This window comes from Bifidobacterium felsineum, assembly GCF_002802915.1.
Lineage (GTDB): Bacteria > Actinomycetota > Actinomycetes > Actinomycetales > Bifidobacteriaceae > Bifidobacterium > Bifidobacterium felsineum.
Window position 1 is genome coordinate 565,675 of the sequence record NZ_PEBJ01000002.1, and the last position, 57,671, is coordinate 623,345.

A 57,671-nucleotide genomic window follows, 5' to 3' on the forward strand; every position below is an offset into this window, starting at 1 on the left:
CTCTTCGTGGAGCTAGGGGGATTCGAACCCCCGACCCTCTCCATGCCATGGAGATGCGCTACCAGCTGCGCTATAGCCCCGTTTTCAGTTGTTGACCCGTCGTTCGGACCTCGTATACATTACGACAGAATGAACTATCCGGCAAATCGGCGTGTCGCCAAATGACATTCATGTAGTTTGGCATGCCGCACGCCGGATAGTTTTCCTACTGTTTCCAACGATTTCAGCGTTCTTTTTCCCATTCATCCGTGTCCGCTATGGCCGGGCCATGGTTGTAATCGAGCAGACGCCAGCGCGTTGGCTGCCCCTCAATATCCATCGGGACAAGACGCACCCAATGCGCATTGCGCATCGACAGCAGCGAGGCGAATGTGGGATCGATCTGGCTCAGCCCCAGTAAGGTCTGGAGGGTCTGAGAGATCCATGCCCCATGGGAGAACACGAACAGATCGGTGTCCATGCCGGCGCGGGTCGACCAATCCTGCAAGGCCTCTACACCGCGCTTACCTACATGCTCCTTGGCTTCGGCATGATATTTCATTTCGCCGCCTCGATGCTCCATCCATGAGCGGAAATCCTCGGGATAGCGTTCGGCAAGTTCACTGACCGCATGTCCATCCCAGTCGCCGAAGCTGCGTTCACGCACGCGCACATCATCATGGACGGTCGCGCCGCCCAATTCGTCGGCAAAAGCCTGCGCGGTGGCATGAGCACGCATCAGATCGGAACATACGATGATGCGATGATCCGTTTCCGGCCTGCGATCCACATAGAGGTCCTTGAGTGCCGCGGCGGTTTGCCTGACCTGCCACTGCCCCACTGCATCCAATGGGATATCCACTTGACCCTGAAGCTTGTGCGCCGCGTTGTAGGACGTGCGCCCGTGGCGCACGAGGAAGATGGAACGGACGTGTTGAGTTGTCATGGGGAATACATCCTTACGTTCGAACGTGGCTGCATATGCAGCCACGCATGTATGCAAACGCGGTGGGGTGAATGTTCACCGCCACCGCGCCATTTATTGCTTATTCGGCCAAATCATCGGCAGCATCGTCGTGTGCCGCCGTTTCAGGGTGCTCAAGTTGCAGATCAATCGATTCACAATCTTTCCACAGTCGTTCCAGACCATAGAACTCACGAGCCTCGTCGTGCATCACATGGATGACGAAATCGCCATAATCGAGCAGCACCCATTGCCCTTCGGTCAGGCCTTCGCGCGAGCGAGCCTGACGCCCATCGCATTTGAAGTACAGGTCCTTTTCGATCTCCTCGGCAACGGCGAGCACCTGACGCTCGTTCGAGGCACCCGCAATCATCATGATGTCGGTGATGCCGAGCAGATCGGCAACATCGAACGCCACGATATCGGTGGCCTTGATACGGTCGGCGGCAGCGGCCGCCACACGGACAGCGTTGATGGAATCCTGGAGCGCCGGCATCGATCAGCGCTCCCAGGCGGGCTTCCAGCCCTCGACATTATGCTGTGTGTTCTCGGAGTAGACCATCGTGTCATCCGGCACGGCATGGCGAACCACGGAGCCTGCACCGGTGGTGACATTGTCGCCAACCTGCACCGGGGCCACGAACAGGTTACCGGCACCCACATGGCATCCGGAACCGATGACGGTACGGTTCTTGTGCACGCCATCATAGTTGGCGGTAATCGTGCCGCCGCCGATGTTGGTGTGGTCGCCAAGCTGGGCATCACCCACATAGCTCAAGTGAGGCACCTTCGTGCCGTTGCCGATATGTGCCTTCTTCATTTCCACGAATGCGCCGGCCTTAGCGTCCTCGCCGAACTCATTGCCCGGGCGCAGATAGGTCCATGGGCCAATGTTCGTACGCGCACCGATATGGGATTCCTGAACACGGGAACGTTCGACTACGGCTTCGGCATCGACAGTGGCGTCAATCAGTGTTGTGTATGGGCCCACGATCGCATCCTCACCGATGACCGTATGCCCCTGCAGGAAGGAGCCCGGAAGAATCGTGGCGTCACGGCCGATTTCAACATCATCCTCAATCCACGTGGTCTCCGGATCGAGGATGGTCACGCCTTCGCGCATCCAACGCTCGCAGACACGACGGTTGTAGGTCTTGGACAGCGCCGCAAGCTGCACACGGTCGTTCACACCTTCCACAGTCAGCGGATCGGGAGCGGCGAATGCGCCGACCTTGCCCGCGGACTTTGCGGTTTCCAGAGCATCGGTCAGATAGAACTCGCCCTGGGCGTTGTTGGACTTCAGGCCGGCAATAGCCTCAGCGAGAACGGAAGCCTCGAATACGTAAACGGAAGTGTTCACTTCCTGCACTGCGAGTTCACTGCGGTTGGCATCCTTCTGCTCGACGATGCGCAGCACGTTGCCTTCGCGATCACGAATGATACGACCGTAACCGGTCGGATCGTCAAGAATCGTCGTGAGTACGGTGGCGCCATCACCGGAGGCGTTATGGAATTCCACGAGCTGCCGAAGCGTTTCACTATCCAGAAGCGGCATGTCAGATGCGGCGATCAGCACCGGGCCGTTCAGCTCACCGGCTTCGGCGAGCTGAGCCATCGCGCATTGCACGGCACGACCGGTACCAGGAATATCATCCTGATTCACGATGGTCACATTCTCATCATACGAACGAGCCGCCGCGGCCACACGCTCGGCCTGGAAGTGCACGACCACGGCAAGTGTGTCCGGGTTCAGGGCGGCGACGGAGTCCATCACCCTGTTCAAGAAAGTCTTGCCGGCAAAGGTGTGCAACACCTTCGGCTTGTTGGAACGCATACGGGTGCCCTCGCCGGCGGCGAGGATAATGGCTGCAGATAATGCCATAAGTGACGTATTCCCTTCGATCTGGAATAACTTGTGCTATTGCAAACAATCTAAAACAATAGACGGAAAAACAAATAACGGCCACTCGAATGTCGAGTGGCCGTCAGCCGCTCCCCCACCTGGACTCGAACCAAGACAAAGGGTTCCAAAGACCCGTGTGCTGCCATTACACCATGGGGGAATCGTGGGTTTTCACCCACAAGTGTTCATTTATACCACATGTTCGGCATTTGTCGAATAGCGCCGTCATGTCGTGCCACGCATATCGCACGATTGTATGTTGTCATGCGTTGTACACGGCGACTTCGCAGACGTTCATTCGACACCGATGACCGGCATGTCAGGCGAACAGGAAGCCCTGTCCGTGATGCTCCGGATACGTATCGAACAGTTCGGCGACCGATCCATCCTCGAACACGGCACGAATGGCGCTGGCGAGCAACGGCGCAATGGAAAGAACCGTCAAACCATCCCAACGCTTCTCTTCCGGAATCGGCACCGTGTCGGTCAGCACCACTTCGCGTGCGCCGCAGTTCTTCAAACGCTCCACGGCCGGGCCGGACAGCACGCCATGCGTGGCCACCACGGTCACCGACTTGGCGCCGGCGTCCTGCAGCACGTGGCATGCACCGGCGATCGTGCCCGCGGTATCGATCAAATCATCGACCAGCACGCAATCCTTGCCCTGCACGTCACCCACCACACGGTTGGCCACGGCCTGGTTCGGGCGCGTGATGTCGCGGGTCTTGTGCACGAATGCCAAGGGGCCACCGCCGAGGCGCTGCGCCCACTGCTCAGCCACACGAATACGGCCGGCATCCGGGGAAACCACGGCAACATTGTCAAGGTGCCCCTGAAAACGGTCACGAATGTAGTCCACCAGAACCGGCATGGCGATCAAGTGATCCACCGGACCGTCGAAGAAGCCCTGAGACTGCGCCGCATGCAGGTCAACCGACATGATGCGGTCCGCGCCTGCGGTTTTCAGCAGATCGAAGATCAGTCGGCAGGAAATGGGCTCACGGCCGCGATGCTTCTTATCCTGACGAGAATAGCCAACCAGCGGGCATACTGCGGTGATGGAGCGGGCGGAAGCACGCTTGAGCGCATCAATCATGATGAGCTGTTCCATGATCGCCTTGTTAATCGGCTGGTAGTGGCTTTGCAGAACGAAGACGTCAGCGCCACGAACCGACTCCGTGTAGCGCACATACATCTCACCATTGGCGAAGTCATACGCCGTGGTTTCCAGCAAATCGATGCCGAGTTGTTGTGCAACATCTTCGGCCAATTTCGGATGAATTCTTCCCGTAACGAGAATCAGGTTCTTATCAGGCTTTCCTTCAAGGATTGCGCTCACCATTACTCCCAACGTGTGGTCTCGCTGATGCAAATTCCAAGCATAGCCGCTCTTGGCGACTGCGGTACACATCGGCGTCGCCTTGTGTTTACCAACCCTGCATGCAGCACGCTGTTCAGACCGTTAGACGGCCACCCCAACTCAGTGACCGTCTTTGATCCACGCGGCGAGGGCTTTCTTCACCGTCTGCGCGTACAAATCGCTGTCAAGCTCAGGATGAATCCCGTCAGAACCCAGTATTTGTGGATTGGCTGTGGCAGCGGCATTCCAGTCCACCAACACCACGTTATCCGGATGCGCGGCGGCATAATCCGCAAGAACCTGGTTGGTGGATGGAATCCAAGCCCGGTCTCCATGAGCATTGACCAACACCATCACACGATCAGGGCCAATCATGTCATGGATCTGATCCAGTTGACCGGTGGTGATTTCGGAGTTGGTGGCCAGCCCCACCAACACCCACTGGCGCAGCGTGCCAGCAGATAGGTCGTTCTGAATCATACCGGAAGCCACCATGATGGAACGCGAGACTTCGGCATCGGTCTGTATACCAGGGAACACGCTCGACAGGCCTTGGGAAGAGGCGAGCATGACCGAATCTCCGATAGCGGTTATTTCATCTCCTGTCGGCATGGCGAAATGCGGGCGTGGAGGCTTAGGAACATCACGGCGAATCAGAGCATGTTCCTTCTGTTGCATTTCTTCCAGCTGTCGAGCCTGTTCCTCAAGCTGCACCTGCATCGCTGTCTTTGCCGGGGCATTGACCACGCCTTGAACTGCGCCGAATAAAGAGGCCACCAGTAGTACATCCACAACAATCGACCGCACAATGTGCGCCCACGACGGCTTGCGCAACGGCAGAATGACGAATAAAGCCGAGTTGGAAGCAGCAGGCTTTTCCACCAGAATCCACGAGAGTGTCGCTGCTGCAGCGGTGAGTACGGCAGTCATAACCAGTGGCCATGGTCCCGGCACCGGGAAAAGTTTCGGAGCGATTGATTTGCAAGCCAGCCACAACGGCCAATGCCATAGATAAATACCGTATGAGTATTTGCCGAGACCTGCGAGAGGACGGAACACCATCAAGTCCTGCATCCATGAATCCTGGCAGATGGTGCCAGCTATGAGCAGCAGAGCGAGCACGCTGGAAATGATAATGCCGCCATGAAAAGCGAAATCATCCTGTTTGCCGATTATGGTCATGGATACTAACGCAATGAGGCTTATGAAGGCGAACAGTGGCGCCACAGCACGCCAGATGAGCATGTGCAACGGTTCTGGCACGTACATTGTATTCGGTCGTCCATGAGCATCATTGGAGGCGCTTATGGACGGCGTTGGCGCTGTGGTCCCGGATTCATTCACAGACGTCGCTCTTCGCGCTAAACGTTGAGGTTGCGGCCGATTATGGTCGGAAGAGGTGACCCACCATGCAAGAGCCAGCCCAAGCATGAGACCCACGGCATGCGTATCGGCACCAAAATAAACGCGTGGGGTCGCCACCGGGGCGATAAAGCATCCACATGGCATATCCACTGCCGACGGCCAACGCCAACGGAATCAATGCGGAAAGATGACTGCGCCGAATCTTCCACATCAGCCAGACGACGCAAGGTGCCACCACGTAGAATTGCATGAGCACGCTGATGAACCACAAATGCCGGAACGTTTGCGGATTCATCTGATCAAAATAGCTTTGCCCACTTGCAATCGCATACCAGTTGTAGCATCCCAGCAGCACGGTTATTATCTGATCGCGTATGGATACCAACAAATCACGGTCGCACAGCCATCCCACGGACACGATAACGGGAAGGAGCAGGAATAACGCCGGATACAAGCGCACAGCACGTTTCGGGATATACCGTTCAAGGCGAAGTGAACCACTGTTCATAAGGGAACGCAGCAAACTGACGCCAATGAGGAAACCGGAAACCGTAAAGAACACGTCTACGCCATAAAATCCGCCTGGCAGCATCTGCTCCTGCATGTGGTACAGCAGAATGGCAATGATCGCCAAACCCTTAATGCCATCTAATCCAACATAACGTCCACGCACTGCTGCCGCCACTGTTGTCTCTCGCTTTTCAAACCAATACCGTTTCTTCTCAACGGTTTTTTATATCAATCCGCGCAGACGCCACAGGCCATGCAAAAACGGGACAAACCGAATCTTGCATGGTCTGTTGATGTTATGCGTGTGATGTTATTTGTGGTACAAGCTCACCCGCTCATACTTGGGCTCGCAACATACATTGATGCCGAGCTTGCGGTAGAGGGCTTCATCCGTCGAGGAGATGATCACGGAGAAGAATGCATCGCAGCCTCTCAATTGTTCGAGGCCGGCAATCACGCGAGCAGCCACTGGGCTCGTGGCGCTGGTGATGGATAACGCGATCAGGGTTTCATCGGAATGCAGACGTCGGTTAGCGCTATTGAGATGTTCGGTTTTGAGCCGGCAAATCGGTTCGATGGCGGCGTCATCGATGACCTGTTCGGCATCGTCCACTCCAGTGACAGCCTTCAACGCGTGCATGAGCAACGCGCTGGCGGCACCGAGTAGGTCGCCGGTTTTCCCAGTGATAACGCGGCCGTCCGGCAACACCATGGCACCGGCTGGCGCTCCTGTGACAGCCTCCTTATCAAGCGCCGCAGCCCGAGCCGGTGACAAATCAGGCGTCACCGAAGCCTTATTCATAATCGAGCGCAGTCGCTCCACCTGCTCCTCGCCGATGCCCGTGCGTTTTACGCGTTCGGTCGCGGCAAAGTATCGACGTACGATTTCCAAACGTGCGGCATCCTTGCAGGCGTCATCATCCACAATGGCATAGCCGGCCATGTTGACGCCCATATCCGTAGGGCTCTGATATGGACTCTGACCCATGATGCGCTCCATCATGGCCTTGAGTACCGGGAAGGCTTCAACATCCCGGTTATAGTTGACCGTGGTTTTGCCATACGCTTCAAGATGGAACGAATCGATGATGTTCGCATCGTCAAGATCCGCGGTGGCGGCCTCATAGGCAATGTTCACCGGATGGTTGAGCGGCAGATTCCAAATCGGGAACGTTTCGAATTTCGCATATCCGGCATCAATGCCGCGCTGATGCTCGTGGTACAGCTGGGAAAGGCATGTGGCGAGCTTGCCGGAACCTGGACCAGGAGCGGTGACCACAACGAGCGGTCTGCTGGTTTCCACGTAATCGTTCTTGCCGTAGCCTTCTTCAGAAACGATGTGTTCAATATCATGCGGATATCCGGCGATTGGATAATGCAGGTAACACGTGACCCCGAGCTGAGCAAGACGATGACGATAAGCATCGGCTGCCGGCTGGCCGGCGTATTGAGTGATCACCACCGAGCCCACATAGAGTCCATGGGAACGGAACACGTCAATGAGGCGCAGCACGTCCTCGTCATATGGAATGCCGAGGTCGCCGCGCATCTTGGCTTTTTCGATGTGGTTGGCATTGATGGCGATGACAATCTCCACATCGTTTGCCATGCTTTTTAGCATTTGGAATTTCACGTCCGGTTCGAAGCCTGGCAGTACGCGTGACGCGTGGTAATCATCGAACAGCTTGCCACCGAATTCCAAATACAGCTTGCCGCCAAATTGGGCGATGCGCTTGCGAATATTATCGGACTGCAGCTCAATGTACTTCTGGTTGTCGAAGCCCTGACGCATAAGGCGGTATCCCTTTCCGAACATCGTCATAAACGGAAAAATTATACCGGAAAAAATAGGATCATTTTTCATATGCATTGAGATGCCACATCTCATCAAAAAGCAACGATTTTGCAATGTTGCGGCACGACACATTGTCACAATCACTGAGTTAAACGTTTTACTAGATTATAACTCACCACATCAAAACGTTGGAATTAAGCCATTTATTGAATTCTGATACTTATTAAGCACTGCGTACTGTTTGTCGCAACTTATGAAAAACTGCGTTTTTGAATAGTCGCATACAAATCAATCAGCGACTTCACCGCATCGCAAAATCTACGCAACCCCTATATGCCTAATCAGTTATCTCCAATCAGGCAAACCCCTCGAACACACTTCCGCAAAGGCAGAATTCCGATTGTTGCCCTGTTGACTTCACTACAGGCGGCCATCAAAGTCGACAGGCCGGCTTTTGGCTCGTTAACCTCGATGAGAAGTTTCCACCGAAGTCACAAACCACGGCATGCCCAAACAGCTTTACTGATAATTCCCAGGGAAGGCAAATGACCAGGTCTATCTCCCCGCCATCGCTCAGATATCTATAGCAATACTTAGTGAAGTCGTGTGACCAGAATTTTGGTCCATCGCATCAAAATAACCCGGAGATAATTATTATTCCCAAATCGCCGTCCTAGTGTCAGCACAGGAACCTCTCAACGAAGGCGGAATGGCAGGTCCGGCCTAGGTCCCATCCCGCCGTTGACGGGGCACCGCATCTCCAATGCAGCCAGTCGGCCATGCTGCACACAGACCCATCTCGATATGTTCAGCACCGTCTTCTTTCCTCGCACATCGCACAGCTGGCAATCAAAACTAATCACACACTTTCCGAGACATCCCACTTTTGCCCCACGTATTACGAGAAATCAGAAACAGACGATGCCGAACCTATACTGAATCAAAGGTCATAGAGTTATCTACTACTTGAGTGGTTATGCATAGATTAACTCGGCCATCGCGCAGATGCAGATGTGAAGGAGCGCTTCAACATGCGTGGAGAACAGAGCCAACTCACCCGAATGCTTCAGGGCGCACAAACGCGTTTCATCATTCCCGTATATCAACGTAATTACGACTGGAATCGCGAGCAATGCGAACGACTATTTGACGATCTCGAAGATGTGGCGCGTCAGCATCGCGAGTCCCATTTCTTCGGCAGTATCGTGTCTCAAGCGGATTCCCAAGCCCGCCGAATTCTCATCGACGGTCAGCAACGTATTACCACGGTGTACCTGCTGTTGGCGGCGTTGCTGACACAGCTTCGATGCGGTGCCGTCGATGACGGCGGAGACGCCAATCTCGAACTTTTCATAAAAGATGAGTATCTCGTTGATCGTTTTAGGAACGACGACAGCAAACTCAAGCTCAAGTTGGTAAAAGGCGATCAGAACGCCCTCATCAAAGTCATCGACGTCGCAAGTACCGGCAATGGCGAGCTTGACGAGAGCTCGAATGTCACGTCGAATTACCGATATTTCCTGGATCGAATCACCAAAAGCGGGCTTGACGCATATTCCATCGAGCAGGCAATAGAAAAACTCGAGGTCATCGACATCAAGCTCGAATCCGGCGACGATGCGCAACTCATCTTTGAAAGTCTCAACTCAACCGGATTGGGTCTGAACGAAGGCGACAAGATCCGCAACTACATGCTCATGAATCTCCCACTGGACGAGCAGGAAGAATGCTACGAACAGTTCTGGAACGTCATGGAGCGTAACACCAATTACGACGTAAGCGGATTCATCCGAGACTATCTCACCATGAAAACCCGCAGAACACCTGTCATCAGCCGCGTCTACCCCGCCTTCCAGCAGTTTTCCAGGGGAATCGAACACCGCTCCTTGATGAACGACCTGCTCCGGTTCTCTCGCTACTATGCTCGTATAACCGGAGTCACGCCCGGAGGCACACGCATCGACGATGCGCTGAAACATCTCCGACTACTCGAAATGAGCGTCATCAACCCGTTTCTTCTGTCATTGCTCGAATACTCCGATGATGGAAACATCTCCGATGACGAGCTGGTGAACGTTCTGGACATCATCGAGGATTATCTATTCCGTCGATGGCTATGCAATGTCGCAACAAACGCACTGAACAAAATATTCGCCGGCCTTCATCATGAGGTACTGCGTGGTGTAAACGAGGGTGCTTCGTATTGCGATTCACTCACCTATGCACTGCTCCGAAGGGAAGATAGTGGCAGGTTCCCCCGCGACGACGAATTCCGGCGCGCCTATGACGAACGAAACCTGTACAAGATTAGGCGCATGCGTTTCTATCTGTATGACCGTTTGGAGAACGGCGATAACGTCGAACGCGTGAACATTGTGGACATGATGGAAAACGGGACGCTATCGGTCGAACACATCATGCCACAGTCGCTGTCTCGTCAGTGGAAACAATCTCTCGGCGACAATGCAGACGAAATTCATAATCGGTGGCTTAACCGGATGGGTAATCTGACGCTGACCGGCTACAATTCGCAATATTCAAACAGCGAATTCACATTCAAACGTGATTGCAAACACGGGTTCAAAGACAGCGGTCTCAAACTCAACAGATTCGTCGCGGAATGCGCCGAATGGGATGAAACACAAATAGCTGAACGAAACGAACGACTCTGGCGCCGTTTTCTTGAGCTCTGGCCTTCACTCGACACGTCCTACAAGCCCGCAGTCGAAGAGCACGAAAGCCACGGACTTGACGACGACTTCGACTTCACGAACAGAAAAATCGCTGCATATACCTTCCAAGGAGCACGCCATACCGTCAAAAACTGGGTTGACATGATGAAAGGCGTTCTATCAAGCCTAGTCGAAATTGACTTTGCGGGTTTCCGCTCGGTAGCGTTCTCAGACAAGTTCCCATCCCGGTACTTCTCCGATTCACCGCTTGAATACGGATTTGAAGTAGTCCCAGGCATCTGGTTCAACCCCGGATCTGCGACAGCCACCAAACTCGAAACACTAAGCAGAATCATCGATAAAATCAACGGAGTAGAGCCATCTGACCTGTCGTTTGAACTATACGATTAAGGGGTTTCTAAAATCCTATCCTCAATAGAAAATCTCTACATGGTTCTGATGAGGAGACAACATCGTCTTACCCCCATGTCGGCATCGTCATAGGTATTCTCCAATCAAAAGCAGCAACCCCTAGAACAATACGCACTTTTATCAATGCTTATGCAATCCATAAGTTCATGTGTGGCACTATTTACTCCAACGGGTGTTTTTATCGGGTTATGCCACGCCAATTTGTCACAACTCTTAAGTTAAACGTTTTACCAATATATCGGAAACATGGCGCATTGCTATAAAACATTGAAATAAAGCCATTTCTAGGCAATGGATACTTATTAGCCAAGGTATCCAATTTGGTACGACTCATAGAAAAGGTTGGTTTCACGAAGTTGTGAACAAATTAGAGGCTTCCGCCATGCCAAGAGATCCGGAACTCTACTTAAGCTTCCCGATTTCCTCTCCTTGCAGCGAAAACCATACAAACCTTCATATAACGATGATGCCGTTATCCGCAGAAGTATTTCATCTGCGAATAACGGCATCAGCTAACGCTCCATCAGAGCATTTCATTTCACAATAAATTGAAATGACGTGTGCGACTTCAAGGCGCAGCAGGCGAAGGCGTACGAAGGTACGTCGAGCCTGCTGTAACGCAGAAGGCGCTCCGTCATTTCAATTTACTCCCATTCGATGGTTGCCGGTGGCTTGGAAGTGCAGTCGAGGACCACGCGGTTGATCTGACGGCATTCGTTGGTGATGCGCGTGGAGATGGTGGCGAGCACGTCGTAAGGGACACGGGCCCAATCGGCGGTCATGGCATCCTCGGAGGAAACGGGGCGCAGCACGATCGGGGAACCGTAGGTGCGTTCGTCACCCTGGACGCCAACGGAGTGGACATCGGCAAGGAGTACAACCGGGCACTGCCAGATATCACGGTCGAGACCGGCCTTGGTGAGCTCTTCGCGGGCGATGGCGTCGGCTTCACGCAGCAGGTCGAGACGCTCCTTGGTGATCTCGCCGATGATGCGGATGCCGAGGCCGGGGCCCGGGAACGGCTGGCGCCAGACGATCTCATCGGGCAGACCGAGTTCGGTACCGATGGCGCGCACCTCATCCTTGAAGAGGGTGCGCAGCGGTTCGATGAGTTGGAACTTGATGTCCTTCGGAAGGCCGCCGACATTGTGGTGGGACTTGATGTTCGCAGCGCCATCGCCACCGCCGGATTCCACGACGTCCGGGTACAGGGTGCCCTGCACGAGGAACTTGACTTCCTTGCCTCGGGCACCGGCCTCTTCCAGGACCTGCTGCTGAGCTTTTTCGAAAGTGCGAATGAACTTTTCGCCGATGATCTTGCGCTTGCGCTCAGGCTCGCTGACGCCCTTCAGAGCGGTGAGGAAGTCATCAGCGGCATCGACGGTGATTAGACGAATACCGGTGGCTTCAACGAAGTCATGCTTGACCTGCTCGACCTCGCCCTTGCGAAGCAGGCCGTGATCGACGAATACGCAGGTGAGCTGGTCACCGATGGCCTTGTGTACCAAAGCCGCGGCGACAGCAGAGTCCACACCACCAGACAGACCGCAGATCACTTCGGCGTCGCCGACCTTTTCGCGAATCTTCTTGACCTGATCTTCGATGATGGAGGATGCATCCCAGTCGTTAGGCAATCCCGCGCAACGATGCAGGAAGTTCTCGATGAGCTTCTGGCCCAGCGGAGAGTGCTTGACTTCCGGGTGCCATTGCACACCATACAGTTTGCGGGATTCATCGGCCATGGCCGCAACCGGCGCACCTTCGGTATGGGCAAGTACATCGAAGCCTTCCGGCGCCTGCTCAACGGCCACACCGTGGCTCATCCATGTGGTCTGCTCAGCCGGGGAATCAGCGAGGATGCCTGCCGCGCTATCAATGGTGGCGCTGGTCTTGCCGTACTCACCAAGAGCGGCCTTGTCCACCTTGCCGCCAAGCTCATAGGCCATGACCTGGAAGCCATAGCAGATGCCGAGCACCGGTACGCCAGCATTGAAGACCTTAGTATCTATTGTGGGAGCGCCGGGTTCGAATACAGAGGCCGGGCCACCGGACAGAATGATTGCCTTAGGATCCTTGGCCAGAATCTCGTCGGCCGGCATGGAATGCGGCACAAGTTCAGAGTAGACACCGGCCTCGCGGACGCGGCGAGCGATTAGCTGGGCGTACTGGGCGCCGAAATCGACGACGAGCACAGGACCATTTGCCATTGATATTCCCCTAACGTTCATTGAGACTTTACGTGGGTTGAACATGCACGATTATCACCGGTCAATACGACAACCCCGACACGCATGAATACCGGCATATTTCTGTGCGAAAACCGAACAAGTCACAGGCCTTCACAAAGCCAACACGCCGGTTCCAACCCCAGCAAATCGAACGTAAAATCGAACACAAATGCGCTATTTTCGGCTTTATTCCGCCATTTTCTGTGCATACTGCCTCAAATTAAATGTTGACAAAGTTAAGGCTTAAACGCACAAATACTGAAATTTCCGCAACAATTTCGAACACACCCGCAAGAAATCGTTCAAAAGTCGTGTTGTCCTCGTACCATGACGATTGATTGGGAACGGAAAACCTTGGTACCGCAAGGAACTAAGGTCCGCGACCGAACAGAAATAATCAATCGCACGATTACCGTGCAGGAGTACAGGAGTACACATGACGAGTCCTGTTATTGGCACCCCTTGGAAGAAGCTCAACGCTCCGGTTTCCGAGGAAGCCCTCGAAGGTGTTGACAAGTACTGGCGCGCTGCCAACTACCTTTCCATCGGCCAGATTTATCTGCGTTCCAACCCGCTGATGAAGGAGCCCTTCACTCGCGAAGACGTGAAGCACCGTCTGGTCGGCCACTGGGGCACCACCCCTGGCCTGAACTTCCTCATCGGCCACATCAACCGCTTCATCGCTGACCACGGCCAGAACACCGTGATCATCATGGGCCCGGGCCACGGCGGCCCGGCTGGTACCTCCCAGTCCTACCTGGACGGCACCTACACCGAGACCTTCCCGAAGATCACCAAGGATGAGGCTGGTCTGCAGAAGTTCTTCCGTCAGTTCTCCTACCCGGGCGGCATTCCGTCCCACTTCGCTCCGGAGACCCCGGGCTCCATCCACGAAGGTGGTGAGCTGGGCTACGCTCTGTCCCACGCTTACGGCGCCATCATGGACAACCCGAGCCTGTTCGTCCCGGCCATCGTCGGCGACGGCGAAGCTGAGACCGGCCCGCTGGCTACCGGCTGGCAGTCCAACAAGCTCGTGAACCCGCGCACCGATGGTATCGTGCTGCCGATCCTGCACCTCAACGGCTACAAGATCGCCAACCCGACCATCCTGTCCCGCATTTCCGACGAAGAGCTGCACGAGTTCTTCCACGGCATGGGCTACGAGCCGTACGAGTTCGTCGCTGGCTTCGACGATGAGGACCACATGTCCATCCACCGTCGCTTCGCCGAGCTGTGGGAGACCATCTGGGACGAGATCTGCGACATCAAGGCAACCGCCCAGACCGACAACGTGCATCGTCCGTTCTACCCGATGCTGATCTTCCGCACCCCGAAGGGCTGGACCTGCCCGAAGTACATCGACGGCAAGAAGACCGAGGGCTCCTGGCGTTCCCACCAGGTGCCGCTGGCTTCCGCCCGCGATACCGAGGCCCACTTCGAAGTTCTGAAGAACTGGCTGGAGTCCTACAAGCCGGAAGAGCTGTTCGACGAGAACGGCGCCGTCAAGTCCGATGTGACCGCCTTCATGCCGAAGGGCGAGCTGCGCATCGGTGCTAACCCGAACGCCAACGGTGGTCTGATCCGCGACGACCTGAAGCTGCCGAACCTCGAAGACTACGCCGTCAAGGAAGTCGAGAAGTACGGCCACGGCTGGGGCCAGCTCGAGGCTACCCGTCGTCTCGGTGTCTACACCCGCGACATCATCAAGAACAACATGCACGACTTCCGTATCTTCGGACCGGATGAGACTGCTTCCAACCGTCTGCAGGCTTCCTACGAAGTCACCAACAAGCAGTGGGACGCTGGCTACATCTCCGATGAGGTCGACGAGCACATGCACGTCTCCGGCCAGGTTGTCGAGCAGCTGTCCGAGCACCAGATGGAAGGCTTCCTCGAGGGCTACCTGCTGACCGGTCGTCACGGCATCTGGAGCTCCTACGAGTCCTTCGTCCACGTGATCGACTCCATGCTGAACCAGCACGCCAAGTGGCTTGAGGCTACCGTCCGCGAGATTCCGTGGCGTAAGCCGATCGCTTCCATGAACCTGCTGGTCTCCTCTCACGTTTGGCGTCAGGACCACAACGGCTTCTCCCACCAGGATCCGGGTGTCACCTCCCTGCTGCTGAACAAGTGCTTCCACAACGATCACGTCATCGGCATCTACTTCGCCACCGATGCGAACATGCTGCTGGCCATCGCCGAGAAGTGCTACAAGTCCACCAACAAGATCAACGCCATCATCGCTGGCAAGCAGCCGGCTGCCACCTGGCTGTCCCTCGATGAGGCTCGCGCCGAGCTCGAGAAGGGTGCTGCCGCTTGGGATTGGGCTTCCACTGCCAAGACCAACGACGAGGCTGAGATCGTGCTTGCCGCTGCCGGCGATGTCCCGACCCAGGAGATCATGGCTGCTTCCGACAAGCTGAAGGCCATGGGCATCAAGTTCAAGGTCGTCAACGTGGTTGACCTGCTCGCTCTGCAGTCCGCCAAGGAGAACGACGAGGCCCTGTCCGATGAAGAGTTCGCTGACATCTTCACCGCTGACAAGCCGGTCCTGTTCGCTTACCACTCCTACGCTCACGACGTGCGTGGCCTGATCTACGACCGCCCGAACCACGACAACTTCAACGTCCACGGCTACGAGGAAGAGGGCTCCACCACTACCCCGTACGACATGGTTCGCGTGAACGAGATCGATCGTTACGAGCTGACCGCTGAGGCTCTGCGCATGATCGACGCCGACAAGTACGCCGACAAGATCAACGAACTGGAGGCCTTCCGTCAGGAAGCCTTCCAGTTCGCAGTCGACAACGGCTACGATCACCCGGACTACACCGACTGGGTGTACTCCGGCCTCAACACCTCCGAGAAGGGTGCTGTCACCGCTACCGCCGCAACCGCTGGCGACAACGAGTGATTTCACCACTCAGTGGTTTAGCCTAACGGCTTAGGAAAAAGGCTTGGGATTCGTCCCAAGCCTTTTTTCGTATCTGCTTGTCTTCGGCGCAGCAGGGATTCCTTGAATACATGCGCGGCAATGCAACGAAAACCCAGGTCAGCGCCGGTACAATGATGTGTGGTCCCAATCATGTTGATCAAAGGAGACAGACCAAAGTGACTGTAACCCGCGTTTATATCGCCAGTCCTGAAGGCGCTAATGGCCGCAACGTCGTGGCCTATGGCGTGCTCAACGCACTGACCTCAAAGTACAAGACCATCGTATTCCGCCCAGCGGTATCGAATCATGATGATTTCACCCCGGTGCTACTGTCCGCTTCCAACGCCGGCCTTGGCGTCGCGCTTTCCACCGGACTTGATGTGCACACCGTACGTGCTGATAAAGAAACCGCGCGAGGCGATATCATCGGAGCTTTCAATGACGCCATGGATGTTGCCCGAGCGGACGCCGCTCTGATCGTCGGCACGGATAAGTCCCATGTCAATGACCCGACCAGCTACGAATTCAACGCCAATGTTGCCGCTGATCTCAAAGCAGGCGTATTCCTCGCTGTGTGCACCATCGATCGCTGGCCGCACGAGCTCGATGAAACCGTCAAACTTTCCATCGAGGGTATGGAAGCTGCTGGAAACCGTGTTCTCGGCATCTTCGTCACCGGCTGCGAAACCCGTCACTCCGTATCCGTCAAGGAGACGTTAGCCAAGTACGGCCTGCCGGTCTGGACGCTGCCGCAAGTCTCGTTCACTGACGAATCCAACAAAACGCTGGCACTGGAGACCTTCCGCAAGTACGCACCTACCGAAGAGGTTCTCGCAGCTCTTGATGTGGACTTCAACCCGCCCACTACCCCGTATGCGTTCCAGTTCGGGCTGCTCGGCAAAGCCAAAAGCAACAAGAAAACCATTGTGCTGCCGGAGGGCGAAGAAGACCGTATCATCAAGGCGGCCGATTACCTGCTCGAACGCGAAATCGTCAACCTCATCATCGTTGGCAACAAGGATGCCATTCTGACCCGAGGTAAGGAACTCGGCCTCAACTACCTTGAGCGTGCCCGCTTCCAGGCCATGGATGATGAAAACATTCTGAAGCCCATGATCGCCAAGCTGTGCGAACTTCGCGCCAAGAAGGGCATGACGGAGGAGCAGGCCCGCAAGCAACTGACCGATGCCAGCTACTTCGGCACCATGCTCGTCGTGCTCGGATATGCCGACGGCCTGGTCTCCGGCTCGGTGAACTCCACCGCCAACACCGTACGCCCGGCACTGCAGGTCATCAAGACCAAGCCCGGTCAGAAGCTGGTTTCCGGCGCATTCCTGATGTGCTTCAAGGATCATGTGGCCGTGTTCGCCGACTGCGCCATCAATCTGAACCCGGACGCCGAGCAACTATCCGAGATCGCATTGCAGTCCGCGGAAACCGCAAAGGCTTTCGGCCTTGACCCCAAGGTCGGCATGCTTTCCTACTCCACGCTCGGTTCCGGTAAGGGCCCGGATGTCGACATCGTCGAAGAAGCCACCAAGCTGCTTAAGGACAAGGCTCCGGATTTGCCGGTGGTCGGCTCCATCCAATTCGATGCAGCCTGGTCCCCCACCGTTGCCGCGACTAAGGCTAAGGGCAATGCCGTTGCTGGCCATGTCAACGTATTCGTGTTCCCGGATCTGTGCGCTGGAAACATCGCGTACAAGGCCGTTCAGCGCTCCTCCGGCGCTCTGGCGATTGGCCCTGTGCTGCAAGGCTTGAACAAGCCGGTCAACGATCTGTCCCGCGGCGCCTTGGTGCAGGACATCATCAACACCATCGCTCTGACCGCCATCGAAGCCCAGTAAGTGTTGACGTGAGGGGTTGAGGGTTGTGATGCTGAACACACTCAAGGCCGTTCGGCCAAGCCTACGGTTCAGCATCACAACCCTCAACCCCTCACTGCATATTGCATAACATCAGTCCGCCACAATCACATGCAGTAGCACGTTTTGTAGCAAGTAGCGAGTAATCTAATCTTCGGTAACCCGCGTATTCGCGGGACTGAAACATATCACAATGGAGGATGCCCACAATGGCGAAAACCGTCCTTGTCATCAATTCCGGTTCCAGCTCTATCAAGTACCAGCTGGTTGATCTCGAATCCGGCGAAGGCCTGGCTTCCGGCCTGGTCGAGAAGATCGGCGAACCGATCGACGGCCACTACAAGCATGAGTACAACGGTGAAAAGCATGAGCTTGAGGAGCCGATTCACGACCACGAGCAGGGTCTGAAGCGCGTGCTCGGCTTCTTCGAGGAGTACGGTCCGAAGCTGTCCGATGCAGGCATCGTCGCTGTTGGTCACCGTGTGGTGCAGGGCGGCTCCCTCTTCCCGAAGCCGGCCCTGGTCACCGACAAGACCATCAACCAGGTCAAGGATCTGGCCGTGCTCGCTCCACTGCACAACGGCCCGGAGGCCAAGGGCGCTGAGGTCATGCGCGCTCTGCTGCCGGACGTTCCGCAGATCTTCGTCTTCGACTCCTCCTTCTTCTTCCAGCTGCCGAAGGCTGCCAGCACCTACGCCCTGAACAAGGAAATCGCCGATCAGTACCACATCCGTCGTTACGGTGCTCACGGCACCTCCCACGAGTTCATCTCCTCCGTGGTTCCGGAAGTCATCGGCAAGCCGGCTGAGGGCCTGAAGCAGATCGTCCTGCACATCGGCAACGGCGCTTCCGCTTCCGCTGAGATCTCCGGCAAGCCGGTCGAGACCTCCATGGGTCTGACCCCGCTCGAGGGCCTGGTCATGGGCGGCCGTACCGGTGATATCGACCCGGCTGTGGTCTTCCACCTGATTCGCAACGCCCACATGAACGTGGACGAGCTGGATGCCCTGTTCAACAAGCGTTCCGGCATGATGGGCATGACCGGCTTCGGCGATTTGCGTGAGGTCCACCGTCTGGTGGCTGAAGGCAACGAGGATGCCAAGCTGGCTCTGGATGTCTACGTGCACCGTATTGTCAGCTACATCGGCAACTACACCTATCAGATGGGCGGCTGCGACGTGATCACCTTCACCGCTGGCGTTGGTGAGAACGACGACATCGTGCGCAAGATGGTGTGCGACAAGCTCGCTCCGTTCGGCGTCAAGCTGGACGAGGAGAAGAATGCCACCCGTTCCAAGGAACCGCGCGTCATCTCCACTCCGGACTCCTCCGTGATCATCGCTGTGATTCCGACCAACGAGGAGCTGGCCATCGCCCGCAAGTCCGCCGCCATTGCAGAGGCCGGCGAAGACACTTATGGCAACAAGTTCGCCAAGTGATTGATGAATCTCTGATTCGCTAAGTTACAAAGCCCTGATGATTCGAAAGGAATCATCAGGGCTTTTTGCATGCTGTATTCGCGGCTGGACGCATCGGCGAGCAATGCTGGCAGTCCTCAACGGGGAGAGCCAGATAAGAGACGGCTACTCCCCCAACATGCCGTTCCACATGCCGACGAAGTCAGGCAACGTCTTACGCGTGGTGGCAACGTCCTTCACCTTGATGCCAGCAACACGCAAACCCAGCATTGCCGCAAACGTGGCCATACGGTGATCGGCATACGTTTCCATATCCGCACCATGCAGCTGTTCAACAGCCACCGGTTCGATGCGCAGACCATCCGGCAGTTCTTCCGCTTTGCCACCTACACGCGTAATTTCAGCCACCAACGCTGCAAGTCGATTCGTCTCATGTCCACGCAGATGACCGATGCCAACCATATCCGTAGGCGCGTCCGCAAATACCAGAATCGCGGCCAAGGAAGGCGCGATTTCACCGGCGGCGGTCAAATCGAAAGATCCAAGACCATGAATGGTCCCGCTGCCGGTAACCTCGCAGTAGCGGACATCATCAATCACCAGGAAGGATACCGCAGCACCCATCTGTTCCAGATATCCCGGCAGCAAGCCACCCGGCTGCGTAGTGGTTTGAGGCCAATGCGGTACCCGCACAGTGCCGCCGGCAATCAACGCGGCCCCAAGGAATGGCGCCGCGTTCGACAAATCAGGCTCCACCGTGACTTTGTCCGGCAGCTGCAACGTATGTGGTTCCACCGTCCAAGTACGAGCGGATTCGTCAGCGTTTATTGTGCCTCCGGCACCAGTCACATCGGCAACGGTCATGCGAATATGCGGCAGGCTCGGGGTCTTCTCCCCCGTATGTTGGAGTGACAACCCACTAGGCAGACGGGAGCCGATCAGTAGCAGGCCAGAGATGAACTGAGAGGAGCCTGAGGAATCAATGCTCACCTGCGCGGTATCCGAAGGCAGCGTTGCCGGCGGCGTAATCGTAAACGGCAGCTTGCCGAGTTCACCATGATATTCCACTGTGGCGCCGAGCTGTTCCAAACCGTCAAGCACTGGCTTCATCGGGCGGGCATACGCTTGCTTATCGCCGTCAAAATGCACCGGACCGTCAGCGAATAGAGCAAGTCCGGGCACGAATCGCATTACCGTACCGGCAAGGCCGCAGAACAGGTTGACGTTGCCACGGAAGAGACCATTGGCAGGCGGGGTCACTGTTACCGTGGTTTCGGTGTGAGTATCGACATCACAACGTACTCCGAGGGCCTCCAGAGCGCCCATCATCAAATCGGTATCTCGCGAGCGCAACAAACCGACCAAGCGTACCGGCTGTGAACCCAGAGCCGCGAGAATCAGGTAGCGATTCGACAATGACTTGCTTCCTGGCACGGTTACTGTGGCGTTCAATGGTTGCGTTGCGAGTGGTGCAGGCCAAAGATTCGTGTTTTCTGTCATAGAAGTCAATCTATCAATTCTCAGGTATCGAAGAACGGCTGTGTCCAGCATAGGTGCCGGGCACAGCCGTCTTATATGATTCGTGTGAAGGATGCCGCCGAATCAGGCGAGTGCTTCCTTGATGGCTCCGACGAAGTAATCCAGATCGTCTGGCTTGCGGGAGGTGATGAGCTTCCAGCCGTTGGCATCATCAACAGTCAGCTGCTTATCGACGTAGTGTCCGCCTGCGTTTTCGATGTCAGCGGCGATGTAGCGGCATGGCGAAGCGGTCTTGCCTTCAATCAGATCGGCGTTGACCAGCAGCCAAGCACCATGGCAGATCGCGGCAATCGGCTTGCCCTCATGGGCGAATTCCTGCGCCAAGGTGATGGCGTCTTCGTTCACGCGGATGCGGTCAACATTGCAAGTACCGCCAGGCACCACCAGCAGGTCATAATCGGCGGCCTGCACGTCGGCAAGACGAGCATCCGGAGTCAGTGTCTCGCCCTCGTAACGGTCATGCTGCACGGTTTCGCATGGGTCGAGGGTGGTCGCGGCAAGCGTCACCTGGGCACCGGCTGCCTTGAGGTCACGCAGCGGACGGGTCAGTTCGGTCTCCTCGATACCCCAGTTGTTGACGATGATCAGCACCTTGGCATTCTCAACAGCCATAGTTCCTCCTTGATTGCAGTGGCTTGTTTCCGCAATCTATTATGCGTCAATGCCGGCGGTTGAGCCAGCAAAGAACATAACGATAATGCATCTGTGTCGGCGGTTAGCGATCCGCGGCGATACGGGATTCAATGGTCGGCTCCTGCTGATTCGTGCGGTGTTCCAACCCGTTTTCGATCATTTGCGCATGCAAGAGCTGCGCTTCCACACGGTCAGCCTCAATGGCGGCGATTTGACGGGAGAACACGATGAACCAGCCAAGGAACATGAGACCCGCAAGCGCCTCAACATTGGTGAGCGTATTGTGCCCCATCATCATGTTGGCCCAGAATGCAGCGCATACGAGTGCCGCCAGATCGGAAGCCACCATCACGGCTTTGGAGATGCGCGGAGCAAGCCATGGCAATAGCACGAACAAGAGCAGCATCACGAACGGCAGGCCTTTGGCGCAAATGTTGTGCATGAGGTTATGCGGCGTGTATCGGAATGCGCCGATACCGATGAAGGCGAGGCCGGAGATGGTCAGCAATGCGGAAAGCACACCGATACGCAGCATGAAGTGCGGAATCATGTAGCCACGGTTCGGGTCGGTTTTCGTGCGATCGTGCCATAGGCGTTGCAGGCGTTCGGTGGTCACCAGTTCGGAGATGGCGAAGTAGCTGACGATGATGATGCAGGTACCGGCCAGCATCAATGTGGAGTTGAACATGCGTGCCGCGAACGTGGTGCGGTCGCCGAGCTGGGAGAAGTTATTGTGATACCAGTATGGGTCATCGGTGGTGACGCCTGCGGTGACCACGCCGGAGATCACGAAGAATGGCAACAGGCTGGCGATGGTTTTGGCGTTCATCATCTCAGCCTGTACGAATGTCATGTATCCCACCACCCCAGCGAATCCTGCACAAACGCTGGAAATGTAGCCGGCGAAAATGGCGTTGCCCATCATGTCGTTCGCGGCGCCAATCAGCGCAAACGAGGAGAGGAATATGGTGGAACCATATACCACGGAAAGTGCCACGATTTCCACAATCCGTCGGATGGGAGCCAACCAACCGTTCTTGAGGTTCAGAGAACGCGACTTGCGTGCGTAACCGACGATGAAGGAGATCACGCCGCAGGCCGCGACAATACCGGCGCACATCATGAAACGACGTTGCGTCAGCTGCCAGATGGCCGGTGCGTATTCCATGTAGAAGTTCATGGCGAGAGCACCGACCACGGCGCAGATGACGAAGGAAATCAGTCCGGATGTTTCCGAACGCTGATGACGCCCCATGATTTCCTTCGCACCTCCCAGGATTCGACCCGTTCCCGTCGTATGTTGCTCTCCAGTGTATGTCACGCGGTTCCAATCAACGAGGGTATATGGTATGGCGACCGTCACTCCTCGCTATATGAGCAATTCTCGTCCAACATTTCATTGTATCCCGTGTCCCGGTCCACCCATGCTGTACAATGTTGGTTTGTGCTCTGAAGCTGATGCAAGGTTTCATTGCATACGGGCTATAGCGCAGTTTGGTAGCGCGCCTGCTTTGGGAGCAGGATGTCGTGGGTTCAAATCCCGCTAGCCCGACTTTAAAGCCCTACTCCTATCTTGTGATGTAGGGGTTTATTTTTATCCGCCGCGAGACGGCTTATCCGATTTTATCCGATAACCGCAGTGCCCGTGGTCTTGCTGCAGCTCCTCAGATCCAGCGCAGCTCATGACACCAGTAATTAATGATTCCAAGAGTGTTCGATATGATTGGGGCATGTCCACCACGATTGACGTGTATCCGACGACGGATTACCTGCCTTTGGTCGAAGAGACGAGAAGCCGCACCCAGGAGCTTTATCAGCAGCTGCTCGATCGGTACGGGATTCGCAGCACCGTGGAGGTCAAGGCATTCCACCCACGTAAGCCCGACGAGGAACTGAGGTACGTAGATCCGGCCACGCGCTGGAAGGTAGAGATGGACCTCGGGTTCGCGTATCTAATCAACGGCGAATGGCGGGCGAGTTCCTGGCCGTCGCTGTGGGAGCGTACTCGGATCGATCAGCCGTGGATCGACGACTACGTGAAGTCCGAAGGGAAAGAAGGTTATCCCCCATCGATGCTGGGCGAATGCTTCCCCATCGATGCCGACGAGTTTGAAGTGCCGTTGTCTGACGAGGACATAAAGCTCCTGAACGCGCAACCCCACTGGTGGCATGACATACGGAACTTCGCCGGCCCGGCCGTCGCCTCGACCGGCTACGGGTTCGTCGCCGCAGCACTGGCCGAGGAAACCCACGGTCGGTTAGCGTCCTTCGATTGTGCCTTTGCCGACGACGGGCATAACGGTGAAACCGCCAAACAGTTCTTGGCATGGTGGGGCGACGAACAGATGGCCTTCTATGGAAAAGAACCATTCCAATAATGAATGGGAAACCGGTCAGGTTGACCGGATAAAAGAGAACCCCCAGTGCATCACGGCTCAGTCGAAGACCGTCCGGAGAGGCCCATTGGGGGATTTCATGGAATATGATAATGATTCATGAGCCGACAGTCAAACCCCGCACCCGCTTTCCTCTCACAGGCCCCTCACAAGGGAAGTCCGCAGGAGAGGGCGCTGCGCGCGTGCATCACCAACGAACGGCTCGCATCCTACGATTCCGAAGCACGGCGGCGCTCATGCCCGGCACTGCGACTGTACCTGTGGGATCACGACATGGCCAGCGCCTGCATGGGCGACATCGCCATCCTCGAAGTCGCCCTGCGCAACCACATGGACCAGCAATTGTCACTCATCTCCTTGGAACAGTCCGGCACCGAGGACTGGTACATGGCGGAACTCCGTTTCGACGACCGCACCCAACGCCAGATTCGCGAGGCATGGGGCCATCTCACCGTCCAGCAGAAGAAACGGCACACGCACGGGCATCTCGTCGCGGCGTTGACGTTCGGATTCTGGCGCAACCTGCTGGAGAACGGCGGAGCCATCCACGCTCACTGGCCGGACGAGGGCAGCGCCGACTACGAAAACGACCTCTGGCGCAAGGGTCTGCGCAAATCATTCCCCGGCGGGCGCCGTCACGCCTTGGACGCGAACGCCAAGTGGACGAGGAACTACGCGCTGTACATCGTCAAAACAGTGCACGCTCTGCGCAACAGGGTCGCCCACCACGAGCCTCTCGTCAACGGCATCCCGTTGCCCGGCGAGAATCGGCGCATCACGTTGGCGGACGCGGTGCATGCGTGCTTCGATCTGGCAATGATCTTGGACCGTGACCTGTATGCGTGGCTGATGGACAACAGCAAGATGAAACTCATGCTCGAACGCGAACCACAGCCCGATGAGTAGGCAACCGTTGCTGTATCTCTTCAATCATCTCTTCGGTAAACGTAGGTATGGCACCGAGAGAATCAGTAACAAATTGTTCTGACCGTGTTTCAGCACGCCGCTGGTTTCTGTCATTCTGTTCATCGGGCACATCAGCGGAACAAATTATCTCTGCCGGGTATAGGCCAAAAGTTTTTTTGCACTTCACAGAAGACCCGTTACATAACGTAACGGGTCTTCTCATATGCTGGCAGAATACATTTACAAGCCGAGCGACGGCTTTTCGGGCTTCTTGGCGCTCATCAGCATCATGAAGCTGCGCGATTGGGCGGTGATCATGAAACCGGCCTCATAACTCAATTCCGGACCGTCCGGGTTATGCGTATCCACAATGAGCTGCCACTTGCGGCCGTAACGTTCATCCGGCAGAGTGAACATGATCGGCTCGTAATGGGCGTTGAAGATCAGGATGAAGTCATTATCGACCATACGGTTGCCATACCAGTCGACTTCGGGGATATCCGAGCCGTTCAGGTAGATCATCATGGAGAAGGCGTGCGTGTTCTGCCAATCCTCCATATCCATGATGGAACCGGTATGGTCGAACCACTCCACCTGTGGAATCTTGTTGGAATCATCTCCAGGCTCGCGGCCGGTGAAGAAACGACGGCGGTGAAGCACCGGGTGGTTCAGACGCAGGTGAATGAGCTTGGAAACGAATTTCAGCATGCTCTTCTGGTCTTTATTGAGATTCCAGTTGGTCCAGGAAATCTCATTATCCTGGCAGTAGGCGTTGTTATTGCCCTGCTGTGTACGGCATACCTCGTCACCGCCGCAGATCATCGGAATGCCCTGGCTCAACAGCAGCGTGGAGAACATATTGCGCATTTGACGCTGACGCAGGTCGATGACGTCTGGAATGTTCGTGGAACCCTCCACACCGCAGTTCCAAGAGCGGTTGTTGGACTCACCATCTCGGTTGCCTTCGCCGTTGGCGTCGTTGTGCTTCTCGTTGTAGCTCACCAAATCGTTCATGGTGAAACCATCATGAGCGGTGATGAAGTTCACGGATGCCACCGGTCGACGGCCGTTGACCTGATACAGGTCGGAGCTGCCCATCAAGCGGGATGCGAATTCAGGCAACGTGGACGGCTGCGAGCGCCAGAAATCACGGACGGTATCGCGGAAGCGACCATTCCATTCGGACCAGCTTGACGGGAAGCCGCCGACCTGATAGCCGCCGGAGCCCAAATCCCACGGTTCGGCGATGAGCTTGACTCGGGAGATGACCGGATCCTGTTCGACGATGTCGAAGAATGCGGAAAGCTTGTCGACCTCTTGGAACTGACGGGCCAGTGTGGCTGCAAGATCGAAGCGGAAACCGTCCACGTGCATTTCGGTGACCCAGTAGCGCAACGAATCGGTGATGAGCTGCAGAGCGTGCGGCGAGCGCATGAGCAGCGAGTTACCGGTACCGGTGGTATCGAAGTAGTGCATCGGATCGCCGTCCACCAGTCGGTAATAGGACTGATTGTCGATGCCCTTGAAGCTCAGGGTGGGACCCATGTGATTGCCTTCGGCGGTGTGGTTGTACACCACGTCGAGAATCACTTCCATACCTGCGCGGTGGTAGGCCTTGACCATGGATTTGAATTCATTGACTTGTTCGCCGCGCTCCCCCGAGCTGGAGTAGGCGTTGTGCGGAGCGAAGAAGCCGATGGTGTTGTAGCCCCAGTAGTTCGACAATCCCTTCTCCTGCAGGAAGGAATCGTTGACGAACTGGTGGATAGGCATCAGTTCGATGGCGGTGACGCCGAGCTTCTTCAGATATTCGATGACGCTCGGGTAGGCAAGACCGGCATAGGTGCCGCGGATATCCGGCGGCACATCCATGTTGAGGTTGGTCATGCCGCGCACGTGGGCCTCGTAGATTACCGAATCATGGTAGGGAATGTACGGGTGCTGGTCGTTGCCCCAATCGAAGTAGGGGTTGATTACGGCGGATTTCATCGTGTGCGCCGCCGAATCAAGATCGTTCATTGCGGAGTTGTCATCCGGACTTTTGAACCAGTAGGAGAACAGGCTTTCATCGCCATCGATGTTGCCTTCGATTGCTTTGGCATATGGATCAAGCAGTAGCTTGTTCGGGTTACATCTGAGGCCGTGCACCGGGTCGTACGGACCGTATACGCGGTAACCATATCGTTGGCCTGGCTGGAGTCCAGGAATATAGTTATGCCATACATACGAGTTTTGTTCGGTCATTTCGACGCGAGTCTCATGGTCATCATCATCGAAAAGACACAGTTCCACTTTTTGGGCAACCTGCGAGTACAGCGCGAAATTCACACCGGCACCGTCATAGCTGGCACCCAGCGGATACATTGATCCAGGTCTGATCTGCATAATTACAGTATCCCACTTTCTTGTGTTACTAAAGTCTGTTGGAGTTGAACGTCAGGCGAACAAGGTTGGCTTATTATCGTCATCGGCATGTTTGGCGATCAGGCGGCGCAAGGCCTCATGCTGAATGGCAATCATCGAATTGGATGAGGTGATGCGTGTGGCGGCCAGATCGCTCCAGGGAATCCACGCGGATTCCACATGCTCATCCGGGTCGAAGTGGCGCGCTTCCTGTTTGAATGGCCCCAGATGCAGCACCATGATGTGCGCCAATTCGTCGGTCATGCCTTCAGAAGAGTAGAAATCTCCGACATAGTCAACGCCCATGGTGTTCCTGTCAGACACAACACCTGTCTCTTCGGCGAGTTCCCGCAAAGCGGCGTCAAGGATGTCTTCGCCTTCGTCCATCAAACCGGCGGGCAACCCGTAGGCGAACATGTCTGAACCGGCGCGGTATTCGCGCTCGATCAGATAACGATCGGTGGACATGTCATGCACCAGCATCACCACGCATGGAGCGTGTCTCAGCACCTGACGGCTGATCTCGTGCTTGTTGCCTTGTTTGTCGGTCAGGGCAAGCGTCAAGTCATCCACGTGGAATATGCGCCCGGTGTACACAGTAGCGGTGTTCACCACCTCAGCCGGCACGTCCATATCTATGCCATCGGAGCTGGCGTTCAGTTTGCGATCAAGCCTATGTTCCAGTTGTTCCTGCTTGTTATGGCCGAACACGTCATCTCCTTGGCTAGGCGGCTGCCAAGGCAGCCGATGAATGATGCCAAAACACCACTGTAGTGGTTCACGCTTGCGATGTTGTGATAGACAGCGTCCACGGATCGGTCGTGTCTCGAATCCATTCCATGGTGATATGTTCGCCCGTCATCTGTGCAACAGCCTGTGGAACATCTTCAAGGGCATAGTTGAACCATATGGATTCGATGGCGGCATGCGGCGTATTGATGAGGAATGGGCGGGTTTGCGCGCTCCCCTGCCCCAACGCAATGCCTTGGGCACGCATCCGGGCCTCATAACGCGCTTGTTCAATGGCATCGGTGGTGGGGTGATGCCGTAGGTCGCTGGTCACATACACATCCACGCCCGCGGCGCGCACCTCATCGAACAGCGAATCGCCGGATCCCGGGAGCACGGCCACTGTTTGGACCGGCGCTTCCAGATCGCCGCATACCTGAACACCGAGTTCGGTATGCATGCCATGCATAGACACCGTGTTGAACACGTGCTGGGCAAAATCCTTGAGCGGCATCGGCTCATGCAGCGTGCCGATCCTGCCTAATCCCACAGCATGCTCGGCTTCAGCGTCTTGGATAGGCACCAGTGGGCGCTGATGCTCAAGCTTCAGATAATCGGCCGCAGCCTGGCCGACGCCGCGCCATGCCGAATCCGCATTCGTGTGGCCGACCCATAGGCCGCATCCATGACCATACAATCTGCGAACAATATCCCCACGGAATCCCAAACCGCCCACTTCATGCACCGAGCGGAAGAACAACGGATGATGGGTGATCAGCAGATCCGCGCCAGCTTCGATAGCCTTATCCACAATCGCCGAAGTGGGGTCGGCAGCAACAACGATATGACGCACCTCATGGCTCAAATCGCCGACAATAAGACCCGGCTCATCCCATTGCTCGGCATAGCGCAACGGGTATAGCGTTTCCAAAATATCGATGACTTGCTTGAGATTCGGCATACGGCTTATTGTAGCCGACCGTTTATCAGCTACTCATCAATGTGCGGCAAGTTGCCAATCCGCGCCCATACCGCAAGATACGTCAAGCGGCACAGCAAGATCCACGGCATGTTCCATGGCGTTCTTCACCAGTTCGGTGACCTGTTCACCTTCCCCTGGTGCGATCTCCACCACCAGTTCATCGTGGATCTGCAGAATGATTCGGCTGCGGACGTTGGCTTCACGAAGCGCCTGGTCGGCTCGAATCATGGCGATTTTCATGATGTCAGCCGCGGATCCCTGGATTGGCGCGTTCAATGCGGCTCGCTCCGCTGCATCACGTGCCACTCGATTGAGCGAACGTAGTGCGGGGAAGTACCGTCTGCGGCCGAAAATGGTTTCGGTGTAGCCTCTCTCCCGAGCGTTGGAAACCAAGGATTCCAGATAATCATGGACTTTGCCGAAGGTATCGAAATACCGGTTCTTCAGGGTCTCGGCTTCACGCGGGGCGATCTTGAGCTGTTGGGCGAGACCATAGGTGCTCAGACCGTAGGCCAGACCATAGCTCATGGCTTTTACATGCGTGCGCTGATCGTTGGTAATCTGGTCGACCGGTAGCTTATACACCATGGAAGCCACATATTTGTGGAAATCGACTCCTGAGCGGAATGCTTCAATGAGCGCTTCGTCACCGGACAAATCAGCCATGATACGCAACTCGACCTGCGAGTAATCGCAGCTCATCAAGGCTTCGTATCCTTCGCCCGGCACGAACACGCCTCGAATTTCCCGTCCCGCCGCATTCCGGTTGGGAATGTTCTGCAGGTTCGGATCCACGGAGCTCAAACGACCGGTGGCCGCCACGGTCTGCTCATACGTGGTGTGGATACGTCCATCCTTCATGTTGATGGAATCGATCAGCGTTTGTACGATCTGCTTGAGCTTGTTGGTTTCGCGATGCCGAAGCAGCGCGCCGAGGAATCCATTGGCTCGCTCGTTGTCGACCGATTTGATATACAGGTTCTGCAATGCCGCGGCATTCGTGGTATACGAACCTGATTTCGTACGCTTGGTGGGTTTGAGCCCCATGTCTTCGAACAGTACCTTCTGCAGCTGCTTCGGGCTTTGCAGATTGATTTCGGTGCCGGCATGCTTCCATGCCTCTTCCTGGGCGAAACGCGCGTCCTCGGCGAACTGGTCGCGCATGCCGGTCAATCGGGAAATATCGACCTTCGCTCCCGTGCGCTCCATGTCATGTAACACGCGGGATACCGGCAGCTCAATGGCCTTCATAAGCCAGTACTGTTCGCGTTCGTCAATCGTCGGTCCGAAATGTCTTGCCAATGCCTGAACCGCGGCAAGGTCATGTGCGAACTGTTCATCCGCATTGGAGTCTGTAGGCTCATCGTCAAAGTCGAATGTGCCTTGCGCGGGCTGTTCGCCGTCTTCGCCATGGATGTCGAGGAAATGCTCCACGGCCTGTTCCAGGTTATCGGCGTGGAAGTCAGGCTGAACCAGGTAGCCGGCGAGTTTGGCATCGAACATCGGTAATGGCAGGTCCAATCCCACGCTGCCCAATGCGTGCAGCATCTCCTTGTACCCATACACAATCGTCTTGCCATGTTCGGCGGTGAAGAAGTCAGCCAATGTCTGCTTCAACGCATCGTCTACCGGTGATTCGACAATGACCGCCGACTGCGCCGCGGACACGGCCCACGCTTGCGTCCTGACTCGCCCTGGACGGGCATCCCCCCATGCATGCACCGCCCATGCGTGGTTTACCGCGGTACCGCAGGAAATGCTGCGCTTGGATTGCTCGGAGTAATCCCCGGGTTCGAACTCGGCGATTTCCCGAGGCACGGCAATCTGCGAACGATGCTTCCGAACCCACGCTTCGAATTGTTCCGCTGTTTCGATGTGCTCAATCTGCGGCAGCTGAAGTGCCGCATCATGCTCTTCGACCTGTGCGGATTCCTTTGCCGCCGCTTGGCCAGTGGCCGAACCTGTCTTGGATACCGACTTGGTGCCATCGGCACTGCCGGTGTTGAAAGTTTTCAGCACGCGGGCCTTGGTGCGCGAACCGAATTCAAGCTCCTTGAACAGCGCATCGACCTTTGCGATATCGACCGCGCCGAATCCGAGATCATCCAGGCTTATGCCCAGTTCGACGTCCCGCACGAGAGCATTGACTTTACGGTTGAGCTTGACCTGCTCGATATTGGCGCGCAGGGCTTCGCCCTTTTTGCCGCCGATTTCGTCGGCATGCTCGCAGATTCCATCCAGCGAGCCGTATTGGTTGATCCATTTGGCGGCAAAACCGTCGCCTACACCAGGCACGCCGGGGATATTGTCGGCGGTTTCTCCTCGCAGGGCAGCCAAATCCGGGTACTGCGCGGGAGTGACCTTGTATTTCTCCTCAATGGCCTGAGGCGTCATATGCTTCAGGTCTTTGAAATGATGGCCAGGATACAGCACCGTGACATTATCATCGACGAGCTGGAAGGCGTCACGATCGCCGGATAGCACCAGCGTATGGTAACCGGCTCTGTCTCCCATCGAAGCCAGCGTGGCGATGATGTCGTCGCCTTCATAGCCCGGCTTTTCGATGTACGTCACGCCAAGCGCCTCAAGCATGCGTTGGATGAGCGGCAGCTGGGTCAGCAGCTCTTCCGGGGCTGCTTCGCGAGTGCCTTTATATTGCGGCAGCATCGTATTGCGGAAAGTGCCGCCTTTGACGTCGAAAGCCACGCCAAGTCGATCAGGCTTTTCAGTGTCAATGACCTGCGCAAGCATGGAGGCAAAGCCCCATACCGCATTTGTGGCCTGGCCTTCAGAGGTGCTGAAATTATCTACCGGAAGCGCAAAAAAAGCGCGGAAAGCCAGCGAATGACCGTCTACAACGAGCAGTGTTTCGTTGGCCGCCGCGCTTGAAGGCGCTTGAATATCAGCGCTCATCCGAGTTCGAGGGCTTCGGATCGCCGTACTTGGCGATGATGGCCAGGGCAAGACGCTTCTTCGGGATACGCTGATCCATGGAGGTCTTCTGAATCCAGCGGAACGCGCCCTGTTCGGAGAAGTCGGCCTTGTCCATCAGAAGACCCTTGGCGCGGTCGACCAGCTTGCGCTCCTCCAAGGAGTCCTCGGCCTTCTTCAGCTTCTCTTCCGCTTCCTTCAGCTGATCGGCGGTTTCGCGCAGCTTCTGCTCGCTACGCTCAACGTTATCCAGCAGATCGTTGATTTCTGCGAAACGACCCATGGCCACTTCCAAGGTGGGCAGCAGCTTGGATTCCTCGTATGGCTTGGTGACGTAAGCCATTGCGCCTGCGCCGGTGGCCTTCTTGACCAGATCCGTCTGGGAGAATGCGGTGAGCATCACCACAGGAGCGATGTTTTCATCGCAGATGATACCTGCCGCCGCAATGCCGTCCATACGAGGCATCTTGACGTCCATGCACACCACATCCGGGCGATATTTGCGAGTCAGTTCGACAGCTTCTTCACCATTGGCCGCCTGGCCAACCACTTCATAGCCGTTGTCTTCAAGCATGGCAACCAGATCCATGCGGTTCACGGCTTCATCTTCGGCAACGACCACGGTGCGCGGTGCGTCTGCCGGCTTTTCCTTGCGTTCTGGGGAAACGTCCTCGTCAGCAGCTGCGGCCCTCAACTCTTCGTCGGTGAGCACCTCGTCCACATTGATGCTCGGTTCTTCAGACCTCTTCCTTGCAGCCATGCCAACCTCTTTCTTATGAGAACCTCGATGTTATTGGCATAAGCCGTATGCATTCGGCGAATGCCACTTTGAAAAGTGCCCTCGGTGGGACTCGAACCCACACTGCGCAGATTTTGAGGCTGCTTCCTCTACCAATTGGGATACGAGGGCGTGCCAAAGCACTCTTCGAGAGATTAGCATATGAATTCGACCTATGCTGCCAAGACACGCATTTTCTGCTGACTTTTATCCGAACAGCCATCCAGCAATATCGTGCCAACCCTTGGAAAACATGCATTTGCGACAACCGCAAAAACTTTTCGTAATATGTCAACACTTGCGTGTGTTGCCTCGAACATTGAGAAAATCCTCGCCTTAAAATGAGCGTAGTTTCGATGTATGCCTTTGTGAGGAGGGATTATGAGCAACGAAACATACCGCCAATTCGATCCTTGGCGTCCGTCTCCTGTCAAGGAGATATCCCGCAAGCAGATTGTGGAGACCCATTACTTCAATATCGATCACGTTACCTATGAATCGGCCAAAGGCGGCCAATTCGATAGGTATTGCATTCAAGACAACAGCGGGGATACGGTCGCAGTGCTCGCACTGACCAGCGATGGCAAGATTCCGCTCGTGGAGCAATATCGTGTCGCCAATCATCGTTGGACATTGGAGATCCCTGGTGGCCATGCCGCCGGTTCGGAGCGTCCGTTTGAGGCCGCGCAACGCAAATTGGCCGAAGAGGGCGGCTTCGAGGCTTCCAAACTCACCCAATTCACTCGTTTTCTGAACACTCCAAGCTATTCCACGCAGCACACCTGTATTTTCTTTGCCACAGGCCTGTCCGCCGCTTCACGCCAATCCATTGGGCCGGAGACGCCGCGTTCCGAGGTGCGCATGGTCACCGTGGATGAGGCATACGAAATGATTCTGAACGGCACGATCGTCGATGCGAAGACCATCATCGCCATTCTGCGTTTGAAGAGCGGCAGCTTGGATCATCTCAACGACTAGGCGGCATTCTACGACGCCTGCGATGCGCGGCTCGCATTCGTGCTGCAATGCGAGCCGCGCATATACGGTATACGCAAAACATACGACGCAAAACATACGAAGAGGTCCCATCCACTTGGATGGGACCTCTTTGAGCATGCTCTACGGCTTATCGCCGAGTGCTGCAACTAGCAATCAGTCGCAAGCGCCAACGGTGTGGACGTAGATGGAGTCGGTGCGGCCCGGCTGGTGATCGCCCTGAGCGGAGCTCAGGATGACGATCTTGTCGCCGTCAACGACCTTGCCGGCATCCTTGAGGATCTTGTCGGTGAAGACCATGAGATCCTTGCGGGACTTGTCGTGGTAGTCTTCCTCGGTCAGGAAGGCCTCGGTGCCCCAGGACAGAGCCAGCCAGTGGTAGGTGTGCTCGTTGTTGGTGATGCCGTAGATCGGGGCAGCCGGACGCTCGCGGGAAACGCGGTGCACGGTGGAACCGGTCTGGGTGTAGGCAACGATGGCCTTGGCGTTGAGCTTGTCAGCCAGGTCAACGGCAGCGGAGGACACAGCGCCGGTGGAGGACATGTCGAGGTTCTTGAGCTCCGGGATGCGGTCGAAGCCGTGGTCGGTGGCGTAACCGGAGATGCGAGCCATGGTGTTCACGGTGACATCCGGGTACTTGCCGACGGCGGTCTCGTTGGAGGTCATGGTGGCGTCGGCGCCGTCGAGGACAGCGTTGGCGCAGTCGGAAGCCTCTGCACGGGTCGGGACCGGGTTGTTCACCATGGAGCCGAGGACCTCGGTAGCCACGATGACCGGCTTGGCGTACTGGCGAGCCAGCTCGATGATGCGCTTGGTGGCCAGCGGAACCTCTTCCAGCGGGCACTCAACGGCCATATCGCCACGAGCGGCCATCACACCGTCGAAGGTCTTGACGATGTCTTCGAGGTTCTCCAGAGCCTGCGGCTTCTCGATCTTGGCAACGATCGGGATACGGCGGCCTTCCTCGTCCATGATCTCGTGGGCGCGATCGATATCGGTGGCGAAGCGCACGAAGGACATGGCGATGATGTCGGCACCGGTGCGGATGGCCCAACGCAGATCGGCCTCATCCTTCTCGGTCAGAGCCGGCAGGGAGACGGCGACGCCCGGCAGGTTGATGCCCTTGTGGGAGGACACAGGGCCAGCCACGACGACCTTGGTGTGCACGTTGTTGCCTTCGACCTTGGTGACCTCGAGGCGGACCTTGCCGTCATCGATCAGGATCGGGTCGCCCGGATGGCAATCGCCCGGCAGGCCCTTGAAGGTGGTGGAAGTAATGTGCTCGTCGCCTTCGATGTCATCGGTGGTGATGACGAATTCCTGGCCGAGCTGAAGCTGGACCTTGTCCTCGCCCTCAGCGTTCTTCTTGAACCAACCGCAGCGAATCTTCGGGCCCTGCAGATCAACGAGAGCGGCGACGTTGCGACCGGTTTCCTTGCTGGCCTTGCGGACGTTGTTGTAGACGCGGAGGTGATCCTCAGGGGTGCCGTGGGAGCGGTTCAGACGAGCAACGTCCATACCAGCTTCAACGAGCTTGAGGAGGTTGTCGTAATCCTCGGTAGCGGGACCGATGGTGTCTACGATCTTGGCTTTACGCATGAATGCCTGCCTATTCCTTTTGATTTGGTTCGAGGCATGAAGCCTCACTTGCCGAGCAATAGTCTACTAGCGCTCACCGACGCATGACAAGTTTTTCACCCGGTGTGTTGTGAGCGCTCACATTGTTGTGCCGATTGGGTTTCGAGGTGTTGAATTCCTCGTGAAATCAGGCCTTTTCAACCTTTTCCATGCTCTTCATCTTGATAATGGAGGCGATGGCCGCTCCACCAATTGCCACCACAATCACAGCCAGCGACAACCAAGTCGGAATTTCCGGAACCCAGTGCACGCCATGGCCGCCATTGATGAACGGCAGGGTGTTGCCATGCAATGCCTCCATCACCAGCTTGACTCCGATGAAGCCCAGCACGATGGACAGGCCAGCCGGCAAGTATACGAGCTTGTCCAGCAAGGCACCCAGCAGGAAGTACAGCTGCTGCAAACCAAGCAGAGCGAACACGTTGGAAGTGAAGACGAGGAACGGATCCTTGGTCAGACCGAAGATGGCCGGGATGGAGTCGAATGCGAACATCACATCAGTGGTGCCAATGGTCAGGAACACAATGAGCATCGGAGTCCAGTAGCGCACGCCGTTACGAGTGGTGCGCAGCTTCTCACCGTCATATTCATCAGTGATCTTGATGACCTTGCGCAGCGTGCGAATCAAACCGTTCTCGTGGTATTCCTCATCGTCATCGCCGCCGACAACCAGCTTGATAGCGGTGTAGATCAGAAATGCGCCGAAAATGAAGAACACCCAAGTGAAGCGCGAAATCAACGCCGCGCCAATGAGGATGAACAGACCGCGGAAGATCAGCGCGATGGTGATGCCGACGGACAGCACATACTTCTGAATCTTCTTCGGCACTGCGAAATTCGACATGATGATGACGAAGACGAACAGATTGTCGATGGACAGTGAATATTCAGTCAGCCATCCGGAATAGAACTCGATGGCGGGCTTGGATCCGGCGAAATACCAGATGCAGCCGCCGAAAATCAGCGCCATGACCACGAAAAATGCGATGTGCTGCACGCATTCCTTGGTAGATGGCACATGCGGTCGTCGACCGATGATGAACAGGTCGACGATGAAGAACAGCGCGAGCACCACAAACGTGGCGATTTCAAATGCAAGAGGGGTTTCTGCCATGATTCACTACCCTAACTTATGTAGTTGACGGCCATTAACCGTCGGCTGGCAGGGATGTGTGTATCTTGACACACTCAAGGCCGTTCGGCCTCGCTCCGGCATGTGCTCGCAGAGCTTAGCACACGCCTGCGCTGCTTACGGTCGAGATACACACATCCCTGCCAGCCGTCTCCTCCTAGCGAAAGCACAACTCACTTATTCGCTTCCGTCATTTGGCGGAGTTCCTTTTTGAGGTCACGGATTTCGTCACGTAGACGAGCGGCGAGCTCGAACTGGAGTTGTTCGGCGGCGGTATGCATCTGCTCGGAAAGCTGACGGATGAGATCCGCGAGATCCTGGGCTGGAAGCCCGGCTTTCAGAATCTCCTCATGGCGCTTGTCGGCTTCCTCGGCGTTCATGGTGGGCACGCCGAGATGGCTGTTGCCGGCCTTGCCTGCATTGCGATAACCGCCTTCAAGCAAGGTCTGGGTATCCACATCCTCCTTGGCAAGCATGTCGTTGACGTCGCTGATTTTCTTAATCAGCGGTTTCGGATCGATGCCGTGCTCCTTGTTGTAAGCGATCTGCTTGGCACGTCTGCGATCGGTTTCATCGATGGCCTTGCGCATGGCTTCCGTGGTTTCGTCGGCATACATGATCACGGTGCCGGACACATTTCGGGCGGCGCGGCCGATGGTCTGAATCAGCGAACGGTACGAGCGCAGGAAGCCTTCCTTATCGGCGTCAAGAATCGCCACCAAGGAGACTTCCGGCAAATCGAGACCTTCTCGCAGCAAGTTAATGCCGACAATCACATCGATCTTGCCTTCGCGCAGCATACGCAACAGCTCCACTCGGCGCAGCGTATCCACGTCGGAGTGCAGGTACTCGACCTTGATGCCACGTTCCAGCAGATAATCGGTGAGGTCTTCAGCCATTTTCTTGGTGAGCGTCGTGACCAGCGCACGCTCGTTCTTGTCCACACGAGCCTTAATCTCGCCGAGCAGGTCATCAATCTGCCCCTCGACCGGACGCACATCGATCTTCGGATCAAGCAAACCGGTTGGACGAATGATCTGCTCCACCACCCCATCGGAAAGACCCAGCTCATAGTCGCCAGGAGTTGCGGACAGATATACCGTCTGGCCGACTCGTTGCAGGAACTCCGGCCATTTGAGTGGACGGTTATCCATCGCGGACGGCAGACGGAATCCATGCTCCACCAACGTGCGCTTGCGCGAAGCGTCACCCTCATACATCGCGCCGATCTGAGGAACCGTCACATGAGACTCATCGATAACCAGCAAGAAGTCATCAGGGAAGAAATCCAGCAGCGTATGAGGCGGAGTGCCAGGAGCACGACCGTCAAAATGCCGAGAATAATTCTCGACTCCGGAGCACACGCCCACCTGGGTAAGCATTTCCAGATCATAGGTGGTGCGCATGTTGAGGCGCTGCGCTTCCAATTCCTTGCCCTGCTTATGCAGTTCCGCCAGACGTTCATCGAGTTCTTCGCGAATGGTTTTGAGCGCGCGCTCCATGCGGGCCGGACCGGCAACATAATGGGAAGCCGGGAAAATATGCACTTCGTTCTCTTCGGCGATCTCATCGCCGGTCAATGGATGCAGCGTGGAGATGCGATCAATCTCGTCGCCGAAGAATTCGATGCGGACCGCGAGCTCCTCATATACCGGGATGATCTCCACCGTGTCGCCACGCACGCGGAATGTGCCTCGGGTGAAGGCGATGTCATTGCGCTTGTACTGCATGGCCACGAATTGACGCAGCAGGTCATCGCGATTGATCTCCTGCCCCACTTTGAGCAAAAGCATGCGGCCGGCGTATTCCTCCGGAGTGCCCAAGCCGTAGATGCAGGAGACCGTGGCCACCACCACACAGTCGCGGCGGGTCAAGAGGTTCGCGGTAGCCTGATGACGTAGGCGTTCCACATCGTCATTGATGTTGGAGTCTTTTTCAATATAGGTATCGGTTTGCGGGATGTAGGCTTCCGGCTGGTAGTAGTCGTAGTAGGAGACGAAGTAGCTGACGGCGTTGTCTGGCATCAGCTCACGGAACTCAGCGCAGAGCTGCGCAGCAAGCGTCTTATTAGGCTCGATGATCAGGGTAGGGCGTTGCAAACGCTCGATAAGCCATGCGGTGGTGGCGGTCTTGCCGGTACCGGTGGCGCCCATCAGCACCACATCGTTCTCACCGTTTTCGATGCGTTCGGCCAGTTCCTCGATGGCTTGTGGCTGGTCGCCGGCAGGCTTATACGGTGATTTGACGACGAAAGGCTTATTGGCGCGCTCGATATTGAATCCCATGCGGCCATCATAAGCACTGTAGGTTTTTCAACACAAAATGTAGGTTTTTGAACGTTGACTGTAGGATTTTCAACAGAATCCGTTCAAAAACCTACAGTCAGTGTTGTATTTCCTACAGTCAGTGTTGTATTTCCTACAGTCAGTGTTGAAAAACCTACAGTCTTATGAAAATCTGCCTTATAAGGGTTCGTCTTATGGGTTATTAGGCTGGCGTATGGGTTTGTTCCAGCAGATATTGGTAGATCTCCTCCACTTGGGCCATCATCTTGGTCATTGGTTGAGCCGAATCGATGACCATGTCCGCAATCGCCCGGCGCTCGGATTCGCTGGATTGATGGCGGATGCGGCCTTCGGCCTGTTCAAGGCTCATGCCTCGTTCTTCGATCATGCGATCAAGCCGCATGCACACAGGCGCCTCTACCGTAATAATGTGGTCGAATCTAAAGGGGATGCTGTCGATGACTTCGGCAAGCAATGGGACATCATGAATGATGATGTCCGAAGGAGCGCATGACTGCTCTTGTTGGGCAGCAAGCCGATAGATAAGCGGATGTTCGATGGCATCCAACCGTTCTCGCGCTCCCGGTTTGCCATGTGCACCGAACACATGGTCGGCCATCCAGGAACGGTTCAACGTACCGTCGGCCAGTAAGGCATCCGGACCGAATGTCTCGGCGATTCTGGCAATGGCCTCTCCCCCGGGCTCAACAATCCGATGCGCCAGTGCATCGTAGTCGATGATTACCGCTCCGAGTTCGGCAAATCGCGCTGAAACCGTGCTTTTGCCTGCAGCGATGCCGCCTGTCAGTCCAATTCTCATAAAGGCCATGCTAATACGAGAAAACCCGGCCCATATGGACCGGGTTTCCATTACGCACTAAGCGTCAGCAGTAGCTCACTTGCCGAGCAGCTGGTCGCGCAGAGCGGCGAGCTGGTCGGAGTCGGCGAGGGTGCCGGTAGCCGGAGCTGCGGAAGAGTAGTTGGAGGTCTCCTCGACCGGCTTCTCTTCCTTCTGGCCCTGGCCGTCGGCAGCAGCGGACTCGGCTGCGTTGGCCAGTTCCTTGGCGACGAACTCCTTGTGCTCTTCCCACAGTTCGTGAGCGGCAGCGTACTGGGATTCCCATTCCTCGCGCTGCTTCTCGTAACCAGCGATCCACTCGTTGGTGTTCGGGTCGAAGCCTTCAGGGTACTTGTAGTTGCCCTGCTCGTCGTACTCGGCCGGCATGCCGTAGATAGCCGGATCGAAGTCCTCGGAAGCCGGGTCAACGGAGTCGTTGGCCTGCTTGAGGGACAGGGAGATGCGGCGACGATCGAGATCGACGTCGATCACCTTGACGAACACGGTCTCGCCCGGCTTGACAACGGTCTCCGGGTTCTCGACGTGACGGTTGGCGAGCTCGGAGATGTGCACCAGGCCCTCGATGCCGTCTTCGACGGAGATGAAGACACCGAACTGAACGATCTTGGTGACCTTGCCCTTGACGATCTGGCCAGGAACGTGGGTGCGAGCGAAGCGCTGCCACGGATCTTCCTGGGTGGCTTTGAGGGACAGGGAGATGCGTTCGCGATCGAGATCGACGTCGAGCACCTCAACGGTGACCTTGTCGCCGACCTTGACGACCTCGGACGGGTGATCGATGTGCTTCCAAGACAGCTCGGAAACGTGAATCAGGCCGTCAACGCCACCCAGGTCAACGAAGGCGCCGAAGTTGACGATGGAGGACACAACGCCCTCACGGATCTGGCCCTTCTTGAGCTGGGAGAGGAAGGTCTCACGGACTTCGGACTGGGTCTCCTCGAGGTACTGGCGACGGGAGAGGACCACGTTGTTGCGGTTCTTGTCGAGCTCGAGGATCTTGGCCTTGATCTTCTGGCCGATGTACGGGGAGAGATCGCGGACACGACGCATTTCGACGAGGGAAGCCGGCAGGAAGCCACGCAGACCGATGTCGACGATGAGGCCGCCCTTGACAGCTTCGATGACGGTGCCCTCAACAACGCCGTCAGCTTCCTTGATCTTCTCGATGTCGCCCCAGGCACGCTCGTACTGAGCACGCTTCTTGGAGAGAATCAGTCGGCCTTCCTTGTCTTCCTTGGTGACGACAAGGGCTTCAATCTGGTCGCCGACCTCGACGACTTCGTCAGGATCAACGTCCTTCTTGATGGAAAGTTCGCGGGAAGGAATCACACCTTCGGTCTTGTAGCCGATGTCCAGGAGAACTTCGTCGTGATCGATCTTAACGACGGTGCCCTCAACCAGATCACCATCGTCGAAGTTCTTGATGGTGGAATCGACTGCCTTGATGAAGTCCTCTTCGGTGCCGATGTCGTTGATGGCGACCTTGGTGACTTCAGTGTTGTTCTCTGCCATGTAAATATATGGTTTCTAATAGTGGATGGATAATTACTCGATATTCAGTTATGCTTGTACGCCCTTTCAGGCATACAAGCATTCAGGATACATAGAGCTATAGCCAAGAAACCACTGCAATACAAAGGCGTGTCGTGTGTTCTCTTTCGAAGAGGCCGCTGGTGGGTGAGGATGTGCATGTCTCGACACACTCAAAGGCCGTTTGGCCTCGCTCCGGTGCGTGCTCACAGAGCTTAGCACGCACCTACGCTGCTTACAGTCGAGTCACGCACATCCTCACCCACCAGCTCCGCATTATAAGGAGCGCTCGGCCATTTCCACTACGTTGGCAAGCAGCATGGCGCGCGTCATCGGTCCCACACCTCCGGGGTTGGGCGTGTAGGCGGATGCCTTGTCGTAGCAGGCCTTGTCTACGTCACCCTTGATGCGGTAGCGTCCAGCCTCTTCGTCGAAAACGCGGCTGACACCGACATCAACCAGCACCGCACCCTCTTTGATCTTGTCCGGGGTGACGAATCCGGCTGAGCCCATGGCGGCGACGATCACATCCGCGCGACGCATATGGTCCGCTACATCCTTGGTGCCGGTATGGCACAGGGTCACGGTGGCGTTGACGGCGTTGCGGGTCAGCATCAGGCCGATGGTGCGTCCGATGGTGATGCCACGGCCGAGCACACAGACTTCCTTGCCGTTCAGATCGATGTTGTAAGCCTTGAGCAGCTCGATGACGCCGCGCGGCGTGCAGGGCAGCGGTGTGGAGATGTCACCGCGCACATGAAGTACCAACTCGCCAAGGTTGTACGGGTGCATGCCGTCAGCGTCCTTGGCCGGGTCGATGAGGTCGATGATGGCATTCTGGTCGATGCCCTTGGGCAACGGCAGCTGGACGATGAAGCCGTTGCAGGCCGGGTCTTCGTTCAGTTCCTTCACCGCGTTCGCGATATCCTCGAAGGAGGCGTCGGCCGGCAATTCCTTCTTCACCGAATTGACGCCGATCTCCTTGCAGTCGGCATGCTTGCCGGCCACATATTTCACTGACCCCGGGTCCTCCCCTACCAGCAACGTGCCCAAACCCGGCACCACACCTTGCGCCTTGAGACGCTCAACGCGCTCGGCGAGATCAGCCTTGATGTCGGCAGCGACCTTCTTGCCGTCGATTCTTGTAGCCATCGAAGCCCTTCCTTGCATGTTTCGGTGAACAGTATCGAAACTGTAGACTATCGTTGAAATAAGTCAGATTTGTATCTCACGATGAAGAAGGCTTGCCATGGGGACTCGATTTGCACGATTCACGCGATTCGCCGCTGCCTCAATCAGCGCGCTGATTCTCCTCGCGGCAGCCGCCTGCGGGTCTCAGACGCCCTCGGAACAGCCTTCGAACGAAGCCGACAACACCGCACAGCAACCGACCGGCCCGATCACCGTCGTCTCCTCGCTGAATCAATGGGGTTCGTTGGCCGCCGAACTGGGCGGCGATGATGTGAAGGTCACATCCATTGTGAATTCCACCAATGTGGATGCGCATGATTTCGAGCCGAAGACCTCGGATGTCGCCAAACTCTCCAAAGCGCAAATCGTGGTGGCCAATGGCGCCGGCTATGATTCCTGGGCCACCAAGTCCCTGAGCACGTCCTCGAACCTGGTGTCCGCCGCTTCCGTAGTCGGAGCCATGGAAGGGGACAATCCGCATCTGTGGTTCTCCAAGGATGCCCGTTCCGGCATGGCGGAGGCGATCACCGAAGCGTATATCAAGGCATTGCCCAGCAAGAAGAAGGATTTCCAACAGCGTCTCAAGACCTGGCAACAGGGTGAGAAGTCCTTGGAGAAATGGACCAGCGATTTCACCAAAAAGCACAGCAAACTCACGTATGCAGCCACGGAACCGGTTGTCTATTATCTGATGGCGGATCTCGGCTTCGACGACTCCACACCCAAGGGATATTCGCAATCCATTGCTTCCGGCGGCGAAGTGGCTCCTGCCGACTTGCAATCATTCCAGGAAATCATCGAAGACCGTGATATCGATGTGCTCATTAATAACACGCAGGAATCCAGTGACGCCACGAATATGATCACGGGCACCGCAGGCCGTTCCGATGTTCCCGTAGTGGATGTGTCCGAGCAGATGCCGAAAGATGCCACTTCGCTCAATGCGTGGATCAACCAGCTGGTCAATGCGATCATCGACGCCGTAGATCCTACGTATGGATGCGATACGGATGATGCTGACAGCAATGCTGATGCCAATGACACCGACGCCGATGACGCCGACGCCGACAGCGCAGACAATACCGATGGTACCTCGGGCGACGGCAATACGACCGGCAACAATGGCAATGGCACCGACGGCGCTACCGGTAACGGCACGAGCAACGATGGTCAATCGAGCCAGTCTGATGAATCTTCGGATGGCTCCACCGCAGAAGACGAGGCTCCCAATTTCATCCGCGAATGCAAGGCATCTTCGAAGAGCACTTCAACCGACGCCAATGGGCAGACGTCATCTGATGGTTCCGACAACACCGATGACGGTTCCACTCCATCCAACGCAGGCCAGACCGACCCCGGGAAGTGATGTGCAACGCGCATCATAACACGTTGCATCAGGGCACTCTTCATGGTGCCGACAATGCCATCAGCAGCCACATACGCTATTGAGAACGATTGTCAGCATCATTTGCCACAATCGGAGGCATGAACAGCAATTCCGAGTGCATCGTGTTCAACGATGCAGCCATCAAACGTGGAGACCATACTATCTGGCAACATGGCACCTTCTCCATCCCCTACGGGTCGGTCACGGCCATCGTGGGAACCAATGGCGCAGGCAAAACCACGATGATGAAAGCGGAACTCGGGTTGCTGCCGCTGGCGCACGGCACTGTGCACGTGCTGGGCAAACTGGCGGGCCAGTCGAACCAGCGTATCGGCTATGTGCCGCAAAGCTATGTGTCGAACGTGGATTCGAACCTCACCGCCGAGCAGTCCGTGCTGCTGGGGCTCACCGGTACCCGTTTCGGCATTCATCCGATCACCAAAGGCCAGCGGGCCAAGGCACGTGAGGCCATGGAGTTCACCGGCATCGCCGACAAGGCGAAATACCGGCTTTCCGAATTATCCGGCGGACTGCGTCAACGTGTGGCCATCGCGCAGGCACTGGTCTGCGACCCCAAGCTGCTCATGTTGGACGAACCGTTGGCCAATCTCGACCTGGCCAGCCAGCGAGCCACCGTGCACGTGCTGGCCCGTCTCAATCAGGAGCTGGGCATGACCATTCAAGTGGTGGCACATGACCTCAATATGCTGCTGCCGATACTTACAGGCGCGGTGTATCTGCTGGACGGCCACCCCCATTACGCCGATATGGGCAAAGTTCTGGATTCCGATTTGTTGACCCACCTCTATGGCACACAGGTCCAGGTGGTCACCACTCCGCAAGGCGACATGTTCGTGACCCCGACTCCCGACGAGCCTCGCGACCAGGAGCAAGACATGCACTCCGCAGCTGAAGTGGCGCAAATGCATCACCATCATCATGGCGGCAAGCGTGCGAATTAATCGAATTCATGCATGGGTAATGATTGGGATATAGCAATGACTTCTATCGATTTCTCGTTTGACCCTGAGTGGATGGGCACGCTCACCGCTCCATTTATGACGAACGCCTTTGTGGCGGGATTGTGCATCGCCTTGGCTGCCGGCGTAATGGGATATTTCACCATCGCCAGGCATTCCACTTTCGCCGCACATGCCTTGGCTCATATCGGTTTGCCTGGCGCCACCGGCGCGGTATTGCTCGGTCTGCCGGTATCACTGGGTATGGGTGTCTTCGCCCTCGGCGGAGCACTCATTATCGGCGCATTGGGCAAGCGTATATCCGAGCGAGAAATAGCCACCGGCACCGTTCTGGCGTTCGCCACCGGTCTGGGTCTGTTCTTCGCGCGACTTTCCAGTTCCGCTTCCCAACAGATGCAATCCATTCTGTTCGGTTCGATTCTGACCATCACTGACGGCCAAATCATTGGTTTTGCTATTTTCGACGCACTGCTGCTGGTGCTGCTGGCCATCATCTATCGGCCGTTGTTGTTCAGCTCCTTGGATGAGCAGGTCGCACAGGCCAAAGGCGTACCGATCGGACTGATGAATGTGGCATTCATGGCAATTATGGCCGGTGTTATCACCATCGCCGTGCCCGCGGTTGGCACTTTGCTGATTTTCGCATTGGTGATTACGCCAGCGGCGACTGCCAATATCCTTGCCGGCTCTCCGTTGAAAGCCATGATCATCGCCAGTGTGTTGTGTCTGATTTCCATTTGGGCCGGGCTGGTGCTTTCCGCTATGTTCCCCGCTCCCCCAAGCTTCATCATCGTGACGATTTCCACGCTGTTCTGGGCCATTGCCAAAGGTGCGGCTGCGCTCAAAGCACGGTAAAAAACGCATAAAAGCCTGTATCTCTCGGTAAACGTACACTGAGCGGCACTCAGTGTACGTTTACCGAGAAAAAGACATCACAAACGGATGACCAGAGCATTGGCGATGGCGGCGATGCCCTCGCCACGCCCGGTGAAGCCCATATGATCCGTTGTGGTGGCCGTAACGGAAACTCGGCATCCAATCGCCTGGGATAATGCCGATTCGGCTTCGGCTCGTCGGGTGCCGATTTTCGGACGATTGCCGATAATCACCACCGACGCCGAAGTGGGCGCAAAACCATGTTGACGAAGATGCGACACCGTTTCGCGAAGCATATCGGCCCCATGCATGCCGGCGCCATGCGCCTGAGCGCCGACACCGAACAGAGAACCGATATCGCCTAGACCTGCTGCGGAGAGCAGGGCATCGATAAGGGCATGCGCAGCCACATCGCCATCGGAATCTCCTTCGATGCCCTCGTATCGAGCCGCCACCGTCGAATCAGCGTCTTCCGGAACAGGCCAATGGAGTCCGGCGACCCATAGGGGGCGTCCGGTTCCGGCCGGAGCGAAACGATGCGCATCGAATCCCTGGCCAATCATCATGCTGCTGTCGGTCACCGAATCCTCCAATATATCCCTATGCCGCGGCCCATTGACCGCATGCACCGTGGCAACAATGCCAAGCAATACAAAATACAAAAATCCCGGTTCATCATTGATGATGACCGGGATTCGTGCTCACTTCTTCTTGGACTTCTTTTCGGCAGCCACTCGGGCAAGTGTATCGGCTGCGGCTTCTTCCGGCTCTTCGGTGTGATGCTTTTCATCACCTGGCTGAGCAGGTTCATAGCCAAGGTTCACATCGAGAAGACGCTGCGCTTCAGGCTCGTCGATCTTCTCGCTCAACGCGATCTCGGAAGTCAGAATGGCACGGGCCTTGGTCAGCATGCGCTTCTCGCCGGCAGACAGACCATGCTCATCCACATCACGCTGGGCAAGATCGCGAACCACTTCTGCGATCTTGTTGACGTCGCCGGTGGCGATCTTCTCCACATTGAGCTTGTAACGACGGGACCAATTCATCTCTTTTTCGATAATCGGCGTACGCAGAATCTCGAACACCTTAGCCACTTCGGAAGCAGAGACGATGTCGCGCACACCGACCTTCTTGGCATTGTCGACCGGAACGTTGATGACCAAACCATCCGAAGACAATACGGACAGCTGGAGATATTCACGCGTCACGCCCTTGACCGTCCGCTCGGTGATGGCCTCCACCTTTGCTGCACCATGACGTGGATAGACGACCATATCGCCGACTTGATAAGACATGTACCCTCCGAGAACTGACGGCTCACACACAAAAACTCGAATAATTATGCCACTCGGCATGGACCGCGAAAATGAGAACGCTCACACCACCCTCAACACGCTGAAATCTCGAGAAATTCGATATATTTACTGCGTTAATACGGCGTTTTCAACTTTTACGCACGTAGACTTTTGCGCATGGATACTGAAAAGAAGATCAAAGAAGATACCATCACCGTGCCTGTTGCCCAGGGCGATCTCGACGCCGTGAGCAACGCCGAATTCTACAACCCCCACGAGGTTCTCGGCGGCCATCTTGGCATCGGCAAGCACGCCGACACCGTGACCATCCGTGTCCTGCGTCCTCTTGCCAAAGCCGTAACCATCGTCACCCAGAACGGTGAATACCCGATGCACCATGAGCACAATGGCGTGTTCGTGACCACCGTGCCCGCCGCCGGCGACGCCAAGCAGCCCGCAGTGCCTGATTACCGCGTCCGCACCGAGTGGGAAAGCGGCGAGGTCATCGTCGAAGACGACCCATACCGTTACCTGCCCACCCTTGGAGAAATGGATACCTACCTGTTCGGCGAGGGTCGCCATGAAAAGCTCTGGGAGGCTCTGGGCGCCCATGTGCTGCGTTACGACGACCCGATGGGCAGCGCCAACGGCACCGAAGGCGAACAGCTGGTCGGCACCGCATTCTCCGTCTGGGCGCCGAACGCCCACGCCGTGCGCGTCGTCGGCGATTTCAACGGCTGGGATGGCCGCCGTCATGCCATGCGCGAACTTGGTTCCTCTGGCGTGTGGGAAATCTTCATCCCCGGCGTGGAAGCAGGCGAACATTACAAGTTCCACATCCTGAACGCCAACTACCAGTGGGAGATGAAGGCCGACCCGATGGAACGCCAGCACGAGGTTCCGCCGAACACGGCCTCCATCGTGACCGACTCCCATTACGAGTGGCAGGATGACGCTTGGATGCAGCACCGCCGCACCACCAATCCGGCCAACGGACCGGTTTCCATCTACGAGGTGCATGCCGGCAGCTGGAAGCAGGGCCTCACCTATCGTGATCTGGCCAAGCAGCTTGTGGAGTATGTCAAGCAAGAGGGCTACACCCACGTGGAGTTCATGCCGCTTGCCCAGCACCCGTTCTCCGGCTCCTGGGGCTATCAGGTCACCGGCTACTACGCGGTCGATTCCCGCCTCGGTTCCCCTGATGACTTCCGCTGCCTCGTCGACCAGTTCCACCAGGCAGGCATCGGCGTGATCATGGATTGGGTGCCCGCCCACTTCCCGAAGGACGCCTTCGCACTGGGCCGCTTCGACGGCACTCCGCTGTATGAGGATCCCGATCCGCTGCGCGGCGAGCACCCGGACTGGGGCACCTACGTGTTCAACTTCGGCCGCCGCGAAGTGCGCAACTTCCTCGTGGCCAACGCCCTGTTCTGGCTTGAGGACCTGCATATCGACGCACTGCGCGTGGATGCCGTCAGCTCGATGCTCTACCTCGACTACAGCCGCGAACCCGGCCAGTGGAGGCCGAACATCTACGGCGGTCGCGAAAACCTGGAAGCTATCGACTTCCTCAAGGAGGCCACGGCAACCGCATACAAGAACAACCCCGGCATCATGATGATCGCCGAAGAGTCCACCGCATGGCCGGGCATCACCGCTCCGACCTCCGCCGGCGGCATCGGCTTCGGCCTCAAGTGGAACATGGGCTGGATGCACGACACCCTCGAATACCTGCACGAGGAGCCCATCAACCGCAAGTGGCACCACAACGAAATCACTTTCTCCATGGTGTACGCCTACTCCGAGCATTACGTGTTGCCCATCAGCCATGATGAGGTGGTGTACGGCAAGGGTTCCGTCTATGGCAAGATGCCGGGCGACGGCTGGCAGAAGATGGCGGGCGTGCGCTCCCTGTTCGCCTACCAGTGGGCTCATCCGGGCAAGAAGCTCTCCTTCATGGGCAACGAATTGGCTCAGTGGGGCGAGTGGGATCATGACGCCTCCATCGACTGGGATTGCCTGAACTGGGAGGAGCACCGCCAGATCCAGAAATTCGTTGGCGATCTCAACGCCTTCTACAAGGCCAATCCGGCCCTGTGGAGCCAGGACTTCGACCCGGCCGGATTCCAGTGGCTCACCAGCGACGACGCCGATCACAATACGCTGAGCTTCCTCAGAATCGGCACCAAGGGCGAGACCTTGGCCGTGGTGGTCAACTTCTCCGGCGAGGCATGGTCCGACTACCAGGTGGCACTGCCCACCGGCGGCAAGTGGACCGAGGTGTTCACCACCGATGACGCCAAGTACGGCGGCTCCGACATCCATAACGGCACGTTCGAGGCGGAGGAAGGCGAATACCATTCCCGTCCGTTCTCGGCAAAGATCACCGTTCCGGCCCTCGGAGTTGTATTCTTGAAGCCAGAAGACTGAACGAGTCAACTGGCTGAAAGGTAACTGTTTTATGCTCAATACCCCAGCACGTCAAAGCGCGGCTGTACGAACGGTGTTGGTGGTGGAGGACGAACCGACGCTCGCCACCGCCATCGCCCAACGTATCACCGCCGAAGGTTGGAGTGCCCGTGTGGCCGGCGACGGTGCGTCAGCCGTGCAGGCGGCCTCACAGCTCAAGCCGGATCTGGTCATCATGGATATCATGCTGCCGGTGATGGATGGGCTTGAGGCCACCAAACGCATTGTGGCCGAGCGCCCTGTGCCAGTGCTGATTCTCACCGCCCGAGACGATGAGACCGATAAGGTCATCGGCCTCGGGGCCGGAGCGGATGACTACATGACCAAGCCGTTCTCCATGCGCGAGCTCATCGCCCGCTGCAAGGCCCTGCTGCGCCGTGTGGAACGAGCCAAGGTGATCGCCAAGAACTCCGAGAACGAAAAAATTCTCGACTTTGGCTCCATGGTCATCGATCCAGCCCAGCGTATCGTCACGCTGAATGGTGAGCAGGTGCATCTGACGCCCACGGAATTCGATCTGCTGGCCACACTGGCCCGTAGGCCGAAGTCCGTGCTCACTCGAGAGAAACTGCTCGAGGAGGTATGGGATTGGGTGGATGCCTCAGGCACCCGTACCGTGGACAGCCATGTCAAGGCATTACGCCATAAGCTCGGCGCTGATATGATTCGCACCGTGCATGGCGTGGGCTACGCATTCGAGCCTCCGACCGAGTGATGGCAAAGCAATCAAAGAAATCCCGGCTTGGCGTTTTCGGCATCAAGCCGGTTGATTTATTCTCGTCCCTGAAACTGGAACTAAGCGCGCTGATCGTATGCGCCACAGCCATCGCATTCGCCATGTGCTGGTTCCTGCTGAAATTCGGTTGGTCCGGTTGGATTGCCATGCCATTGACCTTGGTAGTGGCGCTCGGCATCACCTACGTGTTTTCACGCGGTATCACCGCTCCCCTGCGCCAGATGCGCGATGTGGCGGAAGCCATGGCTGATGGCGATTACACCGTGCGCGTGACCATCGATCCGACCAGGCATGATGAGGTGGGCCAGCTCGCCCGCTCTTTCAACGAGATGGCCGAGGAACTCGAGCACGCGGATAAGATGCGTCTCGACATGATCGCCAACGTGAGCCATGAGCTGCGCACCCCGGTTTCGGCTTTGCAGGCCATGGTCGAAAACATGGCGGATGGCGTCACCGACCCCACTCCAGCCAATTTGGAAAGCATTCTCACCCAGACGCAGCGCTTATCCGATCTCATCGCCTTCCTGCTTGATCTGAGCCGCATGGAGGCCGGAGCCGCAAGCCTCAATATCGAGCACTTCAATGTGGCCGACTTTTTGGATGAAACCGTCGAACCGTTGGAAATCACCGATGGCGGGCACGCTCACGATATCCAGATGCATGTGCCGCAGGACATCACCATGGAAGGCGACCAGGACCGCCTACGCCAGCTGTTCACCAATATCATCGCCAATGCGCTCAAGCACTCCCCTGACGGCACCACGGTGCTCATCGACGCCCATGAGGATACGAACAACGGCACCATTGTGACCAATGTGGTCAACTTCGGTTCGCAAATCGCCGCCGCGGACCGTTCCGCCATTTTCCGCCGGTTCGTCAAGGGCAAATCAGGCCCGGGAACCGAATCAGGCGGCACGGGTCTGGGGCTTTCCATCGCCCGCTGGGCCGCTCAATTGCACGGCGGCACAGTGAAGGTCGTCGATGACGATCGCGGCGCCGATTTCGAAATCACACTGCCCAAATATCACATTTCACAAGACTGAATCCTCCACCACGGCATCCGCAAGCGTCAATGCGCCGAGTACCTGAGCTCCGCTTTGTCGGCACGCCCGAACGCATTGGCGCAATGTGGAGCCTGTGGTGATGATGTCATCAACCAGTATCACTGCATTGCCTTGGCATATCATGCCTCTGGCAACGGCGATATGGCCACCTATGCGTTGCGCCCGCTGGGCGGATGATATTTGCTGCACCGAGCGGCCTCCCGATGCCGTGCTCACCAGCATTGGAGCGGCAACGGCATCGATTCCCCGCTCACGCAAACCCACCGCCACCGCTTCGGCCAATGGCAATGTGTGCCAACGTCCTCGCCGCCTCATCGACGATGGAGATGAGGGCGCAGGGACCACCATCACCGTCCTTCCCGCGCACAAAGGCACCAAAGGTGAACGACGCCCCAGCGTGTGCATGATGGAGCCGAACACCGCATCGAGTTCCACATCATCATGGTCCTTCCAAGCCAGAATCGCATGTCTGGCGACTGATTGATAGGCGGCGGCAGACCATACGGATACAGGGGTTTCGCTGTCCGCGCCATTGCCGGCGGATTCAAGCGCGCGATGGCGGCATTGGTCAAAACGCCCGGCGCACTGTTCGCACAACACGGCGTCAGGCGCATCGCACCCGGCACATCCTCGGGGAAACAGCACGTCTCGAGTCATTCGCCATGCGCGGGACGCCAGCTGCAACGCACCGGATATTCGCGGCATCATCATGCCCTCCCCGTTCGAACCGAATCTTCACTGATCGGCAAGCGAATCATCAAGCGAATCAGGATGCTTTGCGATGCGTTGCAACAAAGCATCCATAAGGCCCAGGGCATCAGCGGGATCATTCACTTTGATTCCCATGGCACCGGCTTCCACCGCCGGATAATCATTGCCGCCGGGAGTCATGCGATCGCCTACAAAGGCGATATGTTCCACCGAAAGCCCCAACAGTTCGGCAAGCTTGCGCACGGCATAGGCCTTGTCGATGCCATGCTTGCTGACATCCACACTGGAGTATCCGCCGGTTCGTACCCTCAGATCAGGGAAATCCCGGCTGACCCGCGCGGCCAACGCGTGCTTCTTGCTATCATCCGGGTCCCAATGCTGTTTGACGGCCACCGGAGCGTATTGCCCCAATGCGGAGAAGGTGATCTGACTGCCACGGTTTTCGATGCGGGGACCCCATACTTCAGGCTCCCACAAACCAAGCGCCTTGGCATGCCGTTCCAGACTGGATTCGATGGCCTCGACCGTGGGCTTATCCAGATCGTGGGCATAGATCAGCGTCCATTGGCCATGTTGCCACCGGTAGTATCTGGAACCGGAGGTGGGCATGACGTGCAGATTGCCTCTTGCAGCATGATCATTCAACACGTCAAGCACCTGCATCGTGACCACTGCCATGCTGCCGCCGGAAATCAACGCCACCGGTATGCGCGTGGTCAGTTCGCTGAACCGCTCAATCATCGCAGGCTTCATTGGCTGCTTGGAACTGGCCAGCGTGTTGTCTAGGTCAAAGCCGAACAAGCAGGCTTTGCCGCACAGCTCATCCAAATCAAGTTCGGTCCACGATTGCACCACCATCCGCAGTGTCCTCCTCGCTGACGAGATAGCAACCCAATGCACCAATCCTAGCGCATATTGCCTTCGCCTTGGCCTATGGTGGGAGACATGCTTCAACCACCATGGAACGCCAGAGTCTACAGGAACCGTCATGGCAGGGGCACACGCACCCCCATGTTCGGTATTCGTATGCCACGGTACCGTACGCGCACCGGCATGTTCGATGATATGGTGGCCGCACAGATACGCAGGCTCAACGACGCCTGGCCGGAATTGATCCGACCATTGCAATTCGCCGTGGAGGATGTGCCGCCCTCGGATCCGGTACCGTGGCAGACCGAGCCGAACATGACGTCGCAATGCTTCCCGGCATCCCATGGCATCCCCGCACGTGTGGTGTTGTATCGTTTGCCGATGCAGACCGAGGCGCCAACCAAATTGGAGCTGCAGCTTGCCATACGTGATGAAGTGGTCTCACGCGTAGCCGAGCTCTATGGCAGGCGTCCTGAGGAAATCGATCCGGATTGGGGGATGTGATTACCGGTCAGCGCACGATTGCCGCATTGCTGCGCGCCCATACGTGAGCGGTCGCCGGCATCAGGGAGACGGACTCGACGGATGCGAGCCCAGCAACCTTGCCGTCACCGAGATTGTCGTGCGTAAGCCGAATACTCCAACCGACCTTGCCTGATTCATCCTCCATCATGAAGATGCTGGCTTGGGCGTCATCCTCATTGAAATCCTTGGCGGCGATGCTCTGGGCCGCGTTGGCGCCGAGCGTGATGTCTTTGCTGGCCACAGCATTGCCTTGGGCGTCGAAACCATGAATCGTAATATGCTGCTCGGCATTGGACGCATTGGCCACAGTGATAGTGCCAGCTACATCATCGGGAACGCTCATCGCGGAGAACTGGGCCGGAGCGGCGGCGTTCATCAACGCGAAATCAGCCTGCTGATCGTCTCCTGAACGGCTTGCCTTGACGCTGAGCGAAAGCTTGTCTTCAGCGGTGGACATCACGCCGAGGGCCTCCTTGGGTGCCGATCCCAGGTCGACGACCTGCACTTGGCCGGCCTTGATCGCAACGTCCTTGGCATGGACCAAACCGTGCGAGGTAATCCAGGACAGTTCCGTATTGGTATCGGAACGTGCGAACAGATATGCGGTGACGGCATCGGAATCATTGACCGAGGGAACTACCGACGTATTTGAGGAAGCTGCCAACGGCAGGGCGAAATCCGATCCCTTGGAGGTGAGACCGTCCATCACCACGGTGCGCACCACGGCGGCAATAGGCGTTTCCTTGCTGGAAACCGTGACGAACAACCCATCCTGGTCGGACACCGAGGCAGCCAGGTCCAATGAGGATTCGCCTTCGGCGGGGATGGTGAGCGAGGACTGCGTGGACAGCGCCATCTTCCCGGACTGCTTCGAACCCCAGATCGACAGGTCGACAGTGGTCGGCTTGGTCGAAGGATTGGCCACGATCAGCTGCTGCGTGGTGCCGGTTGCACTCCCTGCAAGGAGGAATGACTGGCTCAGAGCGGTGGCCACGCAGGATGCCGCGGAGACACCTTTGAGGTCGCCGGTATCGGCCCATGAGGCGATCGACCCCACGCTGCCGGTTCCGGCGGAGGCCTGCAGCATGCGGGTGTCCATCAAACGGGAGGAATCGACATCCTGCTCACCGGTTTTCACATCGGCGTCATCCGTCAAATCGTTGTCCTTCAGGGTGAGATCGCTGGAGCTTGCCTCCTGCCCCAGTGCGGAAACCGTGGAGCTGTATACCGAACCGAACGAAGCATACCGGGCTTTGGTGCTCAGATTGCCGGTGGAGACCTGAAACTCGCTATCGCCATAGGTGCCGGTGTCCACCAAACCCATCGGGGCTGGGCAATAGGTTTGAGCCTGCGTGGGGCTCACGGTCTGGTCCATGGCGTCATCGGTGGTGGCCACGGAGTCCGTCCAGGATTGCGGGCCGGGAATGATGAACAACGCCACCAATGCCGCCACAAGAATAACGGTGGTGATGGCGCCGAGCACGATATTGGTCACGCGCCTTGCCCCGGCGGTAATGTGCTTGCTCATGCTTCCTCCTCCAATCCGTCGGTCAGTTTCCTGCGCGGCACGGCGACCAGGCAATAGAAGACCATGATGACCGACAAGCAGGCCAGCCAAGCGTATCGCCATGCGCTCTGCTGCGTGCGCTGCTGCCATGAGGTATCCACATTCTGTTCATCCACGTTCTGCAGGGTGAGACGGTAGTAGCTTCCCTCATCCGTGGAGACCAAGGATTGCGTGCCATTGGAGGCGGCGATGTTGGCGCTCAACTGCTCATAGGGAGAGCCCGCGGTGCTGGCCTGACCGTTGGAGACGACATAGATGCCGCCGAATCCAAGATTGCTGATATCCGTTATGGCTTGTTCGTCCGGGTTGGACAGCAGCGATGCGGCGGCTCGAGCGAGCTTCTGATCGATCTCGTAGTGCTCGCCGTTCAACAAACGGACACGCGCAATCGGAGAACTGTCAATCAGATCGCCGCGGGAGGTGCGCATCACCGAATAGTCGACTGCGTTACGGGTCTGCGCGCTGAGCGCCAAGACGCGATGGTCCGCGCCCGATGCGAGATAATCCGTGGTGACCATCGGAAGGCCGGCATCGGAGACCGACAGGCCTTCATCACGATGGCGGTCCAGCCCATACCAGCATTGAATCGCGATGCAAACCGCCAGTACGCAGGCCAGAACGACACGGCCGGAGACGATCAGCCGTTGGGTGCGCTCGGCGGCGGATTGGTTCGCGTTCGAAATCTGCGAGGCGGAGATATGCAACGGGTGGAAGCGTTTCACCGCCCCACCGGCGACCAGACAGGTGCACGCGAGGAAGCCCATGATCATCAGCAGATTGCCCGGTTGCGCCGAACCCGCGATGACTCCGCCGGAGTCGACGGCGATGGCCACACGGCCGGACACTATGGACAGCACCGCTCCGCAGACGATCAGCACCCACATCAGACGTGAGGCGCGCAGTGCGAACGGCAGCACCAGTGAGACTATCGCCAGAACCGTGAAGATCGCCAGCAGCACGGCGAGCGCGATGTCCACTGCGTGCATGGATGCCGGATCCCAGCCCAACGCACGCTTCGTGGATTCAAACAGACTGAGTGCGGCCGGCGACCCGTTGGTCGCCGTGGATGGCACCATGATGTCGCCGAAGAGCTGCCTCCATGCGCCTTCGCTCCCGTAACGGACGGCGTTGACCAGCGTAGGCGCCACGGTGAAGGCCGCAGGCACGGGAATCAGCAGCAGCGCGGAGCGCTTGCGCCTCACGAACATCAGGAAGGCGAGGAAAGCCACAATCAAAGCGAGCAGCAACTGCGGCTCGGCGGCCACCACTGGGATGAAGCACAGTGAGGAGATGGCCGCGGCCTGCACCGAGGTGCGCGGCTTCAACGGATCCTCCGTGTGATACATGCCTACGGCGCGGAACACGAAGGCGAACGCGGCGGGCATGAACACCAGAACCGTCAGCATGGGCAGATTCGCCTGTGCATACCAGCCGAACATCATACCGGTGGATGCCCATAACAGGCCGCCCAGCACACGCACCACATCGGAACGGGTGAAGATGCCGGCAAGGGCCCAGAACGACAATGCGCTTAAGGGAGCTGCCGCAAACAGAATCAATGCCAGAGCGACGCTCACATGGCCCAATGTGGCCAGCGAGGACACCATCAGCACCATCAGCCATGGCGTAGGCGGAGCCGGAATGCCCGTGCCGGATCCGAAGACCCAGAGCGTGGTGGCGGATTGAACCAGTTGATTGAAACTTGCACCGGTAGGCAGCAGCTGATTCGAATACAGCGAGCCGCCCGAGAACACGCTCTTGAATACCGGCCAATACAGCAATGCTATGGCCAGGAACGCGGCCAATGCCATGCACAACGCCGCCACCCATCGACGAATCAGACGCTTACGCAGGTGGGCGCGCTCCAGGGGGCTCAGCAACACGATCCCCTGCTGGGCGCGGAATGCCTCACGCCGTTCATGGAATTGGCGGATCTGCTGCCGGTCGGCGGACAGCACCTGAAGCGAGGAAAGCGGGACCTTGCTTTGACGCGCCACAAGACGGCGGGAACTCATCGCCCTGGGGATGGAGGTCAACGCCAGCCAAGGCAGGCATAGCTGAATCAATGCCTGGTAGGGCTGTTTGTGGAACAGCAGGGCGAAGGTCATGCCGAAACTGCGGATCAAACGCCACAGCCATGTCACGACCCATACGGACATATGGATATCGGTATAGAAGTACCGCTGCTGTGAACGCGCAATGCTCATGGCGGCGCTTCTGGCGTGTTCATGCTCCAGCGCTTCGCCGTTATGGCTGCGAATGCCCTCATAGCGGGCCCGGCGATGGGAGATCTCCGCTTTAGGCACCACAACCACTCGCCCGCCATTGAGGCATACGCGCCGGCAGAAATCCACGGATTCGCTGTAGGTGGTCATCCATGGGTTGAGCTTGAGACGTTTGAATTCATCGAATGAGATCAACGCACCGGCAAGGGAGACCGCGAATACGTCCTGCCGGCCATCATATTGCTCCTGATCCGGCTCTCCGTCGACAACCAGGGAATGGACGGCATGCCTGCCGGCATACATGCCGACCTCGTGCAACTGTTCGCCTTCCCAATCGCACTGCTTGCACCCCAGGATGCTGGCGCCGGGGGCATTGCGCCATGCCTCCAGCAAACGTTCCAGGCACAGGGAATCCGACGGACGGGAGTCGTCGTGCAATAGCCAGAACGCCCTGGTGGAAGCGTTGAGTTCAGCGTTGTTCAATGCCTTGGTCACGGCATCGCCGAAGGAACGCGCCCCCTTGGCCCGCACGATCTGGATGCTGACCTGTTTGGCCTGAGGCACCTGCAGCACCGGGCCGGAGGGCGAGGGAATGACCTCGAACGAGGTTTT

The 57,671-nt window shown here is 57.0% G+C and carries 40 protein-coding genes, 4 tRNA genes and 1 pseudogene (1 of these 45 running past the window's edge); 15 read left to right on the forward strand and 30 right to left on the reverse strand.

What is annotated here, in order from left to right:
• Positions 1-7: 7 nt before the first annotated feature.
• The 8 genes and pseudogenes from CSQ86_RS06105 to CSQ86_RS06140 form a co-directional block, all read right to left on the reverse strand.
• Positions 8-80 (reverse strand) — tRNA-Ala (locus CSQ86_RS06105).
• A 143-nt stretch (positions 81-223) separates the two neighbouring features.
• On the reverse strand, positions 224-925 hold the full coding sequence (locus CSQ86_RS06110; RefSeq protein WP_100494201.1) for a histidine phosphatase family protein: 702 nt from the start codon (positions 923-925) through the stop codon (positions 224-226).
• 100 nt (positions 926-1,025) lie between these two features.
• Positions 1,026-1,439: a ribosome silencing factor gene (rsfS, locus tag CSQ86_RS06115; protein ID WP_100494202.1), complete on the reverse strand. Its 414-nt coding sequence runs from the start codon at positions 1,437-1,439 to the stop codon at positions 1,026-1,028.
• Positions 1,440-1,442: 3 nt separating this feature from the next.
• The gene (gene glmU, locus CSQ86_RS06120; protein ID WP_100494203.1) at positions 1,443-2,825 is read right to left on the reverse strand and encodes a bifunctional UDP-N-acetylglucosamine diphosphorylase/glucosamine-1-phosphate N-acetyltransferase GlmU; all 1,383 of its coding nucleotides are present in this window, start codon (positions 2,823-2,825) and stop codon (positions 1,443-1,445) included.
• Between the two features lie 110 nt (positions 2,826-2,935).
• Positions 2,936-3,006 (reverse strand) — tRNA-Gln (locus tag CSQ86_RS06125).
• Positions 3,007-3,165: 159 nt separating this feature from the next.
• Complete coding sequence (locus CSQ86_RS06130; RefSeq protein WP_100494282.1) at positions 3,166-4,188, reverse strand: ribose-phosphate diphosphokinase; 1,023 nt, start codon at positions 4,186-4,188, stop codon at positions 3,166-3,168.
• A gap of 138 nt (positions 4,189-4,326) precedes the next feature.
• A pseudogene (locus CSQ86_RS10035) lies at positions 4,327-6,175 on the reverse strand (acyltransferase family protein).
• A gap of 216 nt (positions 6,176-6,391) precedes the next feature.
• Entirely contained in the window at positions 6,392-7,873 is a 1,482-nt protein-coding gene (locus CSQ86_RS06140) for a DUF1846 domain-containing protein (protein WP_100494204.1), read from the reverse strand.
• Between the two features lie 1,034 nt (positions 7,874-8,907).
• Here CSQ86_RS06140 and CSQ86_RS06145 point away from each other — a divergent pair.
• The gene (locus CSQ86_RS06145) at positions 8,908-10,959 is read left to right on the forward strand and encodes a DUF262 domain-containing protein (RefSeq protein ID WP_100494205.1); all 2,052 of its coding nucleotides are present in this window, start codon (positions 8,908-8,910) and stop codon (positions 10,957-10,959) included.
• Between the two features lie 665 nt (positions 10,960-11,624).
• Here CSQ86_RS06145 and guaA read toward each other — a convergent pair.
• Positions 11,625-13,187, reverse strand: coding sequence for a glutamine-hydrolyzing GMP synthase (guaA, locus tag CSQ86_RS06150; RefSeq protein ID WP_100494206.1), 1,563 nt, complete (start codon positions 13,185-13,187; stop codon positions 11,625-11,627).
• 457 nt (positions 13,188-13,644) lie between these two features.
• Between guaA and CSQ86_RS06155 the strand changes: the two genes are divergently transcribed.
• The 3 genes from CSQ86_RS06155 (at position 13,645) to CSQ86_RS06165 (ending at position 19,447) form a co-directional block, all read left to right on the forward strand.
• Positions 13,645-16,122, forward strand: coding sequence for a phosphoketolase (locus CSQ86_RS06155; RefSeq protein ID WP_100494207.1), 2,478 nt, complete (start codon positions 13,645-13,647; stop codon positions 16,120-16,122).
• Between the two features lie 197 nt (positions 16,123-16,319).
• Entirely contained in the window at positions 16,320-17,990 is a 1,671-nt protein-coding gene (gene pta / locus CSQ86_RS06160; RefSeq protein ID WP_100494208.1) for a phosphate acetyltransferase, read from the forward strand.
• A gap of 227 nt (positions 17,991-18,217) precedes the next feature.
• Positions 18,218-19,447, forward strand: coding sequence for an acetate/propionate family kinase (locus CSQ86_RS06165; RefSeq protein WP_100494209.1), 1,230 nt, complete (start codon positions 18,218-18,220; stop codon positions 19,445-19,447).
• Between the two features lie 144 nt (positions 19,448-19,591).
• On the opposite strand, the gene aroA is transcribed toward CSQ86_RS06165, so the two are convergent.
• From aroA to CSQ86_RS06180, 3 genes are all read right to left on the reverse strand, one after another.
• Positions 19,592-20,926, reverse strand: a complete 1,335-nt coding sequence (gene aroA / locus CSQ86_RS06170) for a 3-phosphoshikimate 1-carboxyvinyltransferase (RefSeq protein WP_100494210.1) — start codon at positions 20,924-20,926, stop codon at positions 19,592-19,594.
• 102 nt (positions 20,927-21,028) lie between these two features.
• On the reverse strand, positions 21,029-21,577 hold the full coding sequence (locus CSQ86_RS06175) for a type 1 glutamine amidotransferase domain-containing protein (RefSeq protein WP_100494211.1): 549 nt from the start codon (positions 21,575-21,577) through the stop codon (positions 21,029-21,031).
• A 103-nt stretch (positions 21,578-21,680) separates the two neighbouring features.
• Positions 21,681-22,853 carry an ABC transporter permease gene (locus tag CSQ86_RS06180; protein ID WP_100494212.1) on the reverse strand — a complete coding sequence of 391 codons (1,173 nt, stop codon included), beginning with the start codon at positions 22,851-22,853 and terminating at the stop codon, positions 21,681-21,683.
• A 223-nt stretch (positions 22,854-23,076) separates the two neighbouring features.
• On the opposite strand from CSQ86_RS06180, the gene CSQ86_RS06185 reads away from it, so the two are divergent.
• The 3 genes from CSQ86_RS06185 (at position 23,077) to CSQ86_RS06195 (ending at position 24,900) form a co-directional block, all read left to right on the forward strand.
• A tRNA-Pro gene (locus CSQ86_RS06185) sits at positions 23,077-23,150 on the forward strand.
• Between the two features lie 178 nt (positions 23,151-23,328).
• Positions 23,329-23,976: a PIN domain-containing protein gene (locus CSQ86_RS06190; RefSeq protein WP_100494213.1), complete on the forward strand. Its 648-nt coding sequence runs from the start codon at positions 23,329-23,331 to the stop codon at positions 23,974-23,976.
• Between the two features lie 117 nt (positions 23,977-24,093).
• On the forward strand, positions 24,094-24,900 hold the full coding sequence (locus CSQ86_RS06195) for an Abi family protein (RefSeq protein ID WP_100494214.1): 807 nt from the start codon (positions 24,094-24,096) through the stop codon (positions 24,898-24,900).
• A 240-nt stretch (positions 24,901-25,140) separates the two neighbouring features.
• On the opposite strand, the gene glgX is transcribed toward CSQ86_RS06195, so the two are convergent.
• From glgX to CSQ86_RS06225, 6 genes are all read right to left on the reverse strand, one after another.
• Positions 25,141-27,264: a glycogen debranching protein GlgX gene (glgX, locus tag CSQ86_RS06200; protein WP_165773774.1), complete on the reverse strand. Its 2,124-nt coding sequence runs from the start codon at positions 27,262-27,264 to the stop codon at positions 25,141-25,143.
• 72 nt (positions 27,265-27,336) lie between these two features.
• Positions 27,337-28,014 carry an NUDIX hydrolase gene (locus CSQ86_RS06205; protein ID WP_100494216.1) on the reverse strand — a complete coding sequence of 226 codons (678 nt, stop codon included), beginning with the start codon at positions 28,012-28,014 and terminating at the stop codon, positions 27,337-27,339.
• A 67-nt stretch (positions 28,015-28,081) separates the two neighbouring features.
• Complete coding sequence (locus tag CSQ86_RS06210; protein WP_165773755.1) at positions 28,082-28,993, reverse strand: Nif3-like dinuclear metal center hexameric protein; 912 nt, start codon at positions 28,991-28,993, stop codon at positions 28,082-28,084.
• A gap of 36 nt (positions 28,994-29,029) precedes the next feature.
• Positions 29,030-31,927 carry a DNA polymerase I gene (gene polA / locus CSQ86_RS06215; protein WP_100494218.1) on the reverse strand — a complete coding sequence of 966 codons (2,898 nt, stop codon included), beginning with the start codon at positions 31,925-31,927 and terminating at the stop codon, positions 29,030-29,032.
• A complete protein-coding gene (locus tag CSQ86_RS06220) occupies positions 31,917-32,705 on the reverse strand; it encodes an ANTAR domain-containing response regulator (protein WP_100494219.1) in 789 nt (262 codons plus the stop codon). The genes polA and CSQ86_RS06220 overlap by 11 nt, the downstream gene beginning before the upstream one ends.
• Before the next feature lie 76 nt (positions 32,706-32,781).
• Positions 32,782-32,855, reverse strand: a tRNA-Leu gene (locus CSQ86_RS06225).
• A 249-nt stretch (positions 32,856-33,104) separates the two neighbouring features.
• Between CSQ86_RS06225 and CSQ86_RS06230 the strand changes: the two genes are divergently transcribed.
• Positions 33,105-33,701 carry an NUDIX domain-containing protein gene (locus CSQ86_RS06230; protein ID WP_100494220.1) on the forward strand — a complete coding sequence of 199 codons (597 nt, stop codon included), beginning with the start codon at positions 33,105-33,107 and terminating at the stop codon, positions 33,699-33,701.
• A gap of 174 nt (positions 33,702-33,875) precedes the next feature.
• Here the strand turns inward: CSQ86_RS06230 and pyk are convergent, their stop codons facing one another.
• The 6 genes from pyk to CSQ86_RS06260 form a co-directional block, all read right to left on the reverse strand.
• Complete coding sequence (gene pyk / locus CSQ86_RS06235; RefSeq protein ID WP_100494221.1) at positions 33,876-35,318, reverse strand: pyruvate kinase; 1,443 nt, start codon at positions 35,316-35,318, stop codon at positions 33,876-33,878.
• 166 nt (positions 35,319-35,484) lie between these two features.
• Entirely contained in the window at positions 35,485-36,471 is a 987-nt protein-coding gene (locus CSQ86_RS06240; protein ID WP_100494222.1) for a TerC family protein, read from the reverse strand.
• 191 nt (positions 36,472-36,662) lie between these two features.
• Positions 36,663-38,774, reverse strand: coding sequence for an excinuclease ABC subunit UvrB (gene uvrB / locus CSQ86_RS06245; protein WP_100494223.1), 2,112 nt, complete (start codon positions 38,772-38,774; stop codon positions 36,663-36,665).
• A gap of 202 nt (positions 38,775-38,976) precedes the next feature.
• A complete protein-coding gene (gene coaE / locus CSQ86_RS06250; protein ID WP_100494224.1) occupies positions 38,977-39,594 on the reverse strand; it encodes a dephospho-CoA kinase in 618 nt (205 codons plus the stop codon).
• A gap of 75 nt (positions 39,595-39,669) precedes the next feature.
• Complete coding sequence (gene rpsA, locus CSQ86_RS06255; RefSeq protein WP_033890373.1) at positions 39,670-41,145, reverse strand: 30S ribosomal protein S1; 1,476 nt, start codon at positions 41,143-41,145, stop codon at positions 39,670-39,672.
• A 294-nt stretch (positions 41,146-41,439) separates the two neighbouring features.
• Complete coding sequence (locus CSQ86_RS06260) at positions 41,440-42,315, reverse strand: bifunctional methylenetetrahydrofolate dehydrogenase/methenyltetrahydrofolate cyclohydrolase (RefSeq protein WP_100494225.1); 876 nt, start codon at positions 42,313-42,315, stop codon at positions 41,440-41,442.
• Between the two features lie 97 nt (positions 42,316-42,412).
• Here CSQ86_RS06260 and CSQ86_RS06265 point away from each other — a divergent pair, with 97 nt between their 5' ends.
• The 3 genes from CSQ86_RS06265 (at position 42,413) to CSQ86_RS06275 (ending at position 45,576) form a co-directional block, all read left to right on the forward strand.
• Positions 42,413-43,720 carry a metal ABC transporter solute-binding protein gene (locus CSQ86_RS06265; protein ID WP_100494226.1) on the forward strand — a complete coding sequence of 436 codons (1,308 nt, stop codon included), beginning with the start codon at positions 42,413-42,415 and terminating at the stop codon, positions 43,718-43,720.
• A gap of 119 nt (positions 43,721-43,839) precedes the next feature.
• Entirely contained in the window at positions 43,840-44,703 is an 864-nt protein-coding gene (locus CSQ86_RS06270; protein ID WP_100494283.1) for an ABC transporter ATP-binding protein, read from the forward strand.
• A gap of 36 nt (positions 44,704-44,739) precedes the next feature.
• Positions 44,740-45,576, forward strand: a complete 837-nt coding sequence (locus CSQ86_RS06275; RefSeq protein WP_100494227.1) for a metal ABC transporter permease — start codon at positions 44,740-44,742, stop codon at positions 45,574-45,576.
• A 77-nt stretch (positions 45,577-45,653) separates the two neighbouring features.
• Here the strand turns inward: CSQ86_RS06275 and ispF are convergent, their stop codons facing one another.
• Positions 45,654-46,163, reverse strand: coding sequence for a 2-C-methyl-D-erythritol 2,4-cyclodiphosphate synthase (ispF, locus tag CSQ86_RS06280; RefSeq protein ID WP_100494284.1), 510 nt, complete (start codon positions 46,161-46,163; stop codon positions 45,654-45,656).
• Between the two features lie 135 nt (positions 46,164-46,298).
• Positions 46,299-46,892, reverse strand: coding sequence for a CarD family transcriptional regulator (locus CSQ86_RS06285; protein ID WP_100494228.1), 594 nt, complete (start codon positions 46,890-46,892; stop codon positions 46,299-46,301).
• 177 nt (positions 46,893-47,069) lie between these two features.
• Here CSQ86_RS06285 and glgB point away from each other — a divergent pair, with 177 nt between their 5' ends.
• From glgB to CSQ86_RS06300, 3 genes are read left to right on the forward strand one after another with little or no spacing between them, the layout of a single operon-like run.
• On the forward strand, positions 47,070-49,322 hold the full coding sequence (gene glgB / locus CSQ86_RS06290; protein WP_100494229.1) for a 1,4-alpha-glucan branching protein GlgB: 2,253 nt from the start codon (positions 47,070-47,072) through the stop codon (positions 49,320-49,322).
• Positions 49,323-49,353: 31 nt separating this feature from the next.
• Positions 49,354-50,076 (forward strand): response regulator transcription factor, encoded by a 723-nt coding sequence (locus CSQ86_RS06295; RefSeq protein ID WP_100494230.1) that lies wholly within the window; start codon positions 49,354-49,356, stop codon positions 50,074-50,076.
• Positions 50,076-51,140, forward strand: a complete 1,065-nt coding sequence (locus tag CSQ86_RS06300) for a sensor histidine kinase (RefSeq protein WP_100494231.1) — start codon at positions 50,076-50,078, stop codon at positions 51,138-51,140. Before CSQ86_RS06295 ends, CSQ86_RS06300 begins: the two co-directional genes overlap by 1 nt.
• Here CSQ86_RS06300 and CSQ86_RS06305 read toward each other — a convergent pair.
• A complete protein-coding gene (locus tag CSQ86_RS06305) occupies positions 51,129-51,872 on the reverse strand; it encodes a ComF family protein (protein WP_423734807.1) in 744 nt (247 codons plus the stop codon). The two genes, CSQ86_RS06300 and CSQ86_RS06305, sit on opposite strands and share 12 nt — an antisense overlap.
• Before the next feature lie 24 nt (positions 51,873-51,896).
• Entirely contained in the window at positions 51,897-52,730 is an 834-nt protein-coding gene (locus CSQ86_RS06310) for an HAD-IIB family hydrolase (protein WP_100494232.1), read from the reverse strand.
• A gap of 87 nt (positions 52,731-52,817) precedes the next feature.
• Here CSQ86_RS06310 and CSQ86_RS06315 point away from each other — a divergent pair, with 87 nt between their 5' ends.
• Positions 52,818-53,246: a metallopeptidase family protein gene (locus tag CSQ86_RS06315; RefSeq protein ID WP_165773756.1), complete on the forward strand. Its 429-nt coding sequence runs from the start codon at positions 52,818-52,820 to the stop codon at positions 53,244-53,246.
• Positions 53,247-53,253: 7 nt separating this feature from the next.
• On the opposite strand, the gene CSQ86_RS06320 is transcribed toward CSQ86_RS06315, so the two are convergent.
• Entirely contained in the window at positions 53,254-54,795 is a 1,542-nt protein-coding gene (locus tag CSQ86_RS06320) for a DUF5719 family protein (protein WP_100494234.1), read from the reverse strand.
• Positions 54,792-57,671, reverse strand: partial view of a glycosyltransferase family 2 protein gene (locus CSQ86_RS06325; protein WP_100494235.1) — the 3' portion only. The gene runs 225 nt beyond the window's last position; 2,880 of the gene's 3,105 nt are visible here — the last part of the coding sequence; its start codon lies beyond the right edge, outside the window; its stop codon occupies positions 54,792-54,794. The genes CSQ86_RS06320 and CSQ86_RS06325 overlap by 4 nt, the downstream gene beginning before the upstream one ends.

Coding starts and splice junctions, on each gene's coding strand:
- CSQ86_RS06110 (WP_100494201.1), bottom strand. CDS start 925: ATGACAACTCAACACGTCCGTTCCATCTTCCTCGTGCGCCACGGGCGC.
- rsfS (WP_100494202.1), bottom strand. CDS start 1,439: ATGCCGGCGCTCCAGGATTCCATCAACGCTGTCCGTGTGGCGGCCGCT.
- glmU (WP_100494203.1), bottom strand. CDS start 2,825: ATGGCATTATCTGCAGCCATTATCCTCGCCGCCGGCGAGGGCACCCGT.
- CSQ86_RS06130 (WP_100494282.1), bottom strand. CDS start 4,188: ATGGTGAGCGCAATCCTTGAAGGAAAGCCTGATAAGAACCTGATTCTC.
- CSQ86_RS06140 (WP_100494204.1), bottom strand. CDS start 7,873: ATGCGTCAGGGCTTCGACAACCAGAAGTACATTGAGCTGCAGTCCGAT.
- CSQ86_RS06145 (WP_100494205.1), top strand. CDS start 8,908: ATGCGTGGAGAACAGAGCCAACTCACCCGAATGCTTCAGGGCGCACAA.
- guaA (WP_100494206.1), bottom strand. CDS start 13,187: ATGGCAAATGGTCCTGTGCTCGTCGTCGATTTCGGCGCCCAGTACGCC.
- CSQ86_RS06155 (WP_100494207.1), top strand. CDS start 13,645: ATGACGAGTCCTGTTATTGGCACCCCTTGGAAGAAGCTCAACGCTCCG.
- CSQ86_RS06165 (WP_100494209.1), top strand. CDS start 18,218: ATGGCGAAAACCGTCCTTGTCATCAATTCCGGTTCCAGCTCTATCAAG.
- aroA (WP_100494210.1), bottom strand. CDS start 20,926: ATGACAGAAAACACGAATCTTTGGCCTGCACCACTCGCAACGCAACCA.
- CSQ86_RS06175 (WP_100494211.1), bottom strand. CDS start 21,577: ATGGCTGTTGAGAATGCCAAGGTGCTGATCATCGTCAACAACTGGGGT.
- CSQ86_RS06180 (WP_100494212.1), bottom strand. CDS start 22,853: ATGGGGCGTCATCAGCGTTCGGAAACATCCGGACTGATTTCCTTCGTC.
- CSQ86_RS06190 (WP_100494213.1), top strand. CDS start 23,329: ATGTCCACCACGATTGACGTGTATCCGACGACGGATTACCTGCCTTTG.
- CSQ86_RS06195 (WP_100494214.1), top strand. CDS start 24,094: ATGAGCCGACAGTCAAACCCCGCACCCGCTTTCCTCTCACAGGCCCCT.
- glgX (WP_165773774.1), bottom strand. CDS start 27,264: ATGTATCCGCTGGGTGCCAGCTATGACGGTGCCGGTGTGAATTTCGCG.
- CSQ86_RS06210 (WP_165773755.1), bottom strand. CDS start 28,993: ATGCCGAATCTCAAGCAAGTCATCGATATTTTGGAAACGCTATACCCG.
- polA (WP_100494218.1), bottom strand. CDS start 31,927: ATGAGCGCTGATATTCAAGCGCCTTCAAGCGCGGCGGCCAACGAAACA.
- CSQ86_RS06220 (WP_100494219.1), bottom strand. CDS start 32,705: ATGGCTGCAAGGAAGAGGTCTGAAGAACCGAGCATCAATGTGGACGAG.
- CSQ86_RS06230 (WP_100494220.1), top strand. CDS start 33,105: ATGAGCAACGAAACATACCGCCAATTCGATCCTTGGCGTCCGTCTCCT.
- pyk (WP_100494221.1), bottom strand. CDS start 35,318: ATGCGTAAAGCCAAGATCGTAGACACCATCGGTCCCGCTACCGAGGAT.
- CSQ86_RS06240 (WP_100494222.1), bottom strand. CDS start 36,471: ATGGCAGAAACCCCTCTTGCATTTGAAATCGCCACGTTTGTGGTGCTC.
- uvrB (WP_100494223.1), bottom strand. CDS start 38,774: ATGGGATTCAATATCGAGCGCGCCAATAAGCCTTTCGTCGTCAAATCA.
- coaE (WP_100494224.1), bottom strand. CDS start 39,594: ATGAGAATTGGACTGACAGGCGGCATCGCTGCAGGCAAAAGCACGGTT.
- rpsA (WP_033890373.1), bottom strand. CDS start 41,145: ATGGCAGAGAACAACACTGAAGTCACCAAGGTCGCCATCAACGACATC.
- CSQ86_RS06260 (WP_100494225.1), bottom strand. CDS start 42,315: ATGGCTACAAGAATCGACGGCAAGAAGGTCGCTGCCGACATCAAGGCT.
- CSQ86_RS06265 (WP_100494226.1), top strand. CDS start 42,413: ATGGGGACTCGATTTGCACGATTCACGCGATTCGCCGCTGCCTCAATC.
- CSQ86_RS06270 (WP_100494283.1), top strand. CDS start 43,840: ATGAACAGCAATTCCGAGTGCATCGTGTTCAACGATGCAGCCATCAAA.
- CSQ86_RS06275 (WP_100494227.1), top strand. CDS start 44,740: ATGACTTCTATCGATTTCTCGTTTGACCCTGAGTGGATGGGCACGCTC.
- ispF (WP_100494284.1), bottom strand. CDS start 46,163: ATGATGATTGGCCAGGGATTCGATGCGCATCGTTTCGCTCCGGCCGGA.
- CSQ86_RS06285 (WP_100494228.1), bottom strand. CDS start 46,892: ATGTCTTATCAAGTCGGCGATATGGTCGTCTATCCACGTCATGGTGCA.
- glgB (WP_100494229.1), top strand. CDS start 47,070: ATGGATACTGAAAAGAAGATCAAAGAAGATACCATCACCGTGCCTGTT.
- CSQ86_RS06295 (WP_100494230.1), top strand. CDS start 49,354: ATGCTCAATACCCCAGCACGTCAAAGCGCGGCTGTACGAACGGTGTTG.
- CSQ86_RS06300 (WP_100494231.1), top strand. CDS start 50,076: ATGGCAAAGCAATCAAAGAAATCCCGGCTTGGCGTTTTCGGCATCAAG.
- CSQ86_RS06305 (WP_423734807.1), bottom strand. CDS start 51,872: ATGATGATGCCGCGAATATCCGGTGCGTTGCAGCTGGCGTCCCGCGCA.
- CSQ86_RS06310 (WP_100494232.1), bottom strand. CDS start 52,730: ATGGTGGTGCAATCGTGGACCGAACTTGATTTGGATGAGCTGTGCGGC.
- CSQ86_RS06315 (WP_165773756.1), top strand. CDS start 52,818: ATGCTTCAACCACCATGGAACGCCAGAGTCTACAGGAACCGTCATGGC.
- CSQ86_RS06320 (WP_100494234.1), bottom strand. CDS start 54,795: ATGAGCAAGCACATTACCGCCGGGGCAAGGCGCGTGACCAATATCGTG.